Below are 54,277 nucleotides of genomic sequence, written 5' to 3'. Positions count from 1 at the left end.
AGATAGGTCGCGTCGGGCACAGCGAGCCTGGGCTCGACCGGGTCGACACTGCGGATGAGATAATGATGCTGGGGAGCGGCCTTGAAGGCAGCGACCTCCTGTCGCCCGAGCGCCAGGAATACGCGGCGCGGCACCGATCCCAAAGCCGTCACCGCGCTGGCAACGGTGTCGACCAACATCCAGCGATCACCTTCGACCGCCTCCCATCCGGGACGCCTGAGCGTAACGATAGGCACGCCGGTCATGCGCGCTGCTTCCGCCGCATTGGCGGAGATTCGCGCCGCATAGGGATGCGTGGCGTCGATCAGCAGGTCGATCTTGTTCTGGCGGAGATACGCCGCCAGCCCGCCGGCACCGCCGAAGCCGCCGACCCGCACCGGCACCCCCTGCGCGGCCGGGTTTTCGGTGCGGCCGGCCAGCGACAGTATGACCGAAATATCCGGGCGCGCGGCCAGCTTTCCGGCCATTTGCCGGGCTTCGGTGGTTCCGCCGAGGATCAGAATGCGGTGGGTCATCATGCCTGCTGAAGCTCCGCGCGGCGCCAAGCTCACCTCAAAGTGGCTCACGATCATCGGCATCGGCGAGGACGGTGTAGCGGGTCTCGGCGACGAGGCCAAGCGGTTGATCGCGGAGGCCGAATTCGTCTTCGGCGGCAAGCGCCACCTTGCCCTCGTCGCGTCGCTCGCCAAAGGTGAAGCGCGCGCCTGGCCGACACCTTTCGATGCCGAGCTGCGCGACGTGCTGGCGCTCTCCGGCAGACGCGTCTGCGTGCTGGCCTCCGGCGATCCCTTCTACCACGGTGTCGGCGTCACCCTCGCCCGCAAGGTCGCGGCGGAGGATATGCGGGTGATCCCCGCGCCCTCGGCCTTCTCGCTGGCCGCCGCCCGCCTTGGCTGGCCGCTGCAGGATATCGAGACCGCCTCGCTGCATGGTCGCTCGCTCGACCTGATCCGGCCGTTGCTGCATCCTTGCACCCGCATTCTCGCGCTGACCTCGGACAGCGATGCACCGGGAGCGATTGCCGGTCTGCTGACAGAGCTCGGCTTCGGCGCCTCGCAGCTGACCGTTCTGGAGGCGCTCGGCGGTCCGAACGAAAGGCTGCGCTCGGCGAGCGCCGGCACTTTCGACCTCGAAAAGATCAACCCGCTCAACGTGCTCGCGATCGAAGTTGAATCGACTTCGCAAGCACGCATCCTGCCGCTGACAGCGGGACTTGCCGATCATTTGTTCGAGCATGACGGCCAGATCACCAAGCGCGAAGTGCGCGCCGTCACCCTGTCCGCTCTCGCGCCAAGACGCGGCGAACTGCTGTGGGACATCGGCGCCGGATCGGGCTCCATCGGCATCGAATGGATGCTGGCCCATCCATCCATGCGTGCGATCGCCGTTGAGGCCGATCCGGCCCGCGCCGCGCGCATCCGACGCAACGCCGCGGCTTGCGGCGTTCCCGGTCTTGCCGTCGTTGAAGGTTCGGCACCGCAAGCGCTTGCCGGGCTGGAGACGCCCGCGGCGATCTTCATCGGCGGCGGCGGCAGCGATGCCGGCGTGCTGGAAGGAGCCATCGATGCCTTGCCTGCCGGAGGCCGCCTCGTCGCCAATGCGGTGACCCTGGAAATGGAGGCGCTGCTGCTTTCTCGTCACGCCGCGCTCGGCGGCGAACTCACCCGCATCGCTGTATCCCGTGCTTCGCCGGTCGGTTCGATGCAGGCGTGGCGGCCGGCTATGCCGGTTACCCAATGGAGCTGGGTGAAGCCATGATGGTCGCGGGCATCGGCAGCCGCAAAGGCGTCAGCGCAACGGACGTGCTTGCCGCGGTAGAAACCGCGCTGGAGGCGCACGGGCTTGCCCTGTCGGCGCTTTCGGCCCTCGCGACCGCGTCTCTCAAGCAGGATGAAGCGGCAATCTTCGCCGCCGGACGCGAACTCCGCCTTCCGGTGATCGTCGTCGAGCAGGATGAACTCAAAGCCGCATCTACGACCAGCCGTTCCGACCTATCGCAGGAGCATGCCGGCACGCCGTCGGTTTCCGAAGCCTCGGCGCTTGCCGCCGCCGGCAAAGGCGCAAAACTGCTCGGGCCGCGCACCGTGCTCGGTGCTGTCACTTGCGCCATCGCCATCAGCGGAGATGCGGCATGACCGTTCACTTCATCGGTGCCGGCCCGGGTGCTGCCGACCTCATCACCTTGCGCGGCAGCCGCCTGCTCGGCAGTTGTTCCGTCTGCCTCTATGCCGGATCGATCGTCGCGCCGGAGCTGTTGCAGCACTGCGCGCCCGGAACGCGGTTGATCGACACCGCGCCGATGTCGCTCGACGAGATCGAGGCCGAATATCTGGCCGCCCACGCGGCCGGCCATGATGTCGCCCGCCTGCATTCCGGCGATCTTTCGGTGTGGAGCGCCGTTGCCGAGCAGATCCGCCGGCTGGAAAAGCACGGCATTCCTTACACGCTGACGCCGGGCGTGCCGTCCTTCGCCGCTGCGGCGGCAGCGCTGCGCCGCGAGCTGACCATTCCAGAAGTCGCGCAAAGCCTGGTGCTGACCCGCATCTCCGGCCGCGCCTCGAAAATGCCTCCCGGCGAAACGCTGGCCGGCTTCGGCCGCACCGGCGCCACGCTGGCCATCCACCTTGCCATCCACGCTATCGACCGGATCGTCGCCGAACTGACGCCGTTCTATGGCGCCGATTGCCCGGTGGCGGTCGTCTTCCGTGCTTCCTGGCCGGACGAGCGCGTGCTGACCGGCACGCTGGCCACTATCGAGGCGCAACTGGCCGCCGATCCGATGGAACGCACGGCAATCATCTTCGTCGGCCGCTCGCTGGCGGCGGAGGGCTTTGGCGAAAGTTCACTGTACGACGCGCACTACCAGCGACGCTTTCGCGGACGGGACGGATTGTGAGCGGCAGCAACAGAAACACCATCGTCGAGCAGGCGCTCACCCGGCTCAACTTCAAGCCGCGCCAGCTTGAGCCCGGCCACGTCTGGCTGGCCGGCGCCGGCCCCGGCGATCCCGGCTGCCTGACGCTGGAAGTGCTGGCCGCCCTCGGACAGTGCGACGCGCTGGTTTATGACGCGCTGGTCTCGCCAGAAGTCGTCGCTGTCGCCGAGGGCGCGGAACTGTTCTATGCCGGCAAGCGCGGCGGCAAGCCGTCGATGAAGCAGGACGACATCACCGCTCTGCTGGTCCGGCTGGCGCGCGAGGGCCGGCGCGTCGTCAGGCTGAAGGGCGGCGACCCCTATATTTTCGGGCGTGGCGGCGAAGAGGCGCTGGCGCTGGCCGGGGAAACTATCCCGTTCCGCATCCTGCCTGGCCTGACGTCCGGCCTCAGCGCGCTGGCCGCGACCGGCATTCCCGGCACCATGCGCGGCATCAACAAGGCGCTGATCCTGGCGACCGGCCATGCCGCCGGCACCGATGATGATCTCGACTGGGCGGCAATCGCCCGCACCGGCCAGCCGGTGGTCGTCTATATGGGTATGGCCAACCTGCCGCTGATCGCCGCTTCGTTGCTAGAGGGCGGCCTGCCGTCTTCGACGCCCGCCGCGGTCATCGTTGCCGCGACGACGCCGCAGGAGCGTATCGTCGTCGCCACGCTCGCCACGATTGCCGAGGAAACGGCCGCAGCCGGCTTGACCTCGCCGGCGCTGATCGTCGTCGGCGGCATCGTCGGGATGCGCGCGGCACTAGCGGGTGAGCCATGACCCGCGCCATCATCATCGGCGCGCCGCGCTCGGGCTCGGGCAAGACCAGCGTCACCATCGGCATTTTGCGCGCACTTGCCCGGCGCGGCCTGAAAGTGCGCGGCGCCAAATCCGGCCCGGACTATATCGATCCTGGCTTCCACACCGCAGCCACTGGCCTGTCCGGTGTCAATCTCGACAGCTGGGCAATGCCGCCCGCCCTGCTCAACGCACTGGCCGGCGAAGCGACCGAAGATGCCGATTTTATCTTCCTCGAAAGCGCCATGGGCCTGTTCGACGGGATCCCTGCTGCTCCAGGCCGTTCCGGCTCGGCTGCCGATCTTGCCCGGCTTTACGGCCTGCCGGTGCTGCTTGTGCTCGATGTCTCCGGTCAGTCGACCACGGCAGCGGCCGTCACCAAGGGTTTTGCTACCTACGATCCGGATGTGCGCATGGCCGGGGTCGTACTCAACCGGCTGGGCAGCGAGCGCCACCGCCGGCTATGCGGCGATGCCATCGAAGCACTCGGTCTGCCTGTCGTCGGCGCTATCCTGCGCGATCCCTCGCTCAACCTGCCCGAGCGCCATCTCGGCCTCGTCCAGGCCGGCGAATATGAGAATCTGATGGCGCATCTCGACCGGCTGGCCGACATGGTCGAGCGCTCGCTCGACCTCGACTCCATTATGGCGCTGGCGGCGCCATTCACGCCCGCGCCGGGCAATTTCGACGACGCGCTGCCGCCGCCCGGCCAGCGCATCGCATTGGCCGAGGACGCCGCCTTCACCTTCCTCTATCCGCACGTTGCCGCGCATTGGCGCAAGGCCGGCGCCGAGATCGTTCCGTTCTCGCCGCTCGCCGATGAAGCGCCTGGCGACAATTGCGATGTCTGCTGGCTGCCCGGCGGCTATCCCGAACTTCATGCCGGCCGCCTCGCGGCCGCGGCGAATTTCAGGGCCGGCATGGCGCGGTTCGCCGCCACGCGGTCGGTGCACGGCGAGTGCGGCGGCTTCATGGTGTTGGGCGAAGCGCTCGAGGACGCGTCGGGCGAGACGCATCGGATGCTTGGCCTCCTCGGCCATTCGACCAGCTTCGCCAAGCGCAAGATGAATCTCGGCTACCGCGAGGCGCGGCTGCGGTCCGGCTGTCCGCTCGGCGGCCAAGGCACGCTGATCCGCGGCCATGAATTCCACTACGCGCAGATGATTGCGACCGGCAATGACGAGCCGTTGGCCGACCTCGCCGACGGTCAAGGAAATCCGCTCGGCGCCTCGGGCTACCGGCGCGGCAATGTCAGCGGCACGTTCTTCCATGCCATTGCGAGGGGCGGATGAAGGCCTCGCAACAGCAAATTCTCGACGACATCGCGCTTTGCCTCGTCTTCTTTACCCGGCTGCCGCTGCCGCGAGCCGACTTCCGTGGCCGCAGCCTTGCCGCTGCGATCTGGGCTGCACCCGTTGCCGGTCTCGCCGTCGCTCTGGCCGGTGCGCTGGTCTACGCCGGCGGCACGAGGCTCGGCCTCGCCGCTGGCCCTGCTGCAGCGTTGGCCCTTGCCGCGATCTTGCTCGCTACCGGCTGCCTGCATGAAGACGGGCTTTCGGATGTCGCCGACGGCTTTGGCGGCGGCAAGACGCGCGACAGGAAACTCGAGATCATGCGCGACAGCCGCATCGGTGCCTACGGCGCCTGCGCGCTCGGCATCTCGCTGCTGATCCGCTGGAGCGTACTCTCTGGATTCGTCGGCCCGACTCATGTCTTCTGGGCCCTCATTGCCGCGCATGCCGCGTCGCGCGGCCTGCCCGGCGCCTTCATGCACCTGCTGCCACCGGCCCGCAGCGATGGCCTCTCGGTTGATGCAGGCGCAGTCACGGCCGAAACCGCCGGTATCGGTACCGTACTCGGTGCGATCGCGCTGCTGGCGCTTGGGTTCAGTGCTGCCATGTTCGCGCTCATCCTGCTTGCGTTCTTGTTTGCCGCGTTTCGAGCGCTTTGCCTCAACCAGATCGGCGGCCAGACCGGCGACACCGTCGGCGCCCTGCAGCAGCTCGGCGAGATCGCAATCCTGCTCGTCGCTTCCGTTTCCCTGTCTTGACTCTGTTTCGGAGATTTTGCCCCCATGCCTTTCAAATCGCTCGATGAACTGCGCGCCGCCTGCCTCGACCTGCACAGCGGCAGCGACGCCGCGGCCAACGCCGTCGCCCACCGCCAGGACACGCTGACCAAGCCGCAAGGCAGCCTCGGCCGGCTGGAGACAATTGCCGCCTGGCTGGCGCGCTGGCAGGGCCGCGACATGCCAAAACTCGACCGCGTCAAGGTCTTCGTCTTCGCCGGCAACCACGGCGTCACCGCGCAAGGGGTGTCGGCTTTCCCTTCGGAAGTCACCGTGCAGATGGTGGCGAATTTCGCCGGCGGCGGCGCCGCCATCAACCAGCTTGCCCGCGTGGCCGGCGCCGAACTCGACGTCATCCCGCTCGACCTCGACCGCCCGACCGGCGACTTCACGCAAGAGCCCGCAATGGACGACGAGGCCTTCCTTGCCGCCGTCTCGGCCGGCTACGACACGGTCAGCAGGGAACTCGACCTCGTCTGCTTCGGCGAAATGGGCATCGGCAACACCACGCCGGCCGCGGCCATCTCGACCGCGCTGTTCGGCGGCGGCGCGGAAAGATGGACCGGACGCGGCACCGGCGTCGACGACGCCGGCCTCGTGCGCAAGATCGTCGCGATCGAGGCCGGCCTCAAGCGCCACGCCGAGGCGCTAGCCGATCCGCTGAAGGTAGCGGCAGCCCTCGGCGGCCGCGAGCTCGCGGCGATCCTTGGTGCGACGCTGGCAGCGCGTCATCTCGGCGTGCCGGTATTGCTCGACGGCTTCGTCGGCACCGCTGCCGCGGCACCATTGGCGAGATTGCATCCTGCCGGCCTCGCGCACACACTGGCAGCCCATGTCTCGGCCGAATCCGGCCACCGTCGTCTGTTGGAGGCGCTCGGCCTGCCGCCGCTGCTCGACCTCGGCATGCGGCTCGGCGAAGGCTCCGGCGCCTGCCTCGCAGTCAACATTGTTCGTTCAGCGCTCGAATGCCACGCCCGCATGGCAAGTTTTGCAGAGGCAGGGATCTCGGAGAAGTAAGGACCAGACGGCTGCGATGAATGAACCGCCATATCCTTTTCGTGACCCGAAGCAGGGCATTCGCGAAATCTATGCCCGAATTGTCCGCGATTTCGATCGGAAGGCTGGGGCCTTTGCCGGGCTCACATACAGTTCACCATGGATGTTGGCCACAGAGGATTGGGCTGAACGATCAGGTCATTCGGTCGAGGACCTATGCGAGATGATTTCTCAAAAGCGGATTTCCTACTTTTCCAAGGAACCCGCGGATCCAGAAACCGTCCGGATTTTTGAGGATTTTCGCAACGCGGCTGAGGAGTGGAGAGAAGAGACCGGCTACGCTGATCTGCCCACGCGCCTCACCCCCGAGATGAGAAGATTTACGAATTACAAGGAGTTAAAAGCACACACGTGGAGACTGTGGAGTTCCATGGGGCTGGATCGACCGTCACACGATTATTTTCTTCGTGACCTCAGCTTTAGGGGCATGATGGAAGATGCTTTTGGCCACGAGGTTCTAGTCGGGATGAAACTAAAGCTTGGATATGGTGGGCCTATCCGGCTGGATTTTCACTTTCCTTACTACGCAGACGATGAACCTACATCCTTTGGACTGGGCGGTCTCTCGGGCGAGGCGCTATTCAATGCACTTCGACTGCCCAGGCATCCTGAACTCGAATGGATCGCAGGCAAGAGCAAAACAAACTTCGATGCCGTCGACGGCGTGATAGCCATAACGCGAGCAATCCTGACCTATCTGAGGCCCACCATCCAATAGTCGGGCGAGTCGACTAGTCGCTGGCCGACATGTGCGACGGGCAAAACGCTGTCTCGCGCCGCGGCTCGTTCTAAGGTCTTTCCACCAAATCCTGGAGATTTTTGGTGGGTGCGCACAGGATTGAACTGTGGACCCGCTGATTAAGAGTCAGCTGCTCTACCAACTGAGCTACGCACCCACTCGGCCGGCAAAACCGGCGTTGGCGGGCATATAGCCGCCGACATCCGCCATGTCCAGCCCCGTGGGATTCATTTCCCGACAAATCGCCGAAGTGCCGAGGTCGTCAAACAAAAAGCCTGCCTTCAGCCACCTTCACCGCATGGCCGCCGATGCGGGCGGCCGCCAGTTTGCCGCCTTCGACATTCAGTTCGAGGCGAATGCGCGAAGGCCGGCCCATCTCCAGCCCCTGCTCGATCCACAGTTGTGAAACGCCGTCGGTCGGGCCGTCGAAATGCATGATCGCGCCAGCGAACGCGGCCGCCGCTGAGCCGGTCGCCGGGTCTTCGTAGGACGGATTGCCGGGCACCATCATGCGGACATGGAAGGCACTGTCATGGTGCACCGTCTCGCGGCAATAGACATAGGGGCTGGCGAAGGCCCATTCGCTCTTGCGTGGTGCGAGCTCCGACCAGGCCTGGTTGTCCAGCCTGATCCGGGCGGCCGCCTCCAGATTGGCGACGGGGATGGTCACGTAGGGCACGCCCGCCGACCAGAACGAAACGCGGTGGTTCTCGAAGCCGATCTCGTGCGGCCCAAGGCCAAGGGCCGCGCCGATCGCCTCGGGATCGGCCGACAATGCCAGCTGCGCCGGCAGTTTCGCCAGGTCGAACTCGGCAAAGGTCGAACCGTCGTGCTTGCTGACAGCGCAGCGCACCGGGCCGATATTCTCCTCGAGCACGAAGATGCCGGCGGCCTCTCCCGCCATTTCGGCGAGCGCTATCGCCGAGCCGACGGTTGGGTGGCCGGCGAACGGCATTTCATAGTCGGGCGTGAAGATACGGATGCGGGCCCGGTGCTTCGGGTTCTCCGGCGGCAGCACGAAGACGGTTTCGGACAGGTTGAACTCGCGCGCCACCGCCTGCATCGCCGCAACGTTGAGCCCGTCACAGTCGAGCACGACGGCCAGCGGATTGCCGGCCAGCCGGTTGGTGGTGAATACGTCGTAAAGCAAGTAATTCCGCGGCTGCATCTCAGTAAGTCCTCTGCCTCATTCCAAACATGAGCGAAATTTAATTTGAATTTTGAACCATAAGGCCTGATTTGTGCACTGATGGGATATCACTGAACATAGGGGTCCGGCGTGGACCAGATTGTCAATCTGCCAAAGACGGAATCCGCTTCCGCCATCGAGACGGCGCTCGGGCTCGACCACCAGGGCCTGAAGACAAAACGTCGCGGTTGGCTTTACGCAGTGTTCGCACTGCTTGCCGTCGCCGCGAGTGTCGTCGGCTACCAGTGGTATGCGGGCTCGCCCGCCAAGATCGAGTATACCACGACACTGGCCGCCATGGCCGACCTTACCGTCGCGGTTTCGGCTACCGGCACGCTGCAGCCTCTCACCCAGGTCGATATTTCCAGCGAACTCTCCGGCGTCGTCCGCTCGGTTTCGGTCAACGAGAACCAGCTGGTGAAGAAGGGCGATGTGCTGGCCGCGCTCGACACCGCAAAGCTGGAGGTGCAGATAGAGCGCGCCCAGGCCTCCGCCAAGGCAGCGGCGGCGAGCGTCGAGGACGCCACCGTGACCCTGGCCGAAAACGAAAAGGCGCTGGTGCGCGCGGCGCAACTGACCAAGCGCGGCATGGCGACGGACCAGTCGCTTGAAGCGGCAACCGCCACGCGCGACCGCTCGAAGGCAGCGCTCGATATCGCCAAAGCCAACCTCGCCATGGCCAATGCCGATCTCAAGGCGCAGCAGACGGATCTTGCCAAGAGCACAATCTACGCTCCGATCGATGGCATCATACTGACGCGCTCGGTCGATCCCGGCCAGACGGTCGCCTCCTCGCTGCAGGCGCCGGTGCTGTTCGTCATCGCTGCGGATTTGAAGAACATGGAATTGAAGGCTGCGGTCGACGAGGCCGATATCGGCGCCGTCAAACCCGGCCAGCATGCGCGCTTCACCGTCGACGCGTTCCCCGAACGGCCATTCGACGCCGAAATCCGCGACATTTCCTATGCCTCGGTCACCACCGACGGTGTCGTTACCTATGATGCAAGGCTCGACGTCGACAATAGCGAGCTTCTGTTGCGGCCCGGCATGACAGCCACCGTCTCGGTCGTCACCAAGCAGGCCAAGAACGTGCTAACCGTGCCATCGATCGCCTTCCGCTACCGGCCGGCGCAAACGGCGGAGCGCGGCTGGAGCCTCACCGACCTGTTCACCGGCCGCATGGGGCGCCCGGGCGGCAACCGCCAGCGCCAGGCGGCGACGAAGCCCAGCGACGGCTCGCGCACGCTTTACGTGCTGGAGAATGGCCGGCCGCATCCGGTCAACGTCAGGGTCGGCTCGACAGATGGCGAACTGACCGAGATCGTTTCCGGCCTGGAGAAAGGCGCGCAAGTCATTACCGCCTCGCAGCAGCGGAGCTGATCGTGGCATCGGGCGCGACCCTCATCGGCTTCGACAAGGTCTGGAAAAGCTATGGCCAGGGCGAGGCCCGGGTGCATGCGCTGGCCGGCGTCGACCTCGCCATCAGGCGCGGCGAATTCGTCGCCATCATGGGCCCGTCCGGTTCGGGCAAATCGACGGCCATGAACATCATTGGCTGCCTCGACACGCCGACCGCTGGGACTTACAGCTTCGAAGGCATCGACGCCGGCCGTCTCGACCGCAACCGCCGCGCTCAGCTGCGCAACCTCTATGTCGGCTTCGTCTTCCAGGGCTATAATCTCTTGCCGCGCACCACGGCCGCCGAGAATGTCGAACTGCCGCTGATCTATCGCGGCGCCGGTGCCCGCGAGCGCCGCGGCCTTGCCATGCAGGCACTTGCCGAGGTCGGCCTTGTCGGCCGCGAGCATCATACGCCGGCCGAGCTGTCCGGCGGCCAGCAGCAGCGCGTGGCGATCGCGCGCGCCATCGTCACCAGGCCGACGCTGCTCGTTGCCGACGAACCGACCGGCAATCTCGACACCGCCCGCACGCACGAGATCATGGAACTCCTGACGCAGCTGAACAGCGAGCTCGGGCTGACTATCGCCATGGTCACGCACGAAGCCGATGTTGCCGGCTATGCGCAGCGCACGATCCGTTTCCTCGATGGCCATGTCGCCTTGGACACAGCCAATCTCGAGATGGCCTAGCCATGATCTGGGAAACCGTTCGCCTCTCGCTCCGCTCCATCCGCCGCAACGTGCTGCGCTCGTTCCTGACGCTGCTCGGCATCGTCATCGGCGTTGCCGCCGTCATCGCCATGCTGACCATCGGCTCGGGCACCACCGAAAAGGTCAAGTCCGATATTTCCAAGCTCGGCAGCAATCTGCTTGTCATCCGTTCCGGCCGTCCGGCCGGGCCTGGCGGACCTGGAGGGCTCGACCAGGTGGTCCGACCGCTGGGCGACAAAGATCTTGCAGCGCTTGCCGCGCATCTGGACGGCGCGCGCGCCATCTCGCCGGCGTCGCAAAAGCAGGTGCGCGTCATTTTCGGCACCGAAAGCCTGACCTCGGGCGTCACCGGCACCGACAGCGCCTATCTCGATGCCCGCGACTGGAAGCTGGTTTCGGGCCGCCCGTTCAGCGATTCGGAAACCCGCTCGGGCACCGGCGTCTGCCTCATCGGCGAGACGGTGCGCCAGCAGTTCTTCGGCGCCGGCGACCCCGAAGGCGAGATCATCCGCGTCAACCGCACTTCCTGCAAGATCATCGGCCTGCTCGAACCGAAGGGCTATACCGGCTTCGGCCAGGACCAGGACAATGTCGTGCTGATGCCGCTTGCGGCCTATCAGCGTCGCATTGCCGGCAATCGCGACATCGAATCGATCTATGTCGCCGCCGACGACGGTACGCCAACCACGGTGCTGCAGCAGCGCGTGGAGGACATCTTGCGCGACACACGCCGCATCACGCCCGACCGTGACGATGATTTCTCGATCCGCGACATGACCCAGATCGCCGATGCCATGGCCAGCGCCACCACCACCATGACTGGCATGCTCGGCGCCGTCGCCGGCGTCAGCCTGCTCGTCGGCGGCATCGGTATTATGAACATCATGCTGGTGTCGGTAACCGAACGCACGCGCGAGATCGGCATCAGGCTCGCTATCGGCGCCCATGAAAAGCATATCCTCATCCAGTTCCTGGTCGAGGCAACCGTGCTGTCGCTGCTTGGCGGCATTATCGGCATCCTGATCGGCCTGGCCCTTGCCGGCCTCGCCTCGGTGACGCTGACGATCCCGTTTGCGCCAAGCCCGGCGGTCATCCTGCTTGCGGTCGGCTTCTCCGCGCTGATCGGCATGGTGTTCGGCTTCTTCCCGGCGCTGCGCGGCGCACGGCTCAACCCGATCGACGCGCTGAGGCACGAGTAGCGCGCGCCTCCAGACGCTGCCAATTTTTTATGCAACCTGCCCTTGTCGCAGCACATTCTGCAATGATAACAATGCTGTTGGGGACTAAGGGGGGAACAATGGATGAGCAAGAAAGCGCGACTGGCTCTGGCGATGGTGATCGTCGAAGCCGCCTTGGCAGGGCTTTGGTGGAATTTGATCCTTTATGGGATGGAGAATCCCGATCGCGTCACCGCAGACTTCCAGCAGGTAATTGGGCAGACGATGGGAACGGCGATGGGCGCGCTCCTGGGTCTCGGCGTGCTGTTGTATTTTGTTGCCGCCCGCAACGACCCCAAGGCTATTGAAGGCAGGTCTCGACGTTAGAGTCGGAATCCTTGCCCGCAAAGTGCCATTCGATCAGCGGTCTCATATGCGGCATCAACCCGTCCGGCAGGTCGGCTGCATTGCGGATGATGATGGGGCCTTCGATTTCAGGCTCTGACTCGGCCGCGACGAAAGCGCTGATCCGCTGCGCCAGGTCGTCGGCGGAAGCCGTCTCACGATAGCGGCGAAAGATCACCGTGCCGCTTGCCGTCGACAGGGCGTAATGGCGCCTGCCGCGTGTCGCGCCTGACAGGTCGAGACCGGTCTCTTCGCGCACCTCGCGGATCATGTTGAAGTCGACGTCGACAAGGCCGTCGCGGAAATCGGTTGGCTCGAACGAACCGGCGGCGAAGTAGACGCGCCCGGCATTGACCGTATGCGGCGCCATGCGGATCGCCACCAACGTGTTGTCGCCGGCGACCAGCATGGCGTGAGCGTAGGCATGTTCGGCGCCAAGCACCTGTCGATTGCTGCGCCAAAGCATGAAGGTCGAATAACGCACCGCATGGCAACGGCCGACGAGGCGATTGTCGCGATAGCTGAGAGCGGAAAGCAGCACCACGGTGCCGTCGAAAAGCGCCGGCTTGGCCGCGGTCTCACGCCGCCAGTTCTCGGCGATCGCGTCGGCATGATCGCGCTCGAACGGATGCGGGCCGGAATCGAGCCTGACGTCGATGGCATCGACCGGCAGGATGACGTTGCGCGGCAGATCGAAACTCACGCCTGTCTCACACCATGTCGAGGGCAATTGCTACCGGGCAATGGTCGGATGCCTTCGGCCGGTCCCACCCGGCGCGTGGGAAGCGCTCGACCTCCTGGCCCGCCGGAAATATGGTGCGCCAAGGCTGGCCGTTGCGGATGATATCGGGAACCGCGGTGGCGTTCTGCCTGGCCAGCGCGCTCGACAAAAGGATGTAGTCGAGCTGGCAGAGATGCCGCTCTTCCGGTCCGCGCGTGTGATAGAAAGTCCAGCGGTCCATTTCCGGCCGCCGCTCGACCGCGTTTTCGCAAAAACCGCCGGCAGTGAGCACATCGATGCAGGACCGGCTCTCGTCGATGACCTCGAAACGGTAGCCGTCGACGGCATCGCCGGTAATCTTCACGCGCTGCCGGTAGTCGTTCATATCGCCGCAGATTGCCCAGCGCTTGTCGGCGGCATGGTCCTTGCCGAAGCGCTCCTCGATGATCCGGCGCACCGCTTGCGCCTCGGCGATGCGCAGCGGCATTGTCGCCTCGCGGCCGTCGAGGCCGTTACGGGGCGAGCCCATCGACTTGAAATGAACGAGGTAGAGCGTCAACGGCGCGCCAGCCACCGTCAGATCGATTTCCAGGCAGTCGCGCCGGAAGATGCGCTCATTGGCCTGATACCCAAGCGCTGCCAATTCCGGCGTGTGCAGGCCGAATTGCTCGAACGTGACATAGGCGTAGCTGGTCATGCGCACGAATTCGATCGGCTGGCCCTGCGCGGTCTCGTTGCGCATCATCACGGCGACGTCGATGCCGCGCGAATCATTGCCGGCGGTGGTGTATTTCTGCCGGTAGCCTTGCCCCACCATCTTGAACAAATAGCCATATTCGAAGGCCCTCAGCGCCTCGATATTGTCGACCTCCTGCATGCAGATGATGTCGGCGCGGGTGGCCGCGATCGCCAGCGCCGTCAACTGCCGCGTGTCGTCGGACTGCGCGATGGCCCGCGCCTGCTCGAGCATCTTGTATTCGGCCTCGCTCTGGATGTCGAAAAGCGCCAGCGTGCGATCTTCGTTGAGCTGATTGCGGTATCCGGAATAATCAAACCTGTTCATCAGGTTTTCGACGTTGAAGGTGGCAAGGCGCAGCGACATGGCTTTGACCTTTGCCCGCAAGCGCGCCCGAAAACAAGGGCGCAGAAATCAGGCGGCTCTGATTGATCGCGCGCTCGTTATGGTTGACGGAACCTTTTTGTTCATCTTCCGTTCAGATGGAAAGTTCCATCAATAGGCCCTTCCCCGGGGTATTCTGGGCGTGGGGCCTGAATCTTCGGAGAGTGCGATGAAACCGCTCTTTTTATCTTCCGCCAGATCCGGGCTGATGGCCCTCGGTCTGATCGCCGGCCTCTCGGCCCCGTCGCTTGCCGGGCCGATGCCCAAACCTCTGCTGCCGGTGGCGGGCAATGCCGCCGACATCGTGCAAATTCGTGAAGATTGGGCAGGCGGCAATGACAGGCAGATCTGGCGTTGGCGCAATCACGGCGTTCGGCAATGGCGCGGCGACGATGGTTGGAGATGGCGGTCCAACAATTTCCGCGGCCGTCATTTCTCGAGACACTGGGACAATGGCGGCTGGAATGACAACTGGCGTTGGCGCCATCACCGCCGCCATTACCGCGGCGGTTATTACGATGATGGTGCCGGCGCCGCGATTCTTGGGCTGGGCCTGGGGTTTGGCCTCGGCAGCCTATACAACAATTACAACTACTACGATGCGCCCGCACCGCGGCGCTACTACCGGACACAGCGGCTTTCCAGCGCGCATGTCCAATGGTGCTACAATCGCTACCGGTCGTACCGCGCCTGGGACAACACGTTCCAGCCCTATAACGGGCCGCGCCAGCAATGCTACTCGCCCTATAGCTGAGCAGGCCGGTAATAATATCGTCTGGCGCCGCGCGTTGCGGCGCCGATTTTTTCTTACGGCCAGCAACCGCGAAAAATCGCCAGCCTCCACTGGTGATAACGTTATTTTTATCAGGCAGGTCTAATAATCCTCCCGATCAGAACGCCCGAGACGCGAAGATGGCTGGATTGCGTGCGATGGCCGAGGACGAACAGAGGGACAAACACCGGCAGCGCGTCTTGAAGGGCGCGGCGATCCTGACCGGCATGACCAACTCCGAGGTCACATGCACACTGCGCAACATGCATGCGGGCGGTGCCGAATTAAAGGTCTCGATCGACGCGCGCGTGCCCGATGAGTTCCTGCTCTATGTTCCGACCGACGGCATTGCCTACAAGGCGGTGGTTCGCTGGCGCCGCGAGGACCGAATTGGGGTGATGTTCACCGGCACCGAACCAAAGCCCAGCTGGCACTACGGCTGAGATCCCGGCGCTATCCGGGTGGCAGGACTCGCAGTGTCTGCTCGTCAAACAGCGGCTCATCCTGGCCGACGCGAACGAATAGAAGCTTTCGCAGTTCGGGTGATTGCACCTCGAAATACTGAATGCCGTCCGGGGCTTCGCCCCATTCGCCGCAAGGCGGTTCGCCGACCTCGTCAGGGTCGGCAACGGCTTTCAATTCACTGAGATAAACGGCATCGGGACTGAAGACATACCGCAGGGTGCGCGTGGGCGCGACCCCTTCGGTGTAAGGCATGAGCACGCAACGTGTGCTGATGGCTTTCTCGGTCTTCTGCGTAAAAATGCGCTGCAACGCAGCGTCAGCGGCCTCGCCCGGCAGCATATCGAAGACTTCGACGACGGGATCGGCCGGCCCGCCGTCGCTGTATTTGATGGCAAGAGCATTGCCGCCAAGCTCGAAATGAATCCGGCGAAAACCGAAATCGCAGCGCTGCACCCAGGCAGCCAGCCCGACATCCTTGTCCGCCAGCCGTTCCCAAGCGCATTTGTCGACAGGCGGACGCGACGGCTTGCTTTGGTCGGCACGAGCGCCGGTTGCCATGGCCATAAGGACCGGCAGGGCGAAGATGCAGGCCGGCAGTCTCTTGCTATTCATCGCTACAACCCGTCAAGCTAAAGGCGTCCCAGGCTGAACCATCGGGATTGGCTTTGGCGAAATCGGGCCATTCGGTAAAAATCGCGCCGAAGTCAGGCAACAGCAACCCTGCCGGCGCCGGCGAGGCTTCGCGGGAACTCAACTGCTCGGCACCGCCTGCATTGAACGCATAGACCTGCCCATCCCACACTCTGCACAGCCCGGTGCCGTCCTCGAGACCAGCCTCACGATCGTCGTCGGTGCAGGTGTGCCGGATCGTGCCCACAGGAAACGAGTACTTGCCATTGGTCCAGGTAATGTCCGACGGCAGACGAATGTCGGTGTTGGGCACGATCAACGAAAAGACCTCGGTCGTCAGCGCGGCCGGCTCGTTGTTGGTTGGCCGGAACTGTATCGTCGCTCCCGAACGCGGCTCGCGATAGGTCGCATGGCTGAGCGAACATTCTGTTGCGTTCGCTGCTTGCAACAGGCTCAGCATGCTCAGAAAAATAGCTGCTGCTTTGTGGATGATCATTTAAGTCCCTTGGAGCAGCATCATTGTGAAGTCTGAGCACCGATGCTTTAGCATGGCCCAAGGCCACGTCGAAAAGAAGAAACGATGATGCGAAATCTCTTGATGCTCATTTCGATCTTAACATTTTCGTGCGGCAGCGCCTTTGCCGCGGAACAGTATGTGGGCATATGGTCCGGGAACAGATCGAACTGTACCGCCGTTGCGGATGTTCAACGCCAGACTGTCTACACATTATACCGCGACGCGCTGTCGGTCCCTGCTCTCGGCTGCGAACACGCAACGTTCCTCAAGACGCCCACGGGCTGGGTGGCGCGGGCCAGCCAATGTTACGGATCCGACCCGTCGGCCGAAGAGCCGTTCTCCCGTGTCATCCATATTGTGGTCGACGGGGCGACGTTGAGACTGACATGGCCGGGCTTCGACAGCGGAGTTCTTGTCAGGTGCTGACGACAAGTGTCCTCTTTCTCTGGATCTACAGCGTCTAGGACGGCAGCTTCAGCATTAGATCACCCCGACAAGCAGCGCGGCTCCGCCTATCAAGCCAACGGCGCAGACCCACAGGAGCCAAAGCCCGCTCACCCTGCATTCGAGAACCGCTGCAACTGGGTTGTCGGGGTCGTAGTGGACCTCGACCTTGTCGCCCTGGAGGTAGCGCTGCGATCGACCGCTGACGAGGCTCGGCAGCGAAGCCGTCACGTTTGCGCCGAAAGCGATGCGATCGGCGGCGTAGCGCTGGCCGGCGACGCTATAGCTGTAGACGATGCGGGATTTGAAGACTGTTCGCCAGGGCCGATAGCCGCCTCCGGACCTGTCGCGGGTCTCGAATTTCTGCAGGCCCGAGGCGTCGATGCGTCCTGCCGTGATCGGCCATTTGGCCGCCTGTTCCGCAAGTGACTTCTGGGCAAAGCCCATGCGCAGGACAAATAATCCCATGAAAAGCAGCAGGGCAGCGGCGCCGAGGTTCTGCGGCCTGGGCAAAAACGGCCGGATCGCTTCGAGGACGCCGCCGACGGAGAAGACCAATACAAGCGCGCCGACCACCAGCCCGGCCGAAAGCTGGACCATGAACTTGAAGGAGCCGTCGGGCATGGTGCGTTCGATCACGGCCTTGGCTGGATCGGCCGGATTGTAGAAGACGGTTACGCCGGCCCCGTTTGGAAATTTCGCAAGGGTTTCCGCCACGGCAAAGTTTCCAAGGTTCTCCTGCACGCTGTAGTGCGAACTGCGAAATGTCTTGCCGTTCACCTTGTATTCGAAGGTGATTGCCGGGAAGTTGCGGATTTCGGTCGACCCTCTGCTGTCCGAACCGGATCCCGAACTGGTCACCTCGCGAGCCTCGACCCGCGACGAGATGATCTTTCCCGGCGTCGGAGACCAGCGGCTGACCGCCCTCACCTCCCACCACTTCAGCAAGGTGATGAGGGACAGCATGCCGGCAACCGCGCAGGCAAACCCGACCAACAGAAATTTGAGTTCCAACTCTCACCCCCTTGGCACTTTTGTGCCATGCCCCGCACAGGCATATCACGGTGATGAGGATAGTGCGCCTGTCCAGAAGCCTAGAAACCACACAATCTTGATGCGAAAAGGCCGGCGGATCGCTCCGCCGGCCTTTCTTGATCGGCAATGAAATTGCGATCAGTTCTTGGCCTTGTCGACCAGCTTGTTCATGGAAATTCCCACGCGCCCGCAGGGCGAAGCCCGAGGACGGGTAACGAAACGAACGTGGATTTCCTTCAGTTCTTGGCCTTATCAACCAGCTTGTTCTTCGAGATCCACGGCATCATCGCGCGCAGCTTGGCGCCGACTTCCTCGATCTGGTGGCTGTCGTTGTTGCGGCGGATGCCCTTGAAGCGCGACATGCCGGCGCGGTATTCCTGCATCCATTCCGAGGTGAACTTGCCGGTCTGGATATCCTTCAGCACGCGCTTCATCTCGGCCTTGGTCTCGGCAGTGATGATGCGCGGGCCCGAGACATATTCGCCCCATTCGGCGGTGTTCGAGATCGAGTAATTCATGTTGGCGATGCCGCCTTCATAGATCAGGTCGACGATCAATTTGACCTCGTGCAGGCACTCGAAATAGGCCATTTCCGGCGCGTAGCCGGCTTCCACCAGTGTCTCGAAGCCGGCGCGGATCAATTCGACCAGGCCGCCGCACAGCACCACCTGCTCGCCGAACAGGTCGGTCTCGCACTCCTCGCGGAAATTGGTCTCGATAATGCCCGAGCGGCCGCCGCCAACGCCGCAGGCGTAGGAGAGCGCCAGGTCGAGCGCATTGCCCGAAGCGTCCTGGTTGACCGCGACCAGGCACGGCACGCCACCGCCCTTCTGGTATTCGCCGCGCACCGTATGGCCAGGCCCCTTCGGCGCGATCATCACGACGTCGACCGAAGCTTTAGGCTCGATCAGGCCAAAATGCACGTTGAGGCCGTGGGCGAAGGCGATTGCCGCGCCATCGCGGATGTTTGGCGCGATCTCGGATTTGTAGATGTCGGCCTGCAGCTCATCCGGCGTCGCCATCATCATCAGGTCGGCCCATTTGGCGGCATCGGCTACGCTCATCACCTTGAGCCCGTCGGCCTCGACCTTCTTGGCGGTCGCCGAGCCGGCCTTGAGGCCGATGGCGATGTCCTTGACGCCGGAATCCTTGAGGTTGAGCGCATGCGCCCTGCCCTGGCTGCCATAGCCGATGATAGCGACCTTCTTGCCCTTGATCAGGTTGAGATCGGCGTCGCGATCGTAATAGACACGCATTTTTCTTCCTTCCCGTTTTGAACCAGAGCATGATGCCGAAAAGTGTGAAGCGGTTTTCGGACGACATCATGCTCCATCTTTTAGTGTAGAGCCGGTTTCAGATTTCAGGTCGATTTGACCTGAAATCATCCGGCTCTATGGGCCCTGCGGCCCGGTTTTTGCCCGAAAAGAGCGAGAAACTGCTGCGTCGCCCGGACGGCATCGCCGCCGATCGCCACATCAGTCAATTCCAGCCGGTCGCCAAGCAGCAAGCGGATCTGCACGTCACGGGCGACCAGCCCGAAAAAGGTGCGGAACGCCGTCTCCGCGTCCGAAAATTCAAGGAACCCGGCCTGTCTCCCGGCCTCCAGCACCGGCTTGAGGCGCTTGGCCAGCGCAAATCGACCGTTCTCCAGCACGATGGCGCCGAGATCGTCCTTCCCCGAACTAGCATGGCCGACCGCCACCCTGTTCAGCGCGATCGAGGTGTCGCTCGAAATTACCTTGAGCCAGTCCGAAGCGAAGCGTTCGAGGCTCGCCGTCAGCGAAGGGAGGTCGAGCCCCTTGCGGTCGACCGGCACTACCCGCACCTTGGACGCCTGCCATTGTACCGTTGCCGTCAACAGCCCGTCGCGATCGCCGAACCATTTGTAGAGCGTCTCCTTCGAGCAGCTCGCCCGCCGCGCCACGGCGGTCATGGTCAACTGATCGCCCTCTTCGACCAGCAGGCGAAGGGCGGCGTCGAGCACGTCCTTCTGCCGCTCCGTCAGCGCCTCGCTGGTGTCGATGTCGGTCACAGCGTGCAACACAGTTTTTCCTCCGGAGGCAAACTCACCCGCAGTTCAGATACGAGCTCGATGGCGTACCGTACGTTACGGTTCGGCTTTATGGCGTATTGCCCGACCCGACGCAACCCTTTATTTCTGTTTGCTCCATGCGGGGCATCACGGGAGACACGGATCATGCTCGCCGGATTGCTTGCCTTGACCGTTGCCGCAGTGTTCGCCGGCGCGGCTATCTACGTCAGCGTCGCCGAGCAGCCGGCGCGGCTTCGCCTCGATGACAAGGCATTGCTGCAGGAATGGCAGCCTTCCTACAAGCGCGGCGCCGCCATGCAGGCCTCGATCGCCGTCATCGCCTGTATTCTGGGCCTCGTCGCCTGGTGGCTGACCGGCAATCTCGCTTATCTGGTCGGTGCCTTGCTGATCATCCTGCCTTGGCCATGGACGCTGCTGGTGATGATGCCGGCAAATAGGTTGCTGGAGGCGATGGACGCGAACTCCGTCAATCCTGAAGCTCGGACATTGATCGCCAAATGGGGCAATCTGCATCTGGTCCGCGTCGGGCTTGGCGTTCTGGCGACGTTGGCATTCCTCTTGGGCAGTGCCTGACCTCGCCAATCGGTGCCATCTTCGTCATGAAGGCGTGTCACTCCAGGGCAGGCGGATCTCGCAGGCGCCCAAGCAGAGCTGACAGCGCGTCGAGCTCATCATTGGAAAGCCGGGAGCCGACCAACTCCGCGATCGACCGGCCGTAGACAGCCCACATGCGGCGGCGCGTCTCGCGTCCCTTGTCTGTGACGCGGACTGTTTGCCCGCGGCCGTCATCGGCAACTGGAAGCTTCTCGACCTGCCCGTCGGCTTCGAGCCGCGCCAGCAGCCGGGAGATGTTGTACTGCGCAAACAGGGTGCGCTCGGTGAGTTGGAACGGCCGCAATCCGCCCTCGCCCGCCTCGGCAAGCTCATGCAGGACGTCGTACCAGGCAAGCGGCGGCAGGCCACTGTCCTTCAGCGCGTCCTCGGCTCGTTCCAACAACTGGCGCGAAACCCGCATCAGGCGGGCCCAGGCCTTGATGGCTGGAGGTGAAGGAATCCCGGTCATGATTGCATCGTAGGTGATAGATGCAATTGCATCAAGCTTGACGATCGATGCAAATGCATCTATATAGATGCAATCGCATCAATCATGAGAGGCAATTCCGATGAAGCATGAAATCTGCAAGATCGCCGACATTCCGGAAACAGGCAGCCTGATCGCTCCGTTCTTCGGCCGCGAGGTCCATGTCTACCGCAGCGGCGAGCGTATCCGCGCCGCCGCCAACGTCTGCCTGCATTTCGGTGGCCCGCTCGACTGCAAGGACGGCAAGCTCGTCTGCCAGTGGCACGGCGCCTCGTTCGACATGGCGAACGGTGATCGCCTCGAAGGCCCGGCGCGGAAGGGCTCCCGCCTGATGTTTCTCTCCACCCGCGTCGAGGACGGTGCCTTGAACTATGTCTGGGGGGAGTGAGATGACCGACAAGCTCACTCTCGTCAGCCATCATCTTTGCCCCTATGTGCAGCGCGCGGCGATTTCACTTCGCGAAAAGGGCGTGCCGTTCGAACGCATCACGGTCGATCTCGCCAACAAGCCTGCCTGGTTCAAGGCGATATCACCGCTCGGCAAGGTGCCGCTGCTCCGCGTTGAGCATGACGGCCAGGAAACGGTGATCTTCGAATCGCTCGTCATCCTCGAATTCCTCGAGGAAACCCAGCCCAATCCGCTGCATCCCACCGACCCCTATGCCCGTGCCCGGCATCGCGCCTGGATCGAGTTCGGCTCAGCAATCCTCAATGCCATCGGCCGCTTCTATTCAGCACTCACCGAAGCCGCCTTCATCGCCGAACGCGGGGCTCTGGCAGCAATGTTCGATCGCCTGGAAGTGGAACTGGCGAACGGCGCGGCTGGACCATGGTTCGACCGCGAGCGTTTTTCACTGGTCGACGCGGTCTACGGGCCGATCTTCCGCTATTTCGACATCTTCGACCGGATCGGCGATTTCGGCATCCTGGACCGAAAGCCATTTGTCTCGGCCTGGCGCAAGGCATTGCACGAACGCCCATCCGTGAAGGACGCGGTCGCTCCCGATTATCCGCAACGCCTCCACGCATTCTTGCAGGCTAAGGGTTCGCACCTTTCGGAAATCATCCGCCAAAACGATCCGGCCACAGCGCTTCCGCAAGCCCGATCGGCTTGAATGGATTGAGCACCGTTCCTGTAACCATGGAAGCAAGAAACTCCGGCGCCGGCGGGACTTTTGCCAGCGTCGCCACCAGCCTGTCGCGGACGAACGGCATCACAATCGAATCCGATTGATAAAACGGCGTCAGCACCAGCGACAGCGCCTGGAAGACCCGCACATGCCATCGCCGCGCCCGAACGTAAGCTTCCAGCGCAGTATCGATACGGGCCGTTCCTATGAGTGCGTAGTTGAGCGCGGCTGCATCGAGCAGCGCCATGTTCGCGCCCTGGCCGAGCTGCGGGCTTGTCGAATGGGCCGCGTCGCCGATAACGGCCAATCGCCGTCCGGCTGGCGTCTTCATCGTGTGATGGCCATAGCGCGCCAGCGAGAGCTGCTCGAAACTGTCGATCTGGTCGATGAAGGCCGCGCATTCAGGCCACAGCCCGGCCAATCTCGCCTTCCATGCATCGAGACCTGCCGCCCATACGCACTCGGCATCCGCCGGCTTCAGGCTCCAGAAGAATGCCGCCATCTTCCCGGCACCGGGCTCAGGCCGGCCGATCGGCAGCACGCCGATCATCACGCTCGCTTTGTCGTAGCGCTGCAGCAGGGCGTGCTCGTCGAAACCCTCGCCGCGCCAGCCGAGCGATGCCCATAGGCGAGCGATCGCGGTTCGCCCGGATTGGTTACGCACCGCCGCAGTTTGGAGCGCGAACCGCTGGCATCCACTACCAGGTCGAACGACCCTATCCGTCGTCCGTTGCCGCAGATCAATGTTGCCCGTTCGCCGGTTTCCAGCGTCTCGAGCTCGATACCTGTCTCGATGGTGATCGCCTGGCGCCGGGCGGCGCGGAAAAGCACGCCGAACAGAGCCGCGCGGTGCACCGCCAGCCCGAAGCGACCGCCGCGCTGGGCATCATAACGGACATCGAGCACGGTGCGGCCAGTTCTGGCGTCTGCACCATGCAGGCGGTCTATGCGGCTGCCCAGCGCCAGAATGTCGTCGAGCAGGCCGAGATCGGCAAGCACCGTCAGCCCGGTCGGCTGCAGGATCAGCCCGGACCCGACCGGCTTTGGCTGGTCGAAGCGCTCGAAGATGGTGACCCTATGTTCGGCGCGCGTGAGATAGAGCGCGGCGGCACGTCCAGCCGGCCCGGCGCCGGCAATCGCGATGTCCAGAGAATTGCCCATCTGCCCGACCCAACCCAGGCCGGACAATCCTTCAGCGCTGTCGCTAAATCAAGCCGCTGTCTCGGCCTTGAGGCTCAGCCCTCGGCAGCATCGAAAATCTTCCGCGCCTCGCGTACAGCGCCGTGATTGAGCTCGGCCCATTGGATCAGCTGATGCAAGGGTCCAAACATCGAGCGCCCGAGATCGGTGAGGCTGTATTCGACGCTCGGCGGTTTGGTCGGAAACACCTGGCGATGCACATAGCCGTCGCGCTGCAGATCGTGCAGCGTCTGGGTGAGCATGCGCTGTGAAATATCGGGCACCAGCCGCCGCAATTCGCCGAAGCGGTACGGCTTCTCGGCCAAGGCCTCCATCAGCAGTGAACTCCATTTATTGCTTATGCCCTGGATCACGTCGCGAACCGGGCAATCCGCAAGGTTTCCGCCACCGCTGCCTGCTTTGTATATCTCGAGCTTCGATCTCAGATTGACGATCTTGCCGTCCATGGCTGGTTCCCTGGATGTGCCTACCTCCCGCAAAACTGCCTTCTTTACGAGGATGGGTCAATTCCTATTTTAGTGCTGGTCTCTTTTTGAGACTAACATATGCACCCGCCGCTCCGGCGCAACGTCAGGACATCTCATGACCGACACCCTTCTCGTCACCGGCGCCTCCGGCCAGCTTGGCCGCGGCGTCATCAATCATCTGCTTGACACGCTCAAGGTCTCCCCTCAGCGCATCATCGCCGCCACCCGCAATCCGGAAAATCTGGCCGATCTGGCAGCCCGAGGCGTCACCATCCGGGCAGTCGACTTCGACGACACCGCGTCGTTGGCCAGTGCATTCACCGGCGCCGACAGGGTTCTGATCATTTCGACAAACGAGCTCGCCGTTCCGGGCAAGCGCCTGAAGCAACATGAGGCCGCGGTCGCCGCCGCAAAAAGCGCCGGCGTTTCGCATCTGCTCTACACGTCGATGCCCAATCCGGAGCCAGGATCGCCGGTACTGTTTGCGCCCGATCACCACGGCACCGAGCAGGCGATCAAGGCGAGCGGTATCCCCTACACCATCTTCCGCAACGGCTGGTATCAGGAGAACCTGTTCATGGCGCTGCCGCACGCCATCGCCTCGGGGCACTGGTACACATCCGCTGGAGACGGCCACATTGCCCATGGCGCGCGCGACGATATGGCAGCCGCGATCGCCGCCGGCCTTGCTTCGAGCGCAACCGAAAGCACGACATACACGCTGACCGGCCCCAAGGCCCACACGATGGCCGAGATTGCAGCCCTCGTCACCGAGGTCACCGGCAAGCCGATCGAAGTTATCCAGCTTTCGGATGAAGCGCTGACCGAGGGATTGAAGGCAGCCGGCGTTCCCGAAGCTTTTGCGCCTGTCATCGTTTCCTTCGACACCAACACCCGCTCCGGCCGGATCGGCATGGTGACCGACGCGGTCGAGACGCTGTCCGGCAGGAAGCCACAGCCGCTGAAGCAATTTCTTGAAGCAAACAAGGCGGCTCTGGTGAGCTGAGCCTCACAATGGCCGTGCCCTCAAAGGGCACGGCCATTTGTTCAGATAGCCACCTGCGTCCCGATCTCGACCACCCGTCCGGTCGGGATCTGGAAATATTCCGTCGCATCGGCCGCCGTGCGCGCCAGCCCGATGAACAGCTTGTCCTGCCAGACCGGCATGCCGGAATTGGGCGAGGCCTTGAGAGAGCGCCGCGACAGGAAGAAGGACGTCGTCATGATGTCGAACTTCCAGCCCTGTTTGCGGCAGATCGCCAGCGCACGCGGGATGTTGGGCTGCTCCATGTAGCCGAAGGTCAGCGTCACCCGCATGAACAGCTCGTTGACCATTTCCATCTTGACGCGCTCGCTGTCGGGCACAACCGGCTGCGGTGCCGTCACCACCGAAAGGATGACGTTCTGCTCGTGCAGCACCTTGTAATGCTTCAGGCTGTGCATCAGCGCGGTCGGCGCGCTCAGCGGGTCGCTGGTCAGGAACACCGCGGTGCCCGACACCAGATGCGGTTTCTTCTTCAGCAGATTGCCGGCAAGGAAATCGAGCGGGACCTCGTTCCTTCGAGTTTTTTCGAACAGGTATCTGGTGCCTCTTATCCAGGTCCACATGGTCATGACAATCACTGCGGCCACCGCCAGCGAGGACCAGCCGCCTTCGAACACCTTGACAATGTTGGCGGCAAAGAAACCGGTATCGACGGAGGCGAACAACGCCGTCAAGGCCACTGCAACGCCGAGCGGCCATTTCCAGATGCGGGTCATGACGACAAAAAGCAGTATGTTGGTCACCAGCATATTGCCGGTCACTGAAATGCCGTAGGCCGAGGCAAGCCTGCTGGATTCGCCGAAGCCGACCACCAGCAACATCACCACCAGCGCCAGCATCAGGTTGATGCGCGGCAGATAGATCTGGCCCGACTGTTTTTCCGACGTATGCTGGATAACGAAACGCGGCAGCATATTGAGCTGCACCGCCTGTCTGGTCAGCGAAAAAGCGCCGGAGATCACCGCCTGGCTGGCGATGACGGTCGCCGCCGTCGCCAGCACGACCATGGGAATAAGCGTCCAGCCCTGGTTCATCTCGAAGAATGGATGACCGACAACGCCGCCATTTGCCAGCACGAAGGCGCCTTGCCCGACATAGTTGAGCAACAGACAAGGGAACACGATTGCCAGCCAGGCGAGTACGATCGGCTTGCGGCCGAAATGGCCGAGATCGGCATAGAGCGCCTCGGCGCCGGTGACGGCGAGGAAGACCGCACCAACCGTGACGAAGGCGACATCGGGCGAGTTGACCAGGAACGACACGATGTAATGCGGGCTGATCGCCAGCAGGATTTCCGGATCGGCGATGATGTGGTTAATGCCGGAAAGGCCGATGGCCAGGAACCACAGCGCCGTGACGGGCCCGAACACCAAACCTACGCCGCCGGTGCCGAATCGCTGTACCGCAAACAGGATCGCCAGGATGGCCAGTGTCAGCGGCACCACATAGGGCTGGAATGTCGGCGTGACGACATTCATACCTTCGACCGCCGATAGCACCGAGATCGCCGGCGTAATGACTGCGTCGCCGAAAAAAAGCGCCGCGCCGACGATGCCGATGCCGAGGATCACCGCCGAGCGCGTCGGGAAACTGTTGCGCGCCAGCGCCATCAGCGACAGCACCCCGCCCTCGCCTCGATTGTCGGCGCGGAGCACGAACATGATGTATTTGATGGTGACGGTGATCGTCAGCGACCAGATGATCAGCGACAACACGCCGAGGATGTCGCCACGGTTGGCGACGTTGCCACCGGCCGATGCATGCAACGCCTCGCGAAATGCATAGATCGGGCTGGTACCGATATCGCCGTAAACCACGCCGAGCGCGCCCAGCATCAGCACCTTGGTGCTGTGCTGCTCGACCTCAGAATGGCTGGATTGTTCGACAGGTTCTGCCTCGTTACCAGCATTGGTAAGGGCCATGGACGACACTCCGGTAAGCGGGCGGTGCTCTACGCTTGCTGCGCTGCAATATCAAGTGCCGTCACGTAATGGCTCCGTCCCGATATTGCGAGTCCTCCACGACTTGGCAGACTCAGTCCGATCGGCAGACCACCTGGAATGTCGCAACGGACACATTTTTAAATAGCCACCTGCGTCCCGATCTCGACTACCCGTCCGGTCGGGATCTGGAAATACTCCGTCGCATCGGCCGCCGTGCGCGCCAGCCCGATGAACAGCTTGTCCTGCCAGACCGGCATGCCGGAATTGGGCGAGGCCTTGAGAGAGCGCCGCGACAGGAAGAACGATGTCGTCATGATGTCGAACTTCCAGCCTTGCTTGCGGCAGATCGCCAGCGCGCGCGGAATGTTGGGCTGCTCCATATAGCCGAAGGTCAGCGTCACCCGCATGAACAGCTCGTTGATTTGCTCCATCTTGACGCGCTCGCTGTCGGGCACGACAGGCTGCGGTGCCGTCACCACCGAAAGGATGACGTTCTGCTCGTGCAGCACCTTGTAATGCTTCAGGCTGTGCATCAGCGCGGTCGGCGCACTCAGCGGGTCGCTGGTCAGGAACACCGCGGTGCCCGACACCAGATGCGGCTTCTTCTTCAGCAGATTGCCGGCGAGGAAATCGAGCGGGACCTCGTTCCTTCGAGTTTTTTCGAACAGGTATCTGGTGCCTCTTATCCAGGTCCACATGGTCATGACAATCACTGCGGCCACCGCCAGCGAGGACCAGCCGCCTTCGAACACCTTGACAATGTTGGCGGCAAAGAAACCGGTATCGACGGAGGCGAACAACGCCGTCAAGGCCACTGCAACGCCGAGCGGCCATTTCCAGATGCGGGTCATGACGACAAAAAGCAGTATGTTGGTCACCAGCATGTTGCCGGTCACTGAAATGCCGTAGGCCGAGGCAAGCCTGCTGGATTCGCCGAAGCCGACCACCAGCAGCATCACCACCAGCGCCAGCAGCATGTTGACGCGTGGCAGGTAGATCTGGCCGGACTGTTTCTCCGACGTATGCTGGATCTCGAAACGCGGCAGCATGTTGAGCTGCACCGCTTGCCTGGTCAGCGAGAAAGCGCCGGAGATCACCGCCTGGCTGGCGATCACGGTCGCGGCGGTCGCCAGCACGACCATGGGAATGAGCGTCCAGCCTTCGTTCATCTCGAAAAAGGGATGACCGACAACGCCGCCATTTGCCAGCACGAAGGCCCCCTGCCCGACATAGTTGAGCAGCAAGCAAGGGAATACGATCGCCAGCCAGGCGAGTACAATGGGCTTGCGCCCGAAATGGCCGAGATCGGCATAGAGCGCCTCGGCGCCGGTAACGGCGAGAAAGACCGCGCCAACCGTGACGAAGGCGACGTCAGGCGAGTTGACCAAGAACGAAACGATGTAATGTGGGCTGATTGCCAGCAGGATTTCCGGGTCGTCGATGATATGGTTGAGGCCGGACAGTCCGATGGCCAGGAACCACACCGCGGTGACGGGCCCGAACACCAGTCCGACGCCGCCCGTGCCGAATCGCTGCACCGCGAACAGCATCGCCAGGATGACCAGCGTCAGCGGCACCACATAGGGCTGGAACGCCGGCGTGACGACGTTCATGCCTTCGACCGCCGATAGCACCGAAATTGCCGGCGTGATGACTGCGTCACCGAAAAAAAGCGCCGAGCCGACGATGCCTATGCCGAGGATCACCGCCGACCGCTTCGGGAAGCTGCCGCGTGCCAATGCCATCAACGACAGCGTGCCACCCTCGCCCCGGTTGTCGGCGCGCAGCACGAACATGATGTATTTGACGGTGACAGTGATGGTCAGCGCCCAGATGATCAGCGACAGCACCCCGAGGATGTCGCCGCGGTTGGCGACATTGCCGCCAGCCGAAGCATGCAACGCCTCACGGAACGCATAGATCGGGCTGGTGCCGATGTCGCCATAGACCACGCCGAGCGCGCCGAGCATCAGGATCTTGGTGCTGTGCTGCTCGGCCTTGGAGTGGCTGGATTGTTCGATGGGTTCCGCCTCGCTACCAGCGTTGGCAAGGGCCATGGACGACACTCCCATAGACGTGCGGCGCTCTATGCTGCGGGGATGGAAAGGACGCGCTGCCGTGCCGGGAACGCACGGCCTATCGGCTCGCCTTTCTCTACCAGCCACAAGCCTTCAGAAACCGCCTGACCGTTGCGGCCATGCCATACTCCAACGCATCGGCTGTCAACCCATGTCCGATCGACACTTCGGCCAATGCCGGGATACACCTGGCCAGTGCCGGCAAATTGCTCACCACAAGGTCGTGCCCGGCGTTGACCTGGAGCCCTGCAGCCAGTGCGGCATCCGCCGTTTTTCCCAATTTCTCCAATTCCTTAGCCGCTTTTGCCGAATCGGAATGATAGCTGCCATATGGACCCGTATAGAGTTCGATCCGGTCGGCGCCGGTGTCGCGAGCGGCTTTCACGCCAGCGGGATCCGGATCGGAAAACAGCGATACGCGAAAGCCTCCCTTCTTCAGGCGCTTGACGACCGGTGTCAGGAACGCAGCCTCGGCGGCGAAGTTCCAGCCATGGTCGGAAGTCGCCTGCGCCGGGTCGTCGGGCACCAGCGTCACCTGCTCCGGCTGGTGCTTTTCCACAAGTGCCAGGAAATCCTCGGTCGGATAGCCCTCGATGTTGAATTCCGCATTCGGGAACTCGTCGTCGATCAGCGCCCTGATCTCAGGCAGATCGGAATGCCTGGTGTGCCGCTCGTCGGGTCGCGGGTGCACCGTGAGCCCATGCGCGCCGGCGGCAAGGGCAATGCGTCCGAGCCCGGTCACGCTTGGCCACGGCAGGTCGCGCCGGTTGCGCAGCATGGCGATCGCATTGAGGTTGACGGAAAGCTTTGCAGGCATTTGCACGGCTCCAGGCTGATCTTGGCGCGCATCTATACCGCCTTTAACGGGAACAGACAGAGGGTTTCAGGTGTTCCAAGGTGTGCGAAGAAAATCGAGCGCAAGGAGTTCCCTGTTGAATTTTCTCGAGGCCGTGCCGGCGGTTCGCCGCATCGACACCGATCGCGAAGATCTTTTCGCCATCGATGTCGTCGGCCATGTCGCAGCGGCTGACGCCGAAAACCTGTTCGGATTGCTGGAGGCGGCCTATGCGCTGCATCCGAAGATCGACGTGCTGGTGCGCCTGATCGACCATGAGGGTGTCGACTGGGCCGACGTATCGGACGAGACGATCGAACAGGGCATAGCTCATGCCGTGGAGCATATCGGCCGCTGCGCGGCGATCGGTGAGCCGAACTGGATACCGGAGGCAAGAGCCTTTTTGCCTGCCTCTTTGCCTATCGAACTCCGGCATTTCGAGGCCAAGGACGAAGCCGCCGCCTGGGAATGGCTTGACGCCAGACCGATCGCCCAGCGCTGATACGACGGACCTGACAGCCCTATCGGACGATCGTCAGCCGTTCGGCCGCGCGCGTGATCGCGGTGTAGAGCCAACGCTGGCGAGTTTCCTTGAATGCCCAGCTTTCGTCGAAAAGCACGATCTCGTTCCATTGCGACCCTTGCGCCTTGTGCACGGTCAGCGCGTAACCGTAATCGAAATCGTCGAAGCGCTTCTTCTGCTGCCAGGGAATGTCGGCGTCGGGATCCTCGAATGCGGCTTTGAGCAGCTTGATCTTGGCGACGCCGCGATCCGGGTCATCTTCCTCTGGTGAGACCAGCAGATTGATGCCGGGCTTGACCGTCTCGCGCGACGAGGTCATCACCTTCCACAGCGAGCCGTTGAGCAGCCCCTTGGCCGGATCGTTGCGCAGGCAGACCAGCTTGTCGCCGGCCTGCGGATAATCGGCGTTGAACCCCTTCAGCTCGCGCAGCCGCTGGTTATAACGGCGGCGCGTACGGTTGGTACCGACCAGCACCTGGTCCGCCTTCAGCACCAGTTCCTGGGTGACGTCTTCCTTGCCGATCACTTGCGCCGCGCCATAGTCGCCACGCATGAATTCGCGGCCCTCGCGCACGTCGAGCGCCAGCCTGATGATCGGGTTGTCTCGCGCCTGGCGATGGATTTCGGTGAGCAGAATGTCCGGCTCGTGGTCGGTGAAGAAGCCGCCGCCGGAGATTGGCGGCAACTGGCCGGGATCGCCGAGCACCAGGATCGGCGTGCCGAAGCTCATCAGGTCACGGCCGAGTTGCTCGTCGACCATTGAGCATTCGTCGATGACGACGAGCTTGGCGCGCGAGATCGGGCTCTGCCGGTTGAGCGAAAATGTCGGCGACATCGATGTCTTGCCGGTCACCTCGTCCGCTACCGATTCTTCGCCCTTCGGCCGGTAGATCAGCGAATGGATGGTGCGGGCATTGACCGCGCCCTTGGAACGCAGCACCTGCGCCGCCTTACCCGTAAACGCGGCGAACTGCACCTGGCCGTCGACATGCTCGGCGAAATAGCGCGCCAGCGTCGTCTTGCCGGTGCCGGCATAGCCGAACAGCCGGAACAGCTGCGGCTTGCCGGCTTTCAGCCAGCCGGCCACCGCCTTCAGCGCTTCGTCCTGTTGAGGAGAGAATTCCATCAGCGCGACAGACCGGATTCGCGAGGGAAAGACAAGGTGACTGCCGTCACCATCAATTTTCATCGCCGGCAATCACGCCGCTGCGACAGGGTCAGGCTATCAGTGACGAACAGGAACGTAAAGAGAACAAGGCCAGGCGGCCGCAGCTTACCCGGCCCGCTGTGGATCGTTCTCCAGCTGGATCGGCTTGCCATGCGGCGTTGCGTGCGCGGCGCGTTCCCAGGCAGCGGCGAGCGCATCGACGTCGCGCTTTCCGGCAACGCCCTTGGCCAAAAGCAGCTTTTCCAGCGCTGCCAGCCAGTGCTCGTAGTAATCGTGACCGTCGCGCGCGGCGCCCGGCTGCTTCACCTCTGCCGACAAAGCATCCGCCCATTCGCTCCACGAAAACAGCCCGTTGTCGTGCAGTGCTACCGTCATGGCAAAGGCCTCTGCTTGCCACGGCTCGGCAAACACAGGCGCCTCGACACCGGTGGGCAGCATGGCGGCGACTGAGCCCGTCTCACACCGGCTCAAGGTAGCTCTCCCAGGCATCGATCGACACGACAAGTGTCGGATCGGCGCCCTCGCCCCAGATTTCGCCGCCGGTAAAGGCCACCGTATAGACCCATTGCGGGTTTTCGCCCTGGCCGTGCGCATTGCTGTCGGGAAAGACAAAGCCGTCGCGCACAGCCTCGACGACGCCTCGCTTGCCGCGTGCATAGCGCGGCAGTCTGGTGTGGCCGGTCGGATGAAAGTTCTTGGTTCGCACGGGGTCGCCCGCCTTGAACCGCGCAGGCGCGGCGACAGGCCGGTCGCAGTGCCCGCCCTTGGCCAGCACCGCCGGAACGTCCTTAGCCTTCAGCACCCGTTTGGGTGTCGCTGCCGGATCGACTGCGTCGCCCGTAGCCAGGTCGCGGTCGCTGACGAAACCATGGCGTTTGAGCAGCACCTCCAGCGCCTTGATCCATATCTGGTAGTAGCTGGAGGCATAATAATCCGCTGGATGCAGCGATTCCCGCGCGTGCCGGCTCTCGTCGATGGTCCAGGCGCCCATGGCGCCGGCGCATAACGTCACGCCCAGCGCCCGCCTTTCCCAATCGGCATGGAAATAGGGTTCGTCAGGTTCGGGCGCGACCGGCCCGAAACCCATCTGGCCGCCGAGATCCTGCGGCCCGTTCATGCTGGCTCCCGCGCCAGCGCCGTGCCGATCATGGCATCGCGCGTCACCAGATCGGCGAGCCGTGCCTCATCCCAGCCCTCCGTACCCCGGGGGCGCATCGGCACCACCAGATAGCGCAGCTCGGCGGTCGAATCCCACACCCGGATTGTCGTCCTCGCCGGCAAGGTCAGACCGAATTCCTCGAGCACGCCGCGCGGATCGATCACTGCGCGCGAACGGTAGGGCGGCGCCTTGTACCAGACCGGCGGCAGGCCGAGCACCGACCACGGATAGCAGGAGCATAGCGTGCAGACGACGAGGTTGTGCGTGTCGGCCGTATTGAACACCGCCTGCATGTGCTCGCCTTGCCGGCCGGTGTAGCCGAGCGATTCGATGGCCGCCGTCGCATCACGCTTCAGCCATGCGGCAAACCCGGGATCAACCCAGGCCTTCGCCACCACCTTTGCGCCGTTGCGCGGCCCGATCTTGGTCTCATAGGTGTCGACGATAACATCGATCGCCGCCGGATCGATCAGGCCTTTGCGGGTGAGAATCGTCTCCAGCGCGCGCACCCGCGCCGCAAAAGGATCAAGCTCGTTGTCGTGGTCGTGATTGTGCGGCATGGCGTCAAATTACGATCGCGGACCCCCGGCCGCAAGCACCACGGCTTGGGCCAGCGCTATTCGGCTGCCGCCTTCTGCGGCACCGGTTCTTCCTCCTCGTCGAACAGTGACGGCTGGTCGACCGCTTCGACCGGGCTCGGCTCGCCCCGGCGCCGTGCCCACAGCCTGACCAGCCAGCCGGAAAAATGCTCCATGTAGACGTAAATGACGGGCGTGACGAACAGCGTCAGTGCCTGCGAGGCGACAAGACCGCCGACCACCGCCACGCCGAGAGGCTGGCGCAATTCCGCGCTGGCGCCGGTGCCGAGCGCGATCGGGATGGTGCCCATCAGCGCGGCAAGCGTGGTCATCATGATCGGCCGGAAGCGCATCAGGCAGGCCTTGTGGATGGATTCGACAGGCGACATCCCCTCGCGCCTGAGTTCCAGCGCCACGTCGATCATCATGATGCCGTTCTTCTTGACGATGCCGATCAGCATCAGGATGCCGATCACCGCGATCACCGAAAGATCCATCCCCGCCAGCCGCAGTGCCACCAGCGCGCCGAGCACCGCCGATGGAAGCCCGGTCAGGATGGTGAGCGGGTGGATGAAGCTCTCATAGAGCATGCCGAGAACGATATAGATGGTCAGAATCGCGCCGCCGATCAGCAGCCCCTGGTTGGAAAGCGAATCCTGGAACGTCTTGGCCGTGCCCGAGAAGGCGGTCGAGATCGTCGGCGGCATGCCGATCTTGTCCTTCAGCGCGTTGATGTGGCTCACGCTGTCGCCGAGGGCCACGCCTTGCGGCAGATTGTAGGAGATGGTCACTGCCGGAAGCTGGCCGAGCTGGTTGACGGTCAAAGCACCGGCGGTCCGATCGACGCGGGCGAACGCACCGAGCGGCACCAGGCTGCCGCTCGCCGTTCTCACCTTGATGGCCAGCATCCGCTCGGGCGACCACTCGATCTTCGGATCGAGCTCCATGATCACGTCGTAGCTGTCGGCCGAACCGAAGATGGTCGACACCTGCTGGGTGCCGAAACCGCCATAGAGGCTGGAGCGCAGCGTGTCGGTATCGACGCCGAGGTTCGCCGCCTTGTCGCGGTCGATCACCAGCGTCGCCTGTAGCGCGTTGTTCTGCAGGTCATTGGTGACGTCGGTGAAGGCGGCATGATCGGCAGCCATCGCGTCCGTCAGCCTCTGCGCCCAGACGTTCGTCAGGCCGGTATCGAGGCCCTGAACGGCAAGCTGGTAGGCACTCGCCGAAGAACGCGCGCCGAGCCGCAGGTTCTGCACCGGCTGCATGTAGGTTTCGATGCCGGGCACATTGGCCAGCTGGCGCCGCAGGTCCGTAAGCACCTTGTCGATGTTCGGTCGCTGGTCCTTGTCTTTCAGCTGCACAAACAGCTGGCCCTGGTTGAGCGCATTGTTTCCACTGCCCGCCGACCAGCCGACATGCGCGACGTAGGGCGAATGGGTGAAGACATCCGCCACTTGCCCCTGCAGCTTCACCATCGCGTCAAACGAAATGTCCTGGCGCGCGATGGTCGTCACCGAGACCTGGCCGATATCCTCCTGCGGGAAGAAGCCCTTCGGCGAAATCTGGATCAGCCACACCGACAGCCCGGCGGTCACCAGGAAGACAAGGAAGACAAGGAAATTGTGGCGCAGGCAGAATGTCAGCAGCCTGTCATAGCCCTGCATGAAGACGTTTTGTCTATGGCCTTCACCGTGCGCTGCTTTCTGCTCGGCTTTCGATAATGACAACAGCCGCGAGCACAGCATCGGCGTCAGCGTCAGCGAGACGAACATCGACGCCAGGATGGCGACCGTCACCACCACCGCGAATTCGTTGAAGATGCGCCCGATCACGCCGCCCATCAAAAGCACCGGAATGAACACGGCGACCAGCGAGATCGAGATCGAGATGATGGTGAAGCCGATCTCGCGCGCGCCCTTGAGCGACGCCTCGAGGGCAGAGAGCCCGTCCTCCTCCATATGGCGGAAAATGTTTTCGAGCATGACGATTGCATCGTCGACGACAAGACCGACCGCCAGCGTCAGCCCCATCAATGAGACGTTGTCGATGGAAAAGCCGAACAGGTACATCACGCCCAGCGTGGCGATGAGCGAAATCGGCACCGCCACGGCCGGGATGACCGTCGCCGTTACCCGGCGCAGGAACAGGAAGATCACCGTCACCACCAGCGCGATGGTGAGCAAGAGCGTGAACTGCACGTCATCGACCGCCTCGCGGACCGATGTCGAGCGGTCGTTTAGCAACTGGATGCTCGCCGCTGCCGGCATCTGATCGTCGAAGGAAGGTAGCATCGCCTTGACGCGGTCGACGACGTCGACGGTATTGGCATCCGGCTGGCGCTGCACCGCCATAATGATGGCGCGGGTGCCGTCATACCAGCTTGCCGTCGTCGTGGTCTCGACCGAATCGATGACGCGGGTCACCTCGCCGAGCCGCACCGGATGGCCGTTCTTGGTTGCGATGATGATGTTGGAGAATCCTGCCGCATTGGTCAGCTGCGTGTTCGCGGTGATCGTCAGCTGCTGTTTGTTGTTCTTGAGCACGCCGAGCGGCGTGTTGCTGTTGGCCGAGGCAATGGCCGTCTGCAGCTGGTCGATCGAGATGCCGCGAGCGGCGAGCGCCGTCGGATCGATCTGGACGCGGACGGCATATTTTTGCTGGCCATAGATCGAAACCTGCGCAACGCCGTCGATCGTCGACAGCGACGGCGAAATCACATTCTCGGCAAACGCGTCGAGATCAGTCAGCGGAATTGTGTCGCTGACCAGCGACATCAGCAGGATCGGCGCATCGGCTGGATTGACCTTGCGGTAGCTCGGCGGGCTGGTCATCTCCGGCGGCAATTGTCGTTGCGTGCGTGCGATCGCTGCCTGCACGTCGGCGGCGGCTGCATCGATGTCGCGGTTGAGCACGAACTGAATGGCGATCGAGGTCGAGCCGAGCGAGTTGGTCGTCGAGATCGAATCGATGCCTGCGATAGTGGCAAACTGCTTGATCAGAGGCGTTGCCACCGAGGTCGCCATGGTTTCCGGCGAAGCCCCGGGCAGCGAGGCCGAGACGTTGACAACCGGAAATTCGGCGCTTGGCAGCGCCGCGACCGGCAGGAATTTGTAAGCAAATAGCCCGCCCAGAACCAGGGCGAACGACATGAGCAGCGTGGCGACGGGCCTGCGGATGCAGAATTCGGAAATCATGGCTGTGTTCCGCCCGTCCGGTCAGCCTCGGCAACCTTCGGAGCCGCCTGATCGCCGGTGCCGGTCGAAGCCTTGCCTTCGCGCACCGCCGCGCCGTTCTTCAGTTTGGTCTGACCCTCGACGACGACACGCTCGCCGCTTTTCAATCCTTGGCTAATTGCGGTGTTGGTGCCTTCTGTCAGCGCGACCTGCACGGGCCGCATTTCAACGGTGTTGTCCGGCTTGATCACATAGACGAACGGGCCCTTCTGGCTGGGCTGGACGGCGACCGTCGGAACGGACGTCATTTGTGGCATGATGCCGGCATCGAGCACGACGTTGACGTATTGGCCCGGCCATAGCGAAAGATCGGCGTTGGGCACACTGGCCCGCGTTGCGATCGTGCCGGACGCCGTGTCTACGCTGGAATCGACGAAATCCAGCGTTCCCTTGCCGATCGGCTTCGGGTCGCCGTCCTTGGTCAGCGTCACCGCACCTTGCTGCGGCGCTGCCAGCGCCTTGTGCAGCAAGGCAAGATCGCTTTCGGGGAGATTGAAGTTCACCTGCAGCGGGTCGACCTGCGTGATCGTCACCAGTGGAGTCGACGTGCTGCTGCCGTTGCTGGTGGTGACGAGATCGCCGACGGCGACGCTGACTGCGCCAAGCCTGCCGGAGATCGGCGCCCTGATCGTGGCGAAGCCAAGCTGGATTTGGTCCGCATCGATCGTTGCCTTGTCGGCGTCGACGGTGGCCGCGGCGGATTTCTGTGCCGCGACGGCCTGATCGTAGGTCTGCTGTGTTCCGGCCTGCCTGGCGACGAGATTTTTGGCGCGCTGAAGATCGGCCGTGGCGCTGGCAAGCAGCGCCTGGTCTTTTGCGAGCGTCGCCTGATCGCGTGCCAGTTGCGCCTTCAACGAGCGATCGTCCAGCGAGAAAAGAACGTCGCCGGCCTTCACCATCTGTCCGTCCTTGACCGCGATTGCGACGATCTGGCTCGAGACCCGCGCGTTGATGCTGACCACGGCAGGAGAGGACACAAAGCCGATGGCATAGCGCCGGACCGGGAAATCGGCCGTCGAAGCGGTGGCGGCAACCACCGAAGTCGAACGAGCGGCATTTGCTGCTGCAGCGGGTTTGTCCGCCGCCGCCGTGGTCTGCTTCGCCGACAGCATCTGCTGAAGACCGGTCATTGCGGTGGGCGAAAAATAGAGCCACGCCGCCGCAAGGCAGGCTGCAGCGATCACCGCAAATACGATCTTTCCGCGCATCGACAAAAGGCCTTCTCAACGCGACACGCCGATTTCCGCTGGTCGCACTCTAGCTCAACTCGCAGCCTCTTGCCGCGATTTTGCCAGATAATAGAGGATGCCGAAGGCGAAAAAGGGCCAAAACCCGTCATTACGAAGATTTAATGTGCAGTGCACAATAAAACGGCAGCTAGCGCAGCATCGGCCACAATGTCGCCGCCAGCATCACACCCATGGCGATGTTGAACCATTTGAGCCGCGCCGTATCCGCCAGAAAACCGCGCAGCGCCATGCCGAAACCGACCCAGGTCGAAATGCTCGGCAGCATGACGACGGCGAACGCGGCCGCGATCAGCACCACGGACACAAGCGGGCGTTCCGGGTTCGTATAGACGGCCATGGCTGTAATCGCCATCACCCAGGCTTTGGGATTGACCCACTGGAAAGCCGCAGCCTCGATGAAGCGCATCGGCTGGCCCTTCGCCTCGCCTTCGCCGCCGAGCGAGCGCGACATGGCGATCTTCCAGGCGAGATAAAGCAAGTAGAGGCCGCCGGCGATCTTCAACCCGGTATGCAGGACCGGAAAGGCCGTCAACACGGCGCCAAGCCCGAAGCCTACGGCAAGCAACAGCACGAGGAAGCCGAAGCCGATGCCGAGCATGTGTGGCACGGTTTTGACCAAGCCGAAATTCACGCCCGAGGCCAAAAGCATGAAATTGTTCGGACCCGGCGTGATCGAGGTCACGAAGGCATAAACCAGCAGAGCAAGGAATGCATCGAAGGTCATGGAGGATCGCAATGATCAATAATACTGAAATACTGACTTAAATCGATGAAGTGCTGAGTGCAAATGCAATTCGTTGGTCCACGCGCCCTAAGCGTTCCTTCATTTCTTAGGCCAATATCCGCTGAGAACATCTATCTGCGGTAGGCTGCACCGACCATAGATCTGAATCCGGGGCAGTTTCGCGCTGACGGCGCACGCGTCGCAGCCCTTTGCGTCTCGGCGTATTCTCCGGAATCTTGACGCTGTGCGCCAGACCCAGGATCGCCAGAACCTGAATGAATAGCCAGCCGAGATCGATCTGTCCGTGTTCCAGACCAAGCCGTGCAGACTCGGGAAACGCGTGATGGTTGCCGTGGAAACTCTCGCCGAACGTTACCAGCCCGAAACGCGGCAAATTGTATCCTTGCACGGCAACGTCGTCGACGCGCCATCCTTGCTCCCCATCTCGGTGCGCAAAATGCCCAACCAACCAATGCCCGGTAAGCGACACTGAAACGCGCACCGCGATTCCCCATACCACCCAATCCCAGCCGCCAAGCGCGAAAAAGAGGATCGCCCAGGGCAGTTGTTGCAGCATCCAGGTGCGTTCGACGAACTTGTAGAACAGGTCATTCCTGATCGAGGGTTCGATGACGAAGGTGGGTGGATTGCGCAAAGCGACCGCGCAATGCATCTGCCAGAAGGCATCGGTGAAAAATGGCCGACGATGGGCATGGAGATCGTGACATGCGGTCTGGCGCTGAGCCCAGTCACGAATATCGTGAGCATAGATCATCCCAAAAGGACCGGCCATGCCGACGAGCACGCCAAGGTAGACCAGCGCATGCTCGACCCAGATATGAACCTTGAACGAACGGTGGATGAGCAGACGGTGCATCCCCACCGAGTGTCCGGCGCAGATTGTCGCCGCCGTTGTCGCAACGAATAAGGCGAAGGCACTCCAGCTAAATGTCATCGGTCCCAACACAATGGCGGCGATCGTCATCGCCCCGACCCAGATCGACTTTGCCGGCACCCACACGACTTTGCCGTCTTCGGCGTCACTGTCCTGTTGGGAAATCATTCTGCCCGTGGATATGGTTTTCATCGGTACCCCTCCTCCTGCATGAACATTTCCGGACCACAGCCTTGCCTTCTGGCGCGTCTTCCGTTACTTAGGCAGTAAGCTAATCGTCTACTACTACGAATTAGGTATTTAGGCAATAGTCTAAATGAAAATAAGAAAAGCGGACCGAGGCGCAGCCAACACCTCGGCATCACAAGGTGGCAGACAGTGATCGAAGATGCAGAGCACGCAGCGGATGCCGAAACGGCTGCTCACGCAAATGGCGCGATACAGCGCGTGTTTGAAGCGCTATCTTCAGCGCCCCGGCGCAAGATCCTCGCCTATCTTGCGCACTCTTCCCTAACGGCGGGCGAGATCGCGGCGCGCTTCGAGATGTCGAAGCCGTCGATCTCGCAGCATTTGAGCATTCTGGAGACGGCCGGGCTCATCGCCAAGGAGCGGCACGGACAGTTCATCCACTATTCTCTGGTCCAGAACAATCTTGTGAACACGCTGAATGGATTTGTTCAGGATGTCTGCCCGGTATCGCGCCCTATCAAGAGAGAAAGCAAAGAACTTGGTCGAGGCGAGGCAGCGCAAAGATCGCACTTGCGCAAATCTGAAAAGCCCTAGCGGCTTTGCATCGTTTTCATGAGCGCCTTGGCGTATCGGCAGGCGTCAAATTCCACAGCGATCTCGCAAGACTTTTTGTAGGCGGCCATCGCCTCGGCTTCGTCCACAGAGACGCCTTCACCATGCTGAAGGGCGCTGCCATACATGGTGCAACCCCAGGCATCGCCCTCATTGCAGCTCAGCTTGAATGTGCGATAAGGGCAAGATTCATTGGCACTACCGGCGGCAAGCAGTTTGTTTAGCCCAAGCCGACCCAAGAGAATTCCCGCGCCGCGATTTGTGCAGCCGCCGATACTGCCAGTAGCGCAGGCCTGGGCGAACATCTCCTCGGTCCATTGCTTGTCTTCTGGCGAGTGCTCCTGGATGACCCTGGCCGTCTCGAAACAGGCTTCGCCCCTGCGTCCGTCGAAACACCGCTTGGCACAGGCCAAGACGTCTTTCTCACAACCTTGGTAATCTATTCCCGGCGTGGAAAAGAGCGCGTCATCGACGCCCGACGCCCTGCGCCAAATATCGGCCGGGCATTGTTGGAAATAGTAGCTCGGTGTGCCCCTGCGGTCGATTTCTTCAAACAATTTCGGCAGCACTGACTTGTCGAATACCGGCTCCTGGCTGGCCGCCGCCGTCGTGACCGCAAGAACGATTGCGCCGGCGCCTGCTAGAATTGCCGCCGCGAGCATTATGATCACATCCCTTGCGGGCCGCGGTTCATCGCCGCCACTCCGGTACGGCAGATTTCAACTAGCCCGAGCGGTTTCATGATGGCGATGAACTGATCGAGCTTGGAGCCCTTGCCGGTGATCTCGAAGATGAAATGCTCGGTGTTGGCATCGATGACGCTGGCGCGGAATGCATCGGCGAGCCGGAGCGCCTCGACGCGGGCTTCGCCGGTGCCGGCGACCTTGACCAGCGCGAGTTCCCGCTCCAATGGCCGCTCCTGTCCGAATTCCTGCGACCGCACGGTGAGATCGACGACGCGGTGCACCGGCACGATGCGCTCGAGCTGGTGCTTGATCTGCTCCAGCACGTGCGGCGTGCCGCGCGTCACGATGGTGATGCGCGACAGGTGCTTTTCGTGCTCGGTTTCCGAGACCGTCAGGCTCTCGATGTTGTAGCCACGTCCGGAAAACAGGCCGATGACCCGCGCAAGCACGCCCGGCTCGTTGTCGACCAGGACCGAAAGCGTGTGGTTCTCTGGTTTTTCCGTCTCCTTGGCGATAAAATAGGCGGAGCCGGTCGGTTGCAACTGTGCGTTCATGACATGGATCTCGATTTCAAACTTTTGCGCTAATCTGCTGTTTCCGCACAGCTTCCTCGAACCAGGCTACACCAGTTCCCTGCCCTTGGCGTCGATCGCGTTGGCTACAGCTTCGTCGGTCGCCTCGTCAGGCAACAGCATCTCGTTATGCGCCTTGCCCGACGGAATCATCGGGAAGCAGTTGGCGAGCGTCGCCACGCGGCAGTCGAACAGGACGGGCTTCTTGACCCCGATCATCTCCTTGATAGCGTCATCGAGCTCGTCCGGCTTGTCGCAGCGAATGCCGTGGCCGCCATAGGCTTCGGCGAGCTTGACGAAATCCGGCATCGCCTCGGTGTAGGAGTGCGACAGCCGGTTGCCGTGCAGCAGCTGCTGCCACTGCCGCACCATGCCCATATATTGGTTGTTGAGGATGAAGATCTTGATCGGCGCCTCGTGCTGCACCGCCGCGCTCATTTCCTGCATCGTCATCTGCACCGAGGCGTCGCCGGCGATATCGATGACCAGCGCATCCGGGTGCGCGATCTGCACGCCGAGCGCGGCCGGCAGGCCGTAGCCCATCGTGCCCAGTCCGCCGGAGGTCATCCAGCGGTTCGGCTTCTCGAAATGATAGTGCTGTGCCGCCCACATCTGATGCTGGCCGACCTCGGTGGTGATGTAGGTGTCGAGGTCCTTGGTCAGCGCATAGAGCCGCTGGACGGCATATTGCGGCATGATCACCTCGTGGTTCATCTTGTAGGCGAGCGAATCGCGCGCGCGCCATTTGGCAATCTGCTCCCACCACGGGTGAAGCGCTTTCTTGTCGGCCTTGGCGGTTGCCCGCCACAGCCGCACCAGATCCTCCAGCACACGCCCGACATCGCCGATGATCGGCACGTCGGTGTGGACGTTCTTGTTGATCGATGACGGGTCGATGTCGATGTGGATCTTCTTCGAATTCGGCGAGAACGCGGTGAGCCGCCCGGTGATGCGGTCGTCGAAGCGCGCGCCGATGCAGAGCATGACGTCGCAATCGTGCATCGCCATGTTCGCTTCATACGTGCCGTGCATACCGAGCATGCCCATCCAGTTCTTGCCCGACGCCGGATAGGCGCCGAGGCCCATCAGCGTCGAGGTGATGGGAAAGCCGGTGAGGTCGACCAGCTCGCGCAGCAGATGGCTCGCCTCCGGGCCGGAATTGATGACGCCGCCGCCCGAATAGATGATCGGCTTCCTGGCGCCGGCCATCAGCTCGACCGCCGCCTTGATCTTTTCCAGATCGCCCTGGACCTTCGGTTGGTAGCTGGTGCGCGGCGCCGTCTGCGGCGGGACATAGATACCCTTGGCGAACTGCACGTCCTTCGGAATGTCGACGACGACCGGACCGGGGCGCCCTGTGGTTGCCACATGGAAGGCCTCGTGGATCGTTGCCGCGAGCTCGTTGACGTCCTTCACCAGCCAGTTGTGCTTGGTGCAGGGCCGCGTGATGCCAACCGTGTCGCACTCCTGGAACGCATCCGAGCCGATCAGCGAAGTCGGCACCTGGCCGGTCAGGCAGACCAGCGGGATCGAATCCATCAGCGCGTCCTGCAATGGCGTCACCGCATTGGTGGCGCCCGGCCCTGAGGTCACCAGCATGACGCCGGCCTTGCCGGTCGAGCGCGCATAGCCTTCCGCCGCATGGCCCGCGCCCTGCTCATGGCGGACGAGGATGTGCTCGACCTCGTCCTGCTGGAAGATTTCATCGTAGATTGGCAGAACCGCGCCGCCCGGATAGCCGAAAACATGCTTGACGCCGTTGTCCTTCAGCGCCTGCACCACCATTTCGGCGCCAGTCATTTCGCCCCTTGGCATTTCAGTTCTTGGCATCTCGCGCCGCTCATTCTGTCCACTGCTCATCGGTCTGGTCCCGTACTGTTCGCCATCTGGCGATTGCTGGTCGTTTAGTCGTATTTCGGGCAATAAAAAAGGCCCCCGAGGGAGCCTGTGTCTTGCGCATGGGAGGTCACCGCCCGGCGGTTACACCGCCTTGCCCACGCGCTTTCCTACGAGAATGAGTGCCTTTTTCATGGTGGCGGACAATAGAATTGGTTTGACGCCGCTGTCAACGGCGAATGTGCACTTGGCCTGACGTCGGCACATCCGCCCATTGTGCACCCGCGCCGCCTTTCCGCCGCGCGGGTCTTCCGTTTCAGGCGCAGAGCACCACACCCCTCGCCTTGGCCCAGCGCTCGATGATCTTGCGCTCCTCGAGCGAGGCGAGACGGTTGCCGAAACCGCGCACCTGCACCGCACGGTTTTGCGGGTCGAGTTCGATCGTCAGCAACCGCTCGATCTTGCCGAGCGCCGAGCGCCGCAGCACCCAGATCGAGGCATTGCGGTGATGCATTTGGCCGCGTATATCGAGACGCAATGATGCATCGCCCGGCTCTCGGCGACCAGATCCTCGGCTGTCTTCAACTGACGGATGAAGAAACGCTCGCCATGCGCCTTTGCCTCCTTGGTCGACGGCTGCCAGTCCCAATCGTCGAGGCGCGAGCCGTCCCAGGCGCGACCCTGCGACTGCGTCCCGGCAGTATGCGTGGCCCGCCCGGCAGCCCGGCGGCGCATTGCCTCGATGCGTTCGATCGCGGCAATGTCTCGATGCCATTCCAGCATCTGCCGACGCAGCGAGGCGAGCGTGCGACCCTTCAGGCTGTACGCCGCATCGCGCTGGTGCACGGCGCCGATATAGTCGCATAGATCGTCGATCTCCTCCTTCGACGCGGGTTGCCCGCAGAAGAACCGTGTCACCTCGCGCCAGAAGGCCAGATCGTTACGTGGCGTGCGCGCGATTTTCGACTTGGCAAGTCGGGCCGCCAACCCGGAATCATCCGTGTAGGACCGGACGATCGCCACCCAAAAGGCCTCGTCGAACGTGAAATCGCCGGGCAAGTTCAAGAAGCAATGCACCTCCTTGCGAGACAGCCACGCACAGGCGCCCGCCTTGTAAAGCGAGTCACCACGCGCCACTGCGATATACCAAGCCTTGCGAAGCGCGATCTCGCCGGCATTCAACGCCGAGCTGTCCAGCCAGATCCCCTCGAGCGCGGCTGTAACCGGGTAGCGCGCATAGAGATGACGCGCCGCGGCCAGCCGCAGCCGCGCGGGGTCGCGCGTCTTCAGCTTTGGACGCCACAGCGCGCCGTCGCGGATTGCCATGCCGGCAAAGCCCCGACGTGCCTCGTCGAGCGCCCGCTCGAAATCCGGAGCGGGACGCGGGACGGGAAAAACCCGCCGCAGCGTTACGGCATATGCTTCAATGCGTTCGCGCTCGGCATCCTGCCTGCGCTGGATCATGGACTTTGCCATGGCCGTTCTTCCTGATTGGAACCCTGTCGGCCGCACGCAATTCCAGCGTCGGCACGGAATGTGTCGATCTGGATCGCCGGGTCATTGACAGGTCTCCTTTCAGGACGACGGATCAGAATGGGCGGCTTCTCTAAGGTCGCCGCCAATTTGACGCAAGAGCTATTCTTTCCATGCCCGCGATGGTCTGACTGGTGTTGCAAAGGTGCATCGTTGTCGCCATCAGCGTGTCCGGCCGACGCGTTTCCAGTAGATGAGGGTGCCTGTCAGCCCGCCATGCGGCATCAGCGCATAATCCGGTATTTCGCCGGCCAGCGTGAAGCCGAGCTTTTCATAGAGGCCGGAAGCCCCCTCCTCTTTTGCCGTGTCGAGGACCAACAGCGTGCGGCCTTTCTCCACGGCAACGGCTTCCGCCGCCTCCATCAGGCGGGTTGCGATGCCCTTGCCGCGATAATCGAGGCGGGTCATCAGCTTGGCGATCTCGGCCCGGTGCGGCTGGTTGGGAGGGCAGTCGAGCAGCAAGGTGACGGTGCCGACCAGAGCCTCGCCGTTCCAGGCCCCAAGCACCGCCCTTTCGCCTCTGGCGGCCGCATGAAGCGACCTGTTCCAGAAGGCCGCGGCCATCTCCGGCGCCAGCGGATGCATGAAGCTGACCGAGCCGCCGGCGGCGACTGTCCCGATCAGCAGATCCGCCAGCATTTTTTGCGTTCCGTCAGTCCTGGTGAGTGGCCTGATTTCGATCGAACTCATGTGGTTCCCCTGCGCCGTCCGTCAATCGAAATGACTGATCCGCTTCCGCTTCCTGGCCCGCCGGATTTCCGCGATGCGATCGGCGTCTTCCTCTTGCAGATGTCGCCCGCGTTCCAGCAGTTCGAGCGTGTATTCCTCATAGGTCAGGCCCAGCCGCTCGGCCTTGTCCAGCCGCATCAGCATGATCTCGCGGCTCGGCACTTTCCATGCCTGGGCATGGGCGGTCCGCCAGGCAAGAAACACATAGGGCTCACCCTTGCCCCAGGGCGGACCGTTATAGTCGTCAAGCGGCGGACCGCCATTGTCGGAGCGTTTCGGACGGCGCGCCTTCACCTCAGCTCCTGGCCAACGCAACCAGATAGTCGGCGGCGTCCGGCCCCGGAGCGTGAAAGACGCAATCGGATGGCGCGCCGAGCGCCAGGCAGTCGCCGGGTTCGAGCCGGTGAACGATGTCCCCCTCGGTGAATTCCAGCCGCCCGGAGATCAGCCATATCTGTTGCCTGATGAAGGCATAGGACGCCGCCGGGAAACTTACCTTGGCGCCGGCCGGCAACTGTATCCGGATCAGTTCGAGGGGTATGTCGGAGACCGGCGAAAGATGCCGCCGCACATAACCCGTAGCCGGATCGCGCCAGAGCGGCTGGTCACGTTCGCGAAGCAGGCCACCGCCCTGCAATTCCGCCCTTGCGATCAATGTGGACAGCGTCATGCCGAAGGCGGCCGCAATGCGCACAAGGAGCGCCGCCGTCGGGCTGGTCATACCGCGTTCTACCGTGCTCAGCATGGCTTTCGAAACATCGGACCGCTCCGCCAGCTCTGCCAGGGACCAGCCTCGAGCCACTCTTTCGGCATGTATTCGTCTGCCGATGGTCGAGGAGATGTCGTTCGCTATATCATCCATTAATCCAATATATCGAAATTTTTCTACCGAGCAACGGCCGTTTCATCCATTTTTCGCAAACTCCTTAATGTCCGCTAAACCATCCGGCCTCATCCCACCTTAACCCCGTTCGCCTAGGCTCATCGCTTGGAAAAAGGGATCGGCGTGTCCATGCTCGTTGAACGCGAAGCCTCCATTGGGGAACCAACTTTGCTGGAGCGCCGCAGGGCGGAGCAGAACGACAAGCGCATTCTGGGCAATGTCGTGCAATGCGACGGCGCGCGCGCCACCATCAGCGCCTATGCCGACGATATCGAAGGCACGGTCACCGGCCTGTGGAGCGTCGGCAAGATGATCTCGATCAATCTCGGTACATCACGAACCGTCGGCCTGGTCTATGAAATCGGCAAGTCGGATCGTGCCTGGAGCAGCGAGGGCCAGAATCCGATCGAGGTCAGCATCGAATTGATCGGCGAGGTGCGCGACGGTGCCGAACCCGGCGCGAAGCCGATCTTCGACCGTGGCATCACAACCTACCCGCATATCGGCGCCATTGCCCATCGTATCCGCAGCCGCGACCTGCAGGCCGTCTACGATCTCGCCGGTCGTCATTCGATCACCATCGGCACGCTGTCGCAGGACGAGGCCATCGACGCCAATATCGCCATCGACGATACGCTGGCGCGCCATTTCGCCATTGTCGGCACCACCGGGGTTGGCAAATCGACCGCCGTGTCGCTGCTCTTGCGCAAATCGATCGCCGCCCGGCCCGACCTGCGCGTGCTCATCCTCGATCCACACAACGAGTTCGCCGCGTCGTTGCCCGAACATTGCGTCAGGGTCGATTCGACGACCCTCGACCTGCCCTTCTGGATATTCAAGCTAGAGGAATTTGCCGAAGTGCTGTTTCGCGGCCGCGAGACGGTCCCGGAAGAGGTCGACGCCTTGCGCGATCTCATCCCCGCGGCCAAGAACCTCTACCGCAATCCGAACTCCGGCAACTATCTACGGCGCAGCACCGATGCGCTGACCGCAGACGCGCCGGTGCCCTATCGCATTGCCGACCTCATCAAGCTGGTCGACGAGCGCATGGGGCTGCTGGAAAGCAAGAACGATCGCCCGACCCTCAGGTCACTGAAGACACGTATCGAATCGGCGGCATCCGATCCGCGCTACCGTTTCATGTTCAACTCGCGCCTGATCGAGGACACCATCCACGAGACGATCGGCAACATCTTCCGCGTGCCGCATCACGGCCGCCCTGTGACCTGCTTCGAAATGGCCGGCATGCCGTCCGAGGTGGTCAATTCCGTATGCTCGGTGCTGGCGCGGCTGGCCTTCGACCTGGCGTTGTGGAGCGAAGGCCGCCTGCGGCTGCTCTTCCTGTGCGAGGAAGCGCATCGCTATATGCCGGCCGATCCGCGCCTCGGTTTCGCGCCGACGCGGCACGCGCTGTCGCGCATCGCCAAGGAAGGCCGCAAATATGGCTGTTATCTCGGCGTCGTCACCCAGCGCCCGGGCGAACTCGACCCGACCATCCTGTCGCAGTGCTCGACGTTCTTTGCCATGCGGCTCGCCAACGAGCAGGACCAGGCGATCATCTGCTCAGCGATCGCCGACTCCTCGGCTTCGACGCTGGCGTTCCTGTCTTCCATGGGCCAGCGCGAGGCCATTGCCTTCGGGGAAGGCGTGGCGACGACGATGCGGATGAAGTTCGAAAAGCTCTCAGAGGATTTGATCCCCGGCACCGCCAAGCGCGCGGACGCCTTGCGGTCCGAAACCGGCGACGAGGTCGACCTCGTGGCGATCGTCGAACGGCTGCGCAACGTGCCGAAATCACAGCAGGCAATGCCTTTCGCGGAAGTCGTCGATCAGGGCCGGCAGGCCGGCGATTCGGACTATCGCAAGCCGTCGGCCGCACGCACCCAGCGAAACGACGATTTCGACTTGCGCTACGGCCTCAAGCCGGCGACCTTCGGCCTGCGTCCCCCAGAATGATTGAGCCGAGCGACTTTTAGGCAGCGCTCGCAGATATCAAAGCTGAGTTTCGATGGCTGTCTTGTCTATAACTGACCACACCTGGCGAATTTTCCCTCTCTGAAACTCATAAAATACGTTCTCGGCAAACGAAATTCTCTTCCCGCTTACATCGAGCCCAAGGAACGTTCCCCTTGGCGCGCAGTCGAAGCTTAGCCGGCTCGCTACATAAGGCGGATCGGCAACCAATAGCTGAATGTCGAAGTAAAGGTCCGGAATTTCGTCGAAGTCTCTCACCAACATTTCGAGATAGCCGGACAATCCGAGCTTGCGACCGTTGTGGGTCACTTCATCATGAACAAACCGCCCCAGATTTGGCCAATCCTGCTTGTTCAGGCATGCAATATAGCCTCGGTAAAGACCGGAGAGATCGGATTTAGTCACGGCAACACCTCTATTTCCGCCAAGCCCCGCAAAGGCAGCATCTCAGCTTGACTGGGTGACGTCGGTCTGCGTGCACCGGAAACACAGAAAACGATACCAGACGGCCGGCATCACGAATTCAATGACGGAATTTCAGGCACAGACGCGGTTGCGCCCTTGCCTCTTCGCCTCATAGAGCTGGCGATCGGCGCGGCGATAGAACTCCTCGGCGGTTTCCTTGCGATCCCAGACGGCAAGCCCGACGCTGGTGGTGATTTTCAGTCGGACATTGCCCGTCAGCACCGACATGTTGGCGATCGCCTTGCGGATGCGCTCCGCGAATTTGGATAGCAGCTCGGCGTCCATATTGGGCGTGACCACCGCGAACTCCTCGCCGCCCAGGCGCGCCACCACGTCGTGATAGCGTGTCATGTCCTTGAGACAGTTGGCGACCGCCCGCAACACCTCGTCGCCGACATCGTGGCCGTGGCTGTCGTTGACCTGCTTGAAATGGTCGAGGTCGAGGATCATCAGCCCTACTGGTTTCTCGATGCGACGGAACTCTTCGAGATATTCCTTCAGCGCATCGTCGAAATAACGCCGGTTCTGCATGCCGGTGAGGCTGTCGGTGAGCGCCGCATGCTCTAGCGTCTCCGAACGCGCGCTGAGCGAAACGGTCATGGCGCGCAGCTTGCCTTCTTCCGTCGCCTGCTTTCGGATCAGCGGGTAGATGAAGAAAATGCCGAAGAACAGCGCAGTCGCCAGCAGCACGCCCGTCGCAAACAGCAGCTTGTTGAGATAGACGATTTCATCGAGTTCCGAAGGCGTATTGCTAATGTCGGCGGCCAGGGTTTGCAGGAGCCCATAGGCGTAAAGCGTCACCAGGCCGGCGGCCAGGATCACAAAAATAAAGACGAAAAAGGCTGATTCCGCCTTGTGGAAACGCATCTGCTCCCCGTTGGAAAGTTCGTAACGATCTTATGGCATGCGGGAACTTACGGACAGTTAACCTGGACAACTTCAACGCGAAATGTCCCCTCGGTGTCGACTTTTCAGGTTGCGCTCGAATGAGGGAGTGAGAGCATCGAGTCGATCCCCTCACCAGGACGCAATCTCTGCCATTCCGGGCCCAATTGGTGCCTGAACCAGGTCGCCTGCCGTTTGGCATATTGCCGCGTCGCGATTTTCGCGCGCTCGATGGCCTCGGGAAAACTGAAGGCGCCGGCCAGCGCGGCCTGAAGCTCGCGAACACCGATTGCTTTCATCGCCGGCAGGTCGGGATCGAGGCCGAGCGCTGAAAGCTGTTTCACCTCGTCCAGTGCCCCCTTGTCCAGCATGCGGTCGAAGCGAGCATCGATCCGCTCCACCAGCGCCGCTCGCTCCGGCTCGATGACGAAAAAGCGCGCGCTGCTCCTGTCGATCAACGGCCGGCCACGCGCGGCCTGCCAGTCCAGGATGGAACGCCCCGACGCGTCGAGCACCTCCAGCGCCCGCACGATGCGCTGGCCATCCGTCGGCTTAAGCATCATGCCGGCCGCAGAATCCTCGCGCAACAGGATGCGGTGCAATCTCACTGCGCCCTGTTCCTGGAGCTCGTAGCGCCAGCGATCGCGGATCGACTTCGGAATGTCGGGCATCTCCGAGATACCTTCCGTGAGCGCCCGGAAATAAAGCCCGGTACCGCCGACGAAAATCACTGGCCGCTCCGAGAGCGTGCCGTCGTCGATGAGCTTCGTGACATCACGCAACCAGGCGCCGGTGGAATAGGCGGTGGACGGATCGACGTGTCCATAAAGAAAGTGGGGGACGCGGGCGAGTTCGGCAGGACCAGGCCGCGCCGTCAGCACGTCGAGCACCGAATAGCCTTGCATAGAATCGGTGTTGACGATGACACCGCCATTGCGCTCGGCGAGGTCGAGTGCGAGCGCCGACTTGCCGCTGGCGGTCGGCCCGGCTATCAGGATCGCGTTCTTCACGCGGCCTTCGCCCGCCTGTCCGCTGGAATTTTCGATGCCGCTGATCGCCACGCTTCTATCCCATCCCGCCGGCCGCGCATTGACGCCGACGCTAGCGAATATGGCCTCGCGGTCGGTCGGCGCAAGCGCTGTTCGCTGGCTGGCCGAAGGCATCGCCTGCGAACTCGACTTGCCGGAGACCGCCGACGCTTCCGAAATAACGGCGCGCCTGCAGGCCGCGCTTGCTTCCGAACCGATCGACGTGGCCGTCCAGCCGGCTGAGAACAGGCGCAAGAAGATCCTGATCGCCGACATGGATTCGACAATGATCGACCAGGAATGCATCGACGAGCTTGCCGACGAGATCGGCGTCAAGGATCGCGTCGCCGCCATCACGGCGCGATCGATGAACGGCGAGATCGCATTCGAGCCGGCCTTGCGCGAGCGTGTGGCGCTGCTCAAGGATCTCGATGCCGCAATCATCGACCGCATCATCGACAATCGCCTGACGCTAGCCTCCGGCGGCCGCACGCTCGTCCAGACAATGGCGGCCAATGGCGCCTGGACGGCGCTGATCTCCGGTGGTTTCGACATCTTCACCACCCGCATCGCAGCATTGCTCGGCTTTCACGAAAATCGCGCCAACCGCCTGATCGAGCAGGATCGCCGCTTCACCGGCTTGGTCGCCGAACCGATCCTCGGCCGCGCCGCCAAGGCCGAAGCCCTTATCGAGATTTCCGCCCGCCTCGGCCTGACGCCTGCCGATGCCATTGCCGTCGGCGACGGCGCCAACGATCTCGACATGATCCGTCTTGCCGGCATCGGCGTCGCCTTGCATGCCAAGCCGGCCGTGGCAGCCGAGGCAAAGATCCGCATCGACCACGGCGACCTCACCGCCTTGCTTTATCTGCAGGGTTATCGCCGGGAGGAATTTGTCGAATGACGCCGATCCGCACCGAGCGCCTGATCCTGCGCAACTGGGGAGATCGTGACCGCGAGCTCTTCCATCGCATCAATTCCGACGAGCGCGTCATGGAATTCTTTCCGTTTCGGCGCGACCGTGCCCAGTCGGACGCCAAGATGGAGGAGTTGCGCGCGGCTATCGATCGCGACGGCTTCGGCTTCGCGGCCGCTGAGATCGCAGCCACAGGTGAATGCATCGGCTTCGTCGGCATAACCCGAACCGATCATTTGCCATTCCTGCCGCCCGGCACGATCGAGATCGGCTGGCGGCTGGCACCCGAATTCTGGGGCCGCGGCTATGTCACCGAAGCAGCCGAAGCCTGGCTGACCTATGGCTTTGAAAGACTTGGCCTCGACGAAATCGTGTCCTTCGCAGTCAAGGATAACAGCCGGTCCACTGCCGTCATGGAGCGCCTGGGCATGATCGCCGACCCGGCCTCCGACTTCGACCATCCCGGTGTTCCGGACAGCCACACCGCACTCAGGCGACATGTCTTCTACAGGCTGCCACGCACAGACTGGCAGGCAAGAAAAAGGGCGGCCCGCTAGCCGCCCTTTTTCGTTTCAAGATCAGAGTGTTGCAGGCTCTTCCGGACTCAATCCATCCGGATTGTCACAAACCTCAGCTCGCCGGTCTTCGACGCCAGCATCAAAAGCGCGTTCTTGCGCCCCTGCTCCTTCAGCGCGCCGATCCGGTCCATGACGTCCTTGGGCGTTGCGACCGATTCCTGCGCGATCTCGGTGATCACTTCGCCCGGCTGGATGCCGCGTTCGGCAGCCGCCGAATCCTTGGAGACGTCGGTCACGACGACGCCGGAGACGTCGGCGGCAATGCCGAACTTCGTGCGCGTCTCCTCATTGAGCTCGCCGATCGTCATGCCGAGCACGGCAGCCGTCGAAACCGCAGGCGCCTTGTCGGCATCGTCCTGGTCGGTGTTGCCGTTTTCACCGCCGCTGGCAAGCTTTTCGCCGTCCTCGAGCCGGCCGAGCGTCACCTTGACGGTCTGCTCGACCCCTTTGCGCACGATGATCACGTCGACCGCCTTGCCGACCGGGCTCTCCGCCACGACGCGCGGCAGGTCGCGCATTTCATGGATGTCCTTGCCGTCGAATTTGATGATGACGTCGCCGGCCTGGATTGTGCCGTTGTCGACCGGCCCGCCCTTGATGACGCCGGCGACCAGCGCGCCCTTGGCGGTCGCCATGCCCAGGCTTTCGGCAATGTCGTCGGTCACCGGCTGGATGCGCACGCCGAGCCAGCCGCGCCGCGTCTCGCCGAACTGGCGAAGCTGGTCGACGACGCCCGAGGCAAGCTGCGACGGGATCGAGAAGCCGATGCCGATCGAGCCGCCCGATGGCGAGATGATTGCCGTGTTGATGCCGATGACCTCGCCGCTGCTGTTGAACAGCGGTCCGCCGGAATTGCCGCGGTTGATCGCGGCATCGGTCTGGATGAAGTCGTCATACGGGCCGGAATTGATGTCGCGATTGCGTGCCGAGACGATGCCGACCGTCACCGTGCCGCCGAGACCGAACGGATTGCCGATCGCCATCACCCAGTCGCCGACACGCATCGTGTTGGAATCGCCGAACTTCACCGCCGTCAGCTTGTGCCCTTTCGGATCGACCTTCAGCACCGCGACATCGGTCTTGGTGTCGGTGCCGACCAGCGTCGCCTTGAGCGTCACCCCATCGGAGAAATTCACCTCGATGTCGTCGGCATCGGCAATGACGTGGTTGTTGGTCACCACGATGCCCTGCTCGGCGTCGACCACGAAGCCGGAGCCCAGCGACTGCACCTTTTGCCCGCCGCCGCCCTTGTCGCCGCCACGGTTCTTGAAGAAATCGTCGAAGAAGTCCTGGAAGGGCGAGCCCTCCGGCAGCTGCGGCATCGGCACTGCGCCCGGCCCCTCAGTGCCTTTAACAGTCTGCGACGTCGAGATGTTGACCACGGCGCCAAGCAGGCCGGCGGCGAGATCGGCAACCGAGGGCGGCCCGTCGGCTGCCATCGTCGGCGCCACGAACGACGGAACGGCAACGGCGCCGACCAGAAGCGCAGCGGCCCCGGCGATGAACGTCCGCCTCGCTGCACGCAGAAGGGTGGTGGATGTCATCGAAAGGCCTCCGGGTGTTCTGAAAAAAAACCGCTTCGGCAAAAATGCCGGTCCGCGTCATGTTGGCAAGAAATAAGGCACGTTTGCGGCTATGGCTACCGCCAGAGAATAAATCCTCTGTTACGCCGGCTATCCCTGCACCGGCCCTACTGGCCGGTGCTTGGCTGCGCTGCCGGTGGGGCGGGAGCGGCAGGTGCTGGCGCTGGTGCCGCCGGTGCCACAGGCGTTTCCTTGCTGTCCGGGTCGCGGAAGAAGCGGAAGAACTCGGAATTCGGCGACAGCACCATCGTCGTTCCGGCGCTGTTCAGCGCCGTGCCATAGGCATTCATCGACCGA

The 54,277-nt window shown here is 62.7% G+C and carries 59 protein-coding genes, 1 tRNA gene and 1 pseudogene (2 of these 61 running past the window's edge); 24 read left to right on the top strand and 37 right to left on the bottom strand.

The annotated features are described in order from the left end of the window. Positions 1-515 carry the 5' portion of a cobalt-precorrin-6A reductase gene (locus NKI52_RS20850; protein WP_352636681.1) on the bottom strand. The gene continues 268 nt to the left of window position 1, outside the view, so 515 of the gene's 783 nt are visible here — the first part of the coding sequence; the start codon lies at positions 513-515; the stop codon falls past the left edge of the window. A gap of 1 nt (position 516) precedes the next feature. Here NKI52_RS20850 and cbiE point away from each other — a divergent pair, with 1 nt between their 5' ends. From cbiE to NKI52_RS20810, 8 genes are read left to right on the top strand one after another with little or no spacing between them, the layout of a single operon-like run. Then, the gene (cbiE, locus tag NKI52_RS20845) at positions 517-1,758 is read left to right on the top strand and encodes a precorrin-6y C5,15-methyltransferase (decarboxylating) subunit CbiE (protein ID WP_352699350.1); all 1,242 of its coding nucleotides are present in this window, start codon (positions 517-519) and stop codon (positions 1,756-1,758) included. Further along, entirely contained in the window at positions 1,755-2,135 is a 381-nt protein-coding gene (locus NKI52_RS20840; protein WP_352589663.1) for a cobalamin biosynthesis protein, read from the top strand. The genes cbiE and NKI52_RS20840 overlap by 4 nt, the downstream gene beginning before the upstream one ends. After that, the gene (gene cobM / locus NKI52_RS20835; RefSeq protein ID WP_352589660.1) at positions 2,132-2,896 is read left to right on the top strand and encodes a precorrin-4 C(11)-methyltransferase; all 765 of its coding nucleotides are present in this window, start codon (positions 2,132-2,134) and stop codon (positions 2,894-2,896) included. Before NKI52_RS20840 ends, cobM begins: the two co-directional genes overlap by 4 nt. After that, positions 2,893-3,699, top strand: a complete 807-nt coding sequence (gene cobA / locus NKI52_RS20830) for a uroporphyrinogen-III C-methyltransferase (RefSeq protein WP_352699348.1) — start codon at positions 2,893-2,895, stop codon at positions 3,697-3,699. The genes cobM and cobA overlap by 4 nt, the downstream gene beginning before the upstream one ends. After that, positions 3,696-5,009: a cobyrinic acid a,c-diamide synthase CobB gene (locus tag NKI52_RS20825; protein WP_352699346.1), complete on the top strand. Its 1,314-nt coding sequence runs from the start codon at positions 3,696-3,698 to the stop codon at positions 5,007-5,009. The genes cobA and NKI52_RS20825 overlap by 4 nt, the downstream gene beginning before the upstream one ends. After that, complete coding sequence (locus tag NKI52_RS20820; protein WP_352589653.1) at positions 5,006-5,767, top strand: adenosylcobinamide-GDP ribazoletransferase; 762 nt, start codon at positions 5,006-5,008, stop codon at positions 5,765-5,767. The genes NKI52_RS20825 and NKI52_RS20820 overlap by 4 nt, the downstream gene beginning before the upstream one ends. Before the next feature lie 24 nt (positions 5,768-5,791). Further along, the gene (gene cobT, locus NKI52_RS20815; protein WP_352699344.1) at positions 5,792-6,802 is read left to right on the top strand and encodes a nicotinate-nucleotide--dimethylbenzimidazole phosphoribosyltransferase; all 1,011 of its coding nucleotides are present in this window, start codon (positions 5,792-5,794) and stop codon (positions 6,800-6,802) included. A 16-nt stretch (positions 6,803-6,818) separates the two neighbouring features. Next, complete coding sequence (locus tag NKI52_RS20810) at positions 6,819-7,559, top strand: hypothetical protein (protein WP_352589647.1); 741 nt, start codon at positions 6,819-6,821, stop codon at positions 7,557-7,559. A gap of 102 nt (positions 7,560-7,661) precedes the next feature. Here NKI52_RS20810 and NKI52_RS20805 read toward each other — a convergent pair. Both NKI52_RS20805 and NKI52_RS20800 read right to left on the bottom strand, forming a co-directional pair. Continuing rightward, positions 7,662-7,737, bottom strand: a tRNA-Lys gene (locus NKI52_RS20805). Between the two features lie 105 nt (positions 7,738-7,842). Then, positions 7,843-8,748 (bottom strand): PhzF family phenazine biosynthesis protein, encoded by a 906-nt coding sequence (locus NKI52_RS20800; protein ID WP_352699342.1) that lies wholly within the window; start codon positions 8,746-8,748, stop codon positions 7,843-7,845. 111 nt (positions 8,749-8,859) lie between these two features. Here NKI52_RS20800 and NKI52_RS20795 point away from each other — a divergent pair, with 111 nt between their 5' ends. From NKI52_RS20795 to NKI52_RS20780, 4 genes are all read left to right on the top strand, one after another. Further along, the gene (locus tag NKI52_RS20795; protein WP_352699340.1) at positions 8,860-10,149 is read left to right on the top strand and encodes an efflux RND transporter periplasmic adaptor subunit; all 1,290 of its coding nucleotides are present in this window, start codon (positions 8,860-8,862) and stop codon (positions 10,147-10,149) included. A 2-nt stretch (positions 10,150-10,151) separates the two neighbouring features. Beyond that, positions 10,152-10,859 carry an ABC transporter ATP-binding protein gene (locus tag NKI52_RS20790; RefSeq protein ID WP_352699338.1) on the top strand — a complete coding sequence of 236 codons (708 nt, stop codon included), beginning with the start codon at positions 10,152-10,154 and terminating at the stop codon, positions 10,857-10,859. 2 nt (positions 10,860-10,861) lie between these two features. Then, positions 10,862-12,079, top strand: coding sequence for an ABC transporter permease (locus tag NKI52_RS20785; protein ID WP_352699336.1), 1,218 nt, complete (start codon positions 10,862-10,864; stop codon positions 12,077-12,079). Positions 12,080-12,181: 102 nt separating this feature from the next. Beyond that, the gene (locus NKI52_RS20780) at positions 12,182-12,424 is read left to right on the top strand and encodes a hypothetical protein (RefSeq protein ID WP_352699334.1); all 243 of its coding nucleotides are present in this window, start codon (positions 12,182-12,184) and stop codon (positions 12,422-12,424) included. Here NKI52_RS20780 and NKI52_RS20775 read toward each other — a convergent pair. Beyond that, the gene (locus NKI52_RS20775; protein ID WP_352699332.1) at positions 12,399-13,145 is read right to left on the bottom strand and encodes a hypothetical protein; all 747 of its coding nucleotides are present in this window, start codon (positions 13,143-13,145) and stop codon (positions 12,399-12,401) included. The two genes, NKI52_RS20780 and NKI52_RS20775, sit on opposite strands and share 26 nt — an antisense overlap. A gap of 7 nt (positions 13,146-13,152) precedes the next feature. Next, on the bottom strand, positions 13,153-14,265 hold the full coding sequence (locus tag NKI52_RS20770) for an endonuclease/exonuclease/phosphatase family protein (RefSeq protein WP_352636667.1): 1,113 nt from the start codon (positions 14,263-14,265) through the stop codon (positions 13,153-13,155). On the opposite strand from NKI52_RS20770, the gene NKI52_RS20765 reads away from it, so the two are divergent. From NKI52_RS20765 to NKI52_RS20755, 3 genes are all read left to right on the top strand, one after another. Further along, entirely contained in the window at positions 14,264-14,401 is a 138-nt protein-coding gene (locus NKI52_RS20765) for a hypothetical protein (RefSeq protein WP_352570411.1), read from the top strand. The two genes, NKI52_RS20770 and NKI52_RS20765, sit on opposite strands and share 2 nt — an antisense overlap. Positions 14,402-14,452: 51 nt before the next feature. Continuing rightward, positions 14,453-15,037, top strand: coding sequence for a BA14K family protein (locus NKI52_RS20760; RefSeq protein WP_352570412.1), 585 nt, complete (start codon positions 14,453-14,455; stop codon positions 15,035-15,037). Positions 15,038-15,213: 176 nt separating this feature from the next. Beyond that, positions 15,214-15,498, top strand: coding sequence for a PilZ domain-containing protein (locus NKI52_RS20755; RefSeq protein WP_352570507.1), 285 nt, complete (start codon positions 15,214-15,216; stop codon positions 15,496-15,498). A 10-nt stretch (positions 15,499-15,508) separates the two neighbouring features. On the opposite strand, the gene NKI52_RS20750 is transcribed toward NKI52_RS20755, so the two are convergent. The 5 genes from NKI52_RS20750 to NKI52_RS20730 all read right to left on the bottom strand — a co-directional run bounded on the left by NKI52_RS20750 (position 15,509) and on the right by NKI52_RS20730 (position 20,178). Next, positions 15,509-16,132, bottom strand: coding sequence for a hypothetical protein (locus NKI52_RS20750; RefSeq protein ID WP_352570413.1), 624 nt, complete (start codon positions 16,130-16,132; stop codon positions 15,509-15,511). After that, positions 16,125-16,646 (bottom strand): hypothetical protein, encoded by a 522-nt coding sequence (locus NKI52_RS20745; RefSeq protein WP_023676659.1) that lies wholly within the window; start codon positions 16,644-16,646, stop codon positions 16,125-16,127. Before NKI52_RS20745 ends, NKI52_RS20750 begins: the two co-directional genes overlap by 8 nt. 501 nt (positions 16,647-17,147) lie before the next feature. Beyond that, positions 17,148-18,125 (bottom strand): DUF3592 domain-containing protein, encoded by a 978-nt coding sequence (locus NKI52_RS20740; protein WP_352570414.1) that lies wholly within the window; start codon positions 18,123-18,125, stop codon positions 17,148-17,150. Between the two features lie 257 nt (positions 18,126-18,382). Next, positions 18,383-19,402 carry a ketol-acid reductoisomerase gene (gene ilvC / locus NKI52_RS20735; RefSeq protein ID WP_023676662.1) on the bottom strand — a complete coding sequence of 340 codons (1,020 nt, stop codon included), beginning with the start codon at positions 19,400-19,402 and terminating at the stop codon, positions 18,383-18,385. Between the two features lie 125 nt (positions 19,403-19,527). Further along, on the bottom strand, positions 19,528-20,178 hold the full coding sequence (locus tag NKI52_RS20730) for a TetR/AcrR family transcriptional regulator (RefSeq protein ID WP_502897780.1): 651 nt from the start codon (positions 20,176-20,178) through the stop codon (positions 19,528-19,530). Positions 20,179-20,343: 165 nt separating this feature from the next. On the opposite strand from NKI52_RS20730, the gene NKI52_RS20725 reads away from it, so the two are divergent. Then, a complete protein-coding gene (locus tag NKI52_RS20725) occupies positions 20,344-20,772 on the top strand; it encodes an anthrone oxygenase family protein (RefSeq protein WP_023676664.1) in 429 nt (142 codons plus the stop codon). Between the two features lie 37 nt (positions 20,773-20,809). Here the strand turns inward: NKI52_RS20725 and NKI52_RS20720 are convergent, their stop codons facing one another. After that, positions 20,810-21,262 (bottom strand): MarR family winged helix-turn-helix transcriptional regulator, encoded by a 453-nt coding sequence (locus NKI52_RS20720; protein ID WP_023676665.1) that lies wholly within the window; start codon positions 21,260-21,262, stop codon positions 20,810-20,812. Positions 21,263-21,362: 100 nt separating this feature from the next. Here NKI52_RS20720 and NKI52_RS20715 point away from each other — a divergent pair, with 100 nt between their 5' ends. Then, positions 21,363-21,668: a Rieske (2Fe-2S) protein gene (locus NKI52_RS20715; RefSeq protein WP_352570416.1), complete on the top strand. Its 306-nt coding sequence runs from the start codon at positions 21,363-21,365 to the stop codon at positions 21,666-21,668. 1 nt (position 21,669) lies between these two features. Further along, complete coding sequence (locus tag NKI52_RS20710) at positions 21,670-22,395, top strand: glutathione S-transferase family protein (protein WP_352699327.1); 726 nt, start codon at positions 21,670-21,672, stop codon at positions 22,393-22,395. On the opposite strand, the pseudogene NKI52_RS20705 reads toward NKI52_RS20710, so the two are convergent. Both NKI52_RS20705 and NKI52_RS20700 read right to left on the bottom strand, forming a co-directional pair. Further along, a pseudogene (locus tag NKI52_RS20705) lies at positions 22,343-23,571 on the bottom strand (FAD-dependent oxidoreductase). The gene NKI52_RS20710 and the pseudogene NKI52_RS20705 sit on opposite strands and share 53 nt — an antisense overlap. A 74-nt stretch (positions 23,572-23,645) precedes the next feature. After that, positions 23,646-24,056 carry a winged helix-turn-helix transcriptional regulator gene (locus NKI52_RS20700; protein WP_352450047.1) on the bottom strand — a complete coding sequence of 137 codons (411 nt, stop codon included), beginning with the start codon at positions 24,054-24,056 and terminating at the stop codon, positions 23,646-23,648. Between the two features lie 136 nt (positions 24,057-24,192). On the opposite strand from NKI52_RS20700, the gene NKI52_RS20695 reads away from it, so the two are divergent. Beyond that, positions 24,193-25,083, top strand: coding sequence for an SDR family oxidoreductase (locus tag NKI52_RS20695; RefSeq protein WP_084641112.1), 891 nt, complete (start codon positions 24,193-24,195; stop codon positions 25,081-25,083). 41 nt (positions 25,084-25,124) lie between these two features. On the opposite strand, the gene NKI52_RS20690 is transcribed toward NKI52_RS20695, so the two are convergent. The 3 genes from NKI52_RS20690 to NKI52_RS20680 all read right to left on the bottom strand — a co-directional run bounded on the left by NKI52_RS20690 (position 25,125) and on the right by NKI52_RS20680 (position 29,960). Further along, a complete protein-coding gene (locus NKI52_RS20690) occupies positions 25,125-27,044 on the bottom strand; it encodes a potassium transporter Kup (RefSeq protein WP_352699325.1) in 1,920 nt (639 codons plus the stop codon). A gap of 158 nt (positions 27,045-27,202) precedes the next feature. Further along, on the bottom strand, positions 27,203-29,122 hold the full coding sequence (locus NKI52_RS20685) for a potassium transporter Kup (RefSeq protein WP_352456499.1): 1,920 nt from the start codon (positions 29,120-29,122) through the stop codon (positions 27,203-27,205). Positions 29,123-29,219: 97 nt separating this feature from the next. After that, positions 29,220-29,960 carry a pyridoxine 5'-phosphate synthase gene (locus tag NKI52_RS20680; protein WP_352699323.1) on the bottom strand — a complete coding sequence of 247 codons (741 nt, stop codon included), beginning with the start codon at positions 29,958-29,960 and terminating at the stop codon, positions 29,220-29,222. Between the two features lie 115 nt (positions 29,961-30,075). On the opposite strand from NKI52_RS20680, the gene NKI52_RS20675 reads away from it, so the two are divergent. After that, entirely contained in the window at positions 30,076-30,480 is a 405-nt protein-coding gene (locus NKI52_RS20675) for a SpoIIAA family protein (RefSeq protein ID WP_352450052.1), read from the top strand. Between the two features lie 19 nt (positions 30,481-30,499). Here NKI52_RS20675 and NKI52_RS20670 read toward each other — a convergent pair whose 3' ends face one another. The 8 genes from NKI52_RS20670 to NKI52_RS20635 form a co-directional block, all read right to left on the bottom strand. Next, positions 30,500-31,627: an ATP-dependent DNA helicase gene (locus tag NKI52_RS20670; protein ID WP_023720791.1), complete on the bottom strand. Its 1,128-nt coding sequence runs from the start codon at positions 31,625-31,627 to the stop codon at positions 30,500-30,502. 147 nt (positions 31,628-31,774) lie between these two features. Next, a complete protein-coding gene (locus NKI52_RS20665) occupies positions 31,775-32,107 on the bottom strand; it encodes a nitrile hydratase accessory protein (RefSeq protein ID WP_352699382.1) in 333 nt (110 codons plus the stop codon). Positions 32,108-32,126: 19 nt separating this feature from the next. Then, entirely contained in the window at positions 32,127-32,786 is a 660-nt protein-coding gene (gene nthB / locus NKI52_RS20660) for a nitrile hydratase subunit beta (protein WP_352699321.1), read from the bottom strand. Next, positions 32,783-33,388 carry a nitrile hydratase subunit alpha gene (gene nthA, locus NKI52_RS20655; protein WP_352570421.1) on the bottom strand — a complete coding sequence of 202 codons (606 nt, stop codon included), beginning with the start codon at positions 33,386-33,388 and terminating at the stop codon, positions 32,783-32,785. The genes nthB and nthA overlap by 4 nt, the downstream gene beginning before the upstream one ends. Positions 33,389-33,444: 56 nt before the next feature. Beyond that, on the bottom strand, positions 33,445-36,603 hold the full coding sequence (locus tag NKI52_RS20650; RefSeq protein ID WP_352699319.1) for an efflux RND transporter permease subunit: 3,159 nt from the start codon (positions 36,601-36,603) through the stop codon (positions 33,445-33,447). Further along, the gene (locus NKI52_RS20645) at positions 36,600-37,850 is read right to left on the bottom strand and encodes an efflux RND transporter periplasmic adaptor subunit (protein ID WP_352699317.1); all 1,251 of its coding nucleotides are present in this window, start codon (positions 37,848-37,850) and stop codon (positions 36,600-36,602) included. Before NKI52_RS20645 ends, NKI52_RS20650 begins: the two co-directional genes overlap by 4 nt. Positions 37,851-38,019: 169 nt before the next feature. Then, entirely contained in the window at positions 38,020-38,616 is a 597-nt protein-coding gene (locus NKI52_RS20640; RefSeq protein WP_352699315.1) for a LysE family translocator, read from the bottom strand. Between the two features lie 106 nt (positions 38,617-38,722). Continuing rightward, entirely contained in the window at positions 38,723-39,703 is a 981-nt protein-coding gene (locus tag NKI52_RS20635; protein WP_352699313.1) for an acyl-CoA desaturase, read from the bottom strand. A gap of 186 nt (positions 39,704-39,889) precedes the next feature. On the opposite strand from NKI52_RS20635, the gene NKI52_RS20630 reads away from it, so the two are divergent. Next, complete coding sequence (locus tag NKI52_RS20630; RefSeq protein WP_352570428.1) at positions 39,890-40,294, top strand: metalloregulator ArsR/SmtB family transcription factor; 405 nt, start codon at positions 39,890-39,892, stop codon at positions 40,292-40,294. On the opposite strand, the gene NKI52_RS20625 is transcribed toward NKI52_RS20630, so the two are convergent. From NKI52_RS20625 to NKI52_RS20590, 8 genes are all read right to left on the bottom strand, one after another. Beyond that, positions 40,291-40,974 carry an SEL1-like repeat protein gene (locus tag NKI52_RS20625; RefSeq protein ID WP_352589592.1) on the bottom strand — a complete coding sequence of 228 codons (684 nt, stop codon included), beginning with the start codon at positions 40,972-40,974 and terminating at the stop codon, positions 40,291-40,293. The genes NKI52_RS20630 and NKI52_RS20625 overlap by 4 nt on opposite strands. A 5-nt stretch (positions 40,975-40,979) precedes the next feature. Further along, positions 40,980-41,552 carry an acetolactate synthase small subunit gene (gene ilvN / locus NKI52_RS20620; protein ID WP_023676680.1) on the bottom strand — a complete coding sequence of 191 codons (573 nt, stop codon included), beginning with the start codon at positions 41,550-41,552 and terminating at the stop codon, positions 40,980-40,982. 66 nt (positions 41,553-41,618) lie between these two features. Continuing rightward, positions 41,619-43,370 carry an acetolactate synthase 3 large subunit gene (locus NKI52_RS20615; RefSeq protein ID WP_352570430.1) on the bottom strand — a complete coding sequence of 584 codons (1,752 nt, stop codon included), beginning with the start codon at positions 43,368-43,370 and terminating at the stop codon, positions 41,619-41,621. A gap of 352 nt (positions 43,371-43,722) precedes the next feature. Next, complete coding sequence (locus NKI52_RS20610; RefSeq protein WP_352699311.1) at positions 43,723-43,857, bottom strand: hypothetical protein; 135 nt, start codon at positions 43,855-43,857, stop codon at positions 43,723-43,725. Continuing rightward, a complete protein-coding gene (locus NKI52_RS20605) occupies positions 43,851-44,882 on the bottom strand; it encodes a PcfJ domain-containing protein (protein WP_352699309.1) in 1,032 nt (343 codons plus the stop codon). The genes NKI52_RS20610 and NKI52_RS20605 overlap by 7 nt, the downstream gene beginning before the upstream one ends. A 219-nt stretch (positions 44,883-45,101) precedes the next feature. Next, positions 45,102-45,629, bottom strand: coding sequence for a GNAT family N-acetyltransferase (locus NKI52_RS20600; RefSeq protein WP_352699307.1), 528 nt, complete (start codon positions 45,627-45,629; stop codon positions 45,102-45,104). A 21-nt stretch (positions 45,630-45,650) separates the two neighbouring features. Next, positions 45,651-45,962, bottom strand: coding sequence for a hypothetical protein (locus tag NKI52_RS20595; RefSeq protein ID WP_352575156.1), 312 nt, complete (start codon positions 45,960-45,962; stop codon positions 45,651-45,653). A 1-nt stretch (position 45,963) separates the two neighbouring features. Then, a complete protein-coding gene (locus NKI52_RS20590) occupies positions 45,964-46,530 on the bottom strand; it encodes a helix-turn-helix domain-containing protein (protein WP_352644866.1) in 567 nt (188 codons plus the stop codon). Between the two features lie 150 nt (positions 46,531-46,680). On the opposite strand from NKI52_RS20590, the gene NKI52_RS20585 reads away from it, so the two are divergent. After that, entirely contained in the window at positions 46,681-48,507 is a 1,827-nt protein-coding gene (locus NKI52_RS20585; RefSeq protein ID WP_352699305.1) for an ATP-binding protein, read from the top strand. A 36-nt stretch (positions 48,508-48,543) separates the two neighbouring features. On the opposite strand, the gene NKI52_RS20580 is transcribed toward NKI52_RS20585, so the two are convergent. The 3 genes from NKI52_RS20580 to miaA form a co-directional block, all read right to left on the bottom strand. Further along, on the bottom strand, positions 48,544-48,930 hold the full coding sequence (locus tag NKI52_RS20580; RefSeq protein WP_023676687.1) for an ester cyclase: 387 nt from the start codon (positions 48,928-48,930) through the stop codon (positions 48,544-48,546). 132 nt (positions 48,931-49,062) lie between these two features. After that, entirely contained in the window at positions 49,063-49,857 is a 795-nt protein-coding gene (locus tag NKI52_RS20575; protein ID WP_023676688.1) for a GGDEF domain-containing protein, read from the bottom strand. Positions 49,858-49,961: 104 nt separating this feature from the next. Beyond that, the gene (miaA, locus tag NKI52_RS20570) at positions 49,962-50,930 is read right to left on the bottom strand and encodes a tRNA (adenosine(37)-N6)-dimethylallyltransferase MiaA (RefSeq protein WP_352456562.1); all 969 of its coding nucleotides are present in this window, start codon (positions 50,928-50,930) and stop codon (positions 49,962-49,964) included. Here miaA and serB point away from each other — a divergent pair. Both serB and NKI52_RS20560 read left to right on the top strand, forming a co-directional pair. After that, positions 50,920-51,807 (top strand): phosphoserine phosphatase SerB, encoded by an 888-nt coding sequence (serB, locus tag NKI52_RS20565; RefSeq protein WP_023676799.1) that lies wholly within the window; start codon positions 50,920-50,922, stop codon positions 51,805-51,807. The genes miaA and serB overlap by 11 nt on opposite strands. Then, positions 51,804-52,376, top strand: a complete 573-nt coding sequence (locus NKI52_RS20560; RefSeq protein WP_023676690.1) for a GNAT family N-acetyltransferase — start codon at positions 51,804-51,806, stop codon at positions 52,374-52,376. Before serB ends, NKI52_RS20560 begins: the two co-directional genes overlap by 4 nt. A 47-nt stretch (positions 52,377-52,423) precedes the next feature. Here NKI52_RS20560 and NKI52_RS20555 read toward each other — a convergent pair whose 3' ends face one another. Then, complete coding sequence (locus NKI52_RS20555) at positions 52,424-53,941, bottom strand: DegQ family serine endoprotease (protein ID WP_352575150.1); 1,518 nt, start codon at positions 53,939-53,941, stop codon at positions 52,424-52,426. A 146-nt stretch (positions 53,942-54,087) separates the two neighbouring features. Next, a protein-coding gene (gene hflC, locus NKI52_RS20550) for a protease modulator HflC (protein ID WP_352699303.1) crosses the window boundary here: on the bottom strand, positions 54,088-54,277 show its 3' portion. Its footprint extends 773 nt past the window's final position; 190 of the gene's 963 nt are visible here — the last part of the coding sequence; its start codon lies off the right edge, out of view — the gene reads right to left on this strand; it ends in the stop codon at positions 54,088-54,090.

The organism is Mesorhizobium sp. M0590 (assembly GCF_040320905.1).
Classification (GTDB): domain Bacteria; phylum Pseudomonadota; class Alphaproteobacteria; order Rhizobiales; family Rhizobiaceae; genus Mesorhizobium.
Note: the sequence above shows the minus strand (reverse complement) of the source record. Positions and strands in the feature narration are given on the sequence as shown.

What these genes read in the sequence shown, in the direction of transcription:
- cbiE (WP_352699350.1), top strand. Translation starts at nt 517, where the DNA reads ATGCCTGCTGAAGCTCCGCGCGGCGCCAAGCTCACCTCAAAGTGGCTC.
- NKI52_RS20840 (WP_352589663.1), top strand. Translation starts at nt 1,755, where the DNA reads ATGATGGTCGCGGGCATCGGCAGCCGCAAAGGCGTCAGCGCAACGGAC.
- cobM (WP_352589660.1), top strand. Translation starts at nt 2,132, where the DNA reads ATGACCGTTCACTTCATCGGTGCCGGCCCGGGTGCTGCCGACCTCATC.
- NKI52_RS20825 (WP_352699346.1), top strand. Translation starts at nt 3,696, where the DNA reads ATGACCCGCGCCATCATCATCGGCGCGCCGCGCTCGGGCTCGGGCAAG.
- NKI52_RS20820 (WP_352589653.1), top strand. Translation starts at nt 5,006, where the DNA reads ATGAAGGCCTCGCAACAGCAAATTCTCGACGACATCGCGCTTTGCCTC.
- cobT (WP_352699344.1), top strand. Translation starts at nt 5,792, where the DNA reads ATGCCTTTCAAATCGCTCGATGAACTGCGCGCCGCCTGCCTCGACCTG.
- NKI52_RS20810 (WP_352589647.1), top strand. Translation starts at nt 6,819, where the DNA reads ATGAATGAACCGCCATATCCTTTTCGTGACCCGAAGCAGGGCATTCGC.
- NKI52_RS20800 (WP_352699342.1), bottom strand. Translation starts at nt 8,748, where the DNA reads ATGCAGCCGCGGAATTACTTGCTTTACGACGTATTCACCACCAACCGG.
- NKI52_RS20785 (WP_352699336.1), top strand. Translation starts at nt 10,862, where the DNA reads ATGATCTGGGAAACCGTTCGCCTCTCGCTCCGCTCCATCCGCCGCAAC.
- NKI52_RS20780 (WP_352699334.1), top strand. Translation starts at nt 12,182, where the DNA reads ATGAGCAAGAAAGCGCGACTGGCTCTGGCGATGGTGATCGTCGAAGCC.
- NKI52_RS20765 (WP_352570411.1), top strand. Translation starts at nt 14,264, where the DNA reads ATGGCTTTGACCTTTGCCCGCAAGCGCGCCCGAAAACAAGGGCGCAGA.
- NKI52_RS20770 (WP_352636667.1), bottom strand. Translation starts at nt 14,265, where the DNA reads ATGTCGCTGCGCCTTGCCACCTTCAACGTCGAAAACCTGATGAACAGG.
- NKI52_RS20760 (WP_352570412.1), top strand. Translation starts at nt 14,453, where the DNA reads ATGAAACCGCTCTTTTTATCTTCCGCCAGATCCGGGCTGATGGCCCTC.
- NKI52_RS20755 (WP_352570507.1), top strand. Translation starts at nt 15,214, where the DNA reads ATGGCCGAGGACGAACAGAGGGACAAACACCGGCAGCGCGTCTTGAAG.
- NKI52_RS20750 (WP_352570413.1), bottom strand. Translation starts at nt 16,132, where the DNA reads ATGAATAGCAAGAGACTGCCGGCCTGCATCTTCGCCCTGCCGGTCCTT.
- NKI52_RS20745 (WP_023676659.1), bottom strand. Translation starts at nt 16,646, where the DNA reads ATGATCATCCACAAAGCAGCAGCTATTTTTCTGAGCATGCTGAGCCTG.
- ilvC (WP_023676662.1), bottom strand. Translation starts at nt 19,402, where the DNA reads ATGCGTGTCTATTACGATCGCGACGCCGATCTCAACCTGATCAAGGGC.
- NKI52_RS20725 (WP_023676664.1), top strand. Translation starts at nt 20,344, where the DNA reads ATGCTCGCCGGATTGCTTGCCTTGACCGTTGCCGCAGTGTTCGCCGGC.
- NKI52_RS20720 (WP_023676665.1), bottom strand. Translation starts at nt 21,262, where the DNA reads ATGACCGGGATTCCTTCACCTCCAGCCATCAAGGCCTGGGCCCGCCTG.
- NKI52_RS20715 (WP_352570416.1), top strand. Translation starts at nt 21,363, where the DNA reads ATGAAGCATGAAATCTGCAAGATCGCCGACATTCCGGAAACAGGCAGC.
- NKI52_RS20710 (WP_352699327.1), top strand. Translation starts at nt 21,670, where the DNA reads ATGACCGACAAGCTCACTCTCGTCAGCCATCATCTTTGCCCCTATGTG.
- NKI52_RS20700 (WP_352450047.1), bottom strand. Translation starts at nt 24,056, where the DNA reads ATGGACGGCAAGATCGTCAATCTGAGATCGAAGCTCGAGATATACAAA.
- NKI52_RS20695 (WP_084641112.1), top strand. Translation starts at nt 24,193, where the DNA reads ATGACCGACACCCTTCTCGTCACCGGCGCCTCCGGCCAGCTTGGCCGC.
- NKI52_RS20690 (WP_352699325.1), bottom strand. Translation starts at nt 27,044, where the DNA reads ATGGCCCTTACCAATGCTGGTAACGAGGCAGAACCTGTCGAACAATCC.
- NKI52_RS20685 (WP_352456499.1), bottom strand. Translation starts at nt 29,122, where the DNA reads ATGGCCCTTGCCAACGCTGGTAGCGAGGCGGAACCCATCGAACAATCC.
- NKI52_RS20680 (WP_352699323.1), bottom strand. Translation starts at nt 29,960, where the DNA reads ATGCCTGCAAAGCTTTCCGTCAACCTCAATGCGATCGCCATGCTGCGC.
- NKI52_RS20670 (WP_023720791.1), bottom strand. Translation starts at nt 31,627, where the DNA reads ATGGAATTCTCTCCTCAACAGGACGAAGCGCTGAAGGCGGTGGCCGGC.
- NKI52_RS20665 (WP_352699382.1), bottom strand. Translation starts at nt 32,107, where the DNA reads ATGCTGCCCACCGGTGTCGAGGCGCCTGTGTTTGCCGAGCCGTGGCAA.
- nthB (WP_352699321.1), bottom strand. Translation starts at nt 32,786, where the DNA reads ATGAACGGGCCGCAGGATCTCGGCGGCCAGATGGGTTTCGGGCCGGTC.
- nthA (WP_352570421.1), bottom strand. Translation starts at nt 33,388, where the DNA reads ATGCCGCACAATCACGACCACGACAACGAGCTTGATCCTTTTGCGGCG.
- NKI52_RS20650 (WP_352699319.1), bottom strand. Translation starts at nt 36,603, where the DNA reads ATGATTTCCGAATTCTGCATCCGCAGGCCCGTCGCCACGCTGCTCATG.
- NKI52_RS20645 (WP_352699317.1), bottom strand. Translation starts at nt 37,850, where the DNA reads ATGCGCGGAAAGATCGTATTTGCGGTGATCGCTGCAGCCTGCCTTGCG.
- NKI52_RS20640 (WP_352699315.1), bottom strand. Translation starts at nt 38,616, where the DNA reads ATGACCTTCGATGCATTCCTTGCTCTGCTGGTTTATGCCTTCGTGACC.
- NKI52_RS20635 (WP_352699313.1), bottom strand. Translation starts at nt 39,703, where the DNA reads ATGAAAACCATATCCACGGGCAGAATGATTTCCCAACAGGACAGTGAC.
- NKI52_RS20625 (WP_352589592.1), bottom strand. Translation starts at nt 40,974, where the DNA reads ATGCTCGCGGCGGCAATTCTAGCAGGCGCCGGCGCAATCGTTCTTGCG.
- ilvN (WP_023676680.1), bottom strand. Translation starts at nt 41,552, where the DNA reads ATGAACGCACAGTTGCAACCGACCGGCTCCGCCTATTTTATCGCCAAG.
- NKI52_RS20615 (WP_352570430.1), bottom strand. Translation starts at nt 43,370, where the DNA reads ATGACTGGCGCCGAAATGGTGGTGCAGGCGCTGAAGGACAACGGCGTC.
- NKI52_RS20605 (WP_352699309.1), bottom strand. Translation starts at nt 44,882, where the DNA reads ATGGCAAAGTCCATGATCCAGCGCAGGCAGGATGCCGAGCGCGAACGC.
- NKI52_RS20600 (WP_352699307.1), bottom strand. Translation starts at nt 45,629, where the DNA reads ATGAGTTCGATCGAAATCAGGCCACTCACCAGGACTGACGGAACGCAA.
- NKI52_RS20590 (WP_352644866.1), bottom strand. Translation starts at nt 46,530, where the DNA reads ATGGATGATATAGCGAACGACATCTCCTCGACCATCGGCAGACGAATA.
- NKI52_RS20585 (WP_352699305.1), top strand. Translation starts at nt 46,681, where the DNA reads ATGCTCGTTGAACGCGAAGCCTCCATTGGGGAACCAACTTTGCTGGAG.
- NKI52_RS20575 (WP_023676688.1), bottom strand. Translation starts at nt 49,857, where the DNA reads ATGCGTTTCCACAAGGCGGAATCAGCCTTTTTCGTCTTTATTTTTGTG.
- serB (WP_023676799.1), top strand. Translation starts at nt 50,920, where the DNA reads ATGCCGCTGATCGCCACGCTTCTATCCCATCCCGCCGGCCGCGCATTG.
- NKI52_RS20560 (WP_023676690.1), top strand. Translation starts at nt 51,804, where the DNA reads ATGACGCCGATCCGCACCGAGCGCCTGATCCTGCGCAACTGGGGAGAT.
- NKI52_RS20555 (WP_352575150.1), bottom strand. Translation starts at nt 53,941, where the DNA reads ATGACATCCACCACCCTTCTGCGTGCAGCGAGGCGGACGTTCATCGCC.